Genomic DNA, 57,671 nt, shown 5'->3' with positions numbered 1-57,671 from the left:
TAGAAATTAACAAAAAGAAGATTACTGATTATTCGCACCACGAACTAGCAACTTCTTTAAGCTTGGTGCTAACTGAACGCTTACCCCAAAGTCAACTTACCGTTTTCGAATTAATCGCTTTAGGTCGCCAACCATATACGAATTGGATAGACAAATTATCATCCAAAGACCTTAAAAAAATTCTTTGGGCAATTGAACAAACAGCTATTGAACACTTAAAAGACAAACGTTTTTACGAATTAAGTGACGGACAGTTACAACGTGTTCTTATCGCACGTGCTTTAGCTCAAGATACAGCAATTATTATTTTAGATGAACCAACTGCTCATTTAGACATCCATCATACATTTAAAATCTTTTCATTATTAAAACAACTAGTTGAAAAAACAGGAAAAACCATTGTTATTTCTACTCACGAAGTAAATATTGCGATTCAATTAGCAGATGAATTTGTTTTGCTTTCGGAACAACAAATTTATAGCGGAACAGCTAAAGAACTAATTAATCAAAATGCTTTTGAACAATTATTCCCAAAAGAATTGATCAGTTTTAACAAAACATTAAAACAATTCATAATAAAGAAAAACTAAAATTGTTGTTTATTACCAATTATTATTTTTGAACACTAATCAAACCAAAAACCTTAATGAAAAAATTACTTTATATAGCAAGTGCTATCGTTTTTACAGCATGTGGAGCAAGTAAAGACACTTCAAGTACAGAGCATAAAGATGATGCTAACGTAGATTATGCTGCGAAATATGCAAAAACTATTACTGCTAAAGATTTAGGAAAACACTTATTTATATATGCTTCTGATGAATTTGAAGGACGTAATACTGGAGAGCCAGGGCAAAAAAAAGCAGTTAACTATTTAAGAGATTTTTATAAAAATGAAGGAATTGTATCTCCTTTAGGAAGCGATAACTATTTTCAAAAAGTTCCTTCTGCTTACTTAAGTAATAATCGTAGAGGAATGATTTTAAAAGATTCTGAAAACGTTGTTGCTTTCATTAAAGGAACAGAAAAACCAGAGGAAATTTTAGTGATTTCTGCACATTTAGATCACGAAGGTGTTAAAAACGGAAAAATATATAATGGTGCCGATGATGATGGTTCAGGTACTGTTGCCATTTTAGAAATTGCAGAAGCTTTTAAACAAGCTTATAACGAAGGTAAAAAGCCAAAGCGTTCTATTTTATTTTTACATGTTACAGGTGAAGAAAAAGGTTTATTAGGTTCTAAGTATTATACTGAAAATCCTATTTTCCCTTTAGCTAATACCGTTACTAATTTAAATATTGATATGATTGGTAGAGTTGATGATCGCCATAAAGGAAACCCTAATTATGTGTATTTAATTGGAGCTGATAAGTTAAGTACCGAGTTACATGACATTTCTGAAGCAATGAACAAGAAATACACAAACGTAGCTTTAGACTATAAATATAACGACGAAAAAGACCCGAATCGTTATTACTATCGTTCTGACCATTATAATTTTGCAAAAAATAACATTCCTGTTATTTTCTATTTTAACGGTACACACGATGATTACCACCAGCCAACAGATACACCTGAAAAAATTAACTACGAGATGTTAGAAAACAGAACTCGTTTAGTTTTTCATACGGCATGGGAACTTGCTAATCGCGAGAACCGTGTAACTGTTGATAAAGGAGAAACTACAAGGTAAAAAATATATTTTAGTATAAAAAAAACTCACCAACTTGGTGAGTTTTTTATTTTATATGAATTATTCAAAATTACAGAAAATCAACCATAAATATAAAAAAAGATAAAAAAACCTTCGGATAGTTCCTCTTATAAAAATTAAACACGAGTAGTTCTCTAATTTTTAATTTGACATTACTAACCATCCTTTTAACAGTTTAATTACATAAAAAATAATACCTTTATCTATAAAAACCAATTATAATATAAATGGAAAATTTAACGAATAAAAAAGCCATCATAACTGGAGGTAGTAGAGGTTTAGGAAAAGCCACCGCTATTGCTTTTGCTAAAAAAGGGATAAATGTTGCCATTACTGGTAGAAACGAGAAACAACTGCTTAGTACAGTTACCGAAATAAAAACATATGGTGTTGAGGCGACTTATGCTGTCTTTGATGTTAGCCATTACAACGAAGTTCAAAAAGGAATAAAAGAGATTATTGATACATTTGGCACTGTTGATATTTTAGTAAACAATGCGGGTATTGCTGCTTTTGGTTCGCTAAACGAAATGCCCGTTGAAAATTGGACACAAATTATACAAACCAATTTAATGGGAATGTATTATGTTACCAAAGAAGTTTTACCTTATTTAATTGAAAAAAACGAAGGTGATATTATTAATATTGCTTCAACCGCTGGACTTAATGGTAATGCAACAACCTCAGCATATTCGGCCTCTAAATTTGCAGTAATCGGAATGTCGGAATCATTAATGAAAGAAGTTCGTAAAAACAACATTAGAGTTTGTACGCTTACACCAAGTACTATTGCTTCAGATATGTCTTTAGAGTTAGGAATTACAGATGGGAATCCTGAAAAAGTATTACAACCCGATGACTTTGCTGAATTAATTGTAGCTGGTTTATCTTTACCTAGAAGAGCCATGCTTAAAGGAGCTTCTTTATGGTCAACCAATCCATAATCTACACAATGCGTTTCTCTTATAAAAAAGGAAACGCATTTTTTTAATTCAATCCGTTTTTTAGGTTGATAAAAATAACCTCATCAATTGCCTCTTCTAAAAAGGCGATTGCTTTTTTACTTCTTATTCCCGATTTACAATACACAACGAGAGGTTTATCAAAATTTAACTCTTTAAATCTATTTTGTAATTCTCCTAAAGGAATATGTTGTCCTTTAATATGATGTTGTTGACGCTCCCAATTTTCACGCACATCTAATAAATTATATTTCGGTAAATTCTTTTGAAGCTCATCAAAAGTAATTTCATTTTTTACTGATTTTATTCCGCAGAAAAAATCATAGTCTTTTTCTAATTCTGTAACCACTGTATCAGCTGATTTCTCAAATTTTAAAATCATTTGACGCATACTTAAAGTATCATACATCAATAATTTATTAGCTAAAACCTCCCCTATTTCGCAAATAATTTTAATCGTTTCATTTGCTTGTAAGCCACCAATAATTCCTGGTAAAACTCCCAAAACGCCAATTTCAGAACAATTTGGAGATTCATCTGGTTTTGGTGGTGTCGGATATAAACATCTGTAAGTTGCGCTACTTTTATAATTAAACACACTAACCTGACCTTCAAACTTAAAAATTGCGCCGTACACCAATGGCTTTTTGGTAATTACAGCGGCATCATTTGTTAAATATCGAGTTGAAAAATTATCACTCCCATCAACAATAACATCATATTTTTCAAACAATGAAATGGCATTTTCGTTTGTTAATTTTTCTTTATATACTTTAAAATTCACAAACGGATTTAACCTCGATAATCGCTTTGCTGCTGTTTCAGCTTTAGAAAAACCAATATCATCAATTGTATATAAAATTTGACGCTGTAAATTACTTTGATCTACCACATCGTCATCTATAATTCCGATGTTTCCAACACCTGCAGCTGTTAAATACTGTAATACAGGGCAACCCAATCCGCCAGCACCAATTACCAAAACTTTTGCTTGCTTTAATTTTAATTGACCTGCTTCTCCTATTTTATCTAAAATAAGATGACGATTATATTGTTTTTGTTCTTCGTTAGTTAAATTCATTATTTTTCTATTGACTCAAAATGTGCCCAATCTTTCCAAACGACTTCTAAACCTTTGTCTTTTAACATTTTTACCACTTGTTCTGTACTTCGTTCATCAGAAATTTCAAATTGCTCCAACGATTGTGGTTCTACCGTATAGCCTCCCGGATTCGTTTTAGATTCTGCACTAATTGATGTAGCTCCTAAATTAACAATATTATTCCTGAAAATTTCACTTTCTCTGGTAGACATCGACAACTCTACATCTTCATCAAACAAACGAAAAGCACAAATTAATTGTACTAAATCGGCATCAGTCATTTCTACCTTTGGTTCTAATCCGCCAGAATGTGGTCGTAACCTCGGAAACGAAATAGAATACTTTGTTTTCCAATATGTTTTTTGTAAATATTTTAAATGCAAGGCTGTAAAAAAACTATCGGCACGCCAATCTTCTAATCCGAATAAAGCACCTAAACCTATTTTATGAATCCCTGCTTTCCCTAATCTATCTGGCGTATCTAAACGGTAATCAAAATTAGATTTTTTTCCCTTCGGATGATGTTTCTTATACTCATCTCTATGATACGTTTCTTGATAAACTAATACAGCGTACAATCCTGCTTCAATTAAAGATTCATATTCATCCTGATCTAAAGGTTGCACTTCAATCGTAATATTTGAAAATTGCGAACGTATTAATTCGATTGCATTTTTAATATAATTAACGCCAACCGTTTTATTTGCTTCACCAGTAACCAACAAAATATGATCGTATCCTTTTTCTTTTAAAAAAGCTACTTCTTTTAAAATTTCAGCGTCGGTTAACGTTCGTCTAGGTATTTTATTAGTCATACTAAAACCACAGTATGTACAAATATTTTGGCATTCGTTACTCAAATACATTGGCGCATACATTTGTATTGTGTTACCAAATCGTTTTTTAGTAAGTAAGCTACTTTTTTGTGCCATTTGCTCGATATACGGGCGTGCAGCAGGAGATATCAATGCTTTAAAATCTTCTAAATCAATTTTTTCTTTCGATAAAGCACGCATTACCTCATCAGTAGTTTTATTAAAAATACTTTTTAAGGTATCATCCCAACTATAAGTATCAAAAAGTTCTTTAAAATTACTCATTTTTTAATTTAAAAACGATGTTAACGGGCTACTTGCTTCTGCTTCTTGTCTTATCGGTGCTAGTTTTGCTTCATACGCCATTCTACCAGCTTCTACCGCCATTTTAAACGCTCTTGCCATTGCTACTGGCTTTTGAGATACTGCAATAGCAGTATTTACCAACACAGCATCGGCTCCTAACTCCATTGCATAAGCTGCATGAGAAGGAGCGCCAATACCAGCATCAACAATTACAGGAACATTAGACTGCTCGATAATTATTTCTAAAAAATCTTGTGTTTTCAATCCTTTATTACTTCCTATTGGTGCGCCCAATGGCATTACACATTGCGTTCCTACCTCTTCTAATCGCTTACATAAAACAGGGTCGGCATGAATATAAGGCATTACTACAAATCCTAATTTCACCAATTCTTCCGCTGCTTTTAAAGTTTCAATAGGATCGGGCAATAAATACCTAGGATCAGGATGAATTTCTAATTTTACCCAATTAGTTTCTAAAGCCTCTCTTGACAATTTGGCTGCAAACACAGCTTCTTTTGCTGTTCTAACTCCCGATGTATTTGGTAATAAATTAATTCTTGAATGATTTAAATGTGTTAAAATATCATCATTTTCATCTTTAACATCTACTCTTTTTAAAGCAACGGTTATTAATTCACTTTCTGAGGCTAGCAGTGCTTCTTTCATTAAAACAGAAGAACTAAATTTTCCTGTTCCAGTGAATAAACGTGATGTAAATTCTTTATCTGCTATTTTTAATATATTATTCATGTTATTTCTTGTTAGGTTGATCGTAGTCGATTTTTTTTTTAATAATTTATGAAACTAAAAAACCGCTCGACTGCTCTCGAGGAGACATACAAACATTACTTGTCATCCATTTTGTATACTTGTTCTTGCATACTTGGTGCATTTAAAATTTTATGAAAAACAGGAATACTTGTAAAATCATTGGTTATTGCTCCCGATGCCGCAACACCATAAACACCTGAATGCACAATACCTGCAACATCATCTAAAGTAATACCTCCAATAGCTATTATTGGTGTTTCAGTTTGTAACTCTTTAACAATCTGCTGATATCCTTCAACTCCTAAAACTGGACTTAAATTCTTTTTAGTTTCAGTAAATTGAAAAGGGCCTAAACCAATATAATCTACTTTCTTTTCTAGTAATTTTTTACAATCTTCTAAAGTATTTGCGGTTCCACCAACGGAATAAAATTTACCTAAATAAGCACGTACTTTTAACGGACAAGCATCACTTTTCCCTAAATGAACGCCGTCTGCATTTACCTCTTTAGCTACTTTATAGTAATCGTTTATAATTAAACGGGTTTGAAAGTGCCCTGTTATTTCTCTTGCTTTTTTTGCCGTTTCTAAAATCGTTTTAGGATCAAAACCTTTTAATCGTAATTGTACCCATTCGGCTCCAGATGCACAAGCTTTTTGAATATTGTCTAAATGTTCTTGTGCTGTTTTACCTTGTGTTATATAATGTAATTTACTTATCATTTTATTTATAATTATGGGTTCCTAAAAGTGATTCGTTTGAATTTAAAAATTGTTCGGTATACCTTTTTGTGTTTTTACAAGCATCTTCTAAAGAAAATTCTAATGCTAAATTAGCTGCCAATGTTGATGATAAAACACAACCACTTCCGTGTTTTTCGAAAACAGTATTAGCAATAGGTGGAATATTTAGTTTTACGATTTTACTATAATACACTTCGTCCCATCCTTTTTTATCTTTTCTGTGCCCGCCTTTTAAATAGGTATTTGTTTTTTCGGATATAAAATCAATTGTTTCTTCGATATTTTTATTCGGAAAAAGTGCTTTTATTTCTTCGTAATTGGGTGTTACAAAATCACAATTACCTAACACTTGTTCGAATGTTTTTAAATTTTGATTTGTATGAAATTCAAATCCTGCACTTGCTTTTAAAATTGGATCTACTACAATTTGTATTGTTGGATTTAATTTTCTCAACGTTTGAATTATAGCTAACAAAACATTCCAAGATTCAATAATTCCTATTTTTACTACTGAGATAGGAAAACGTTCAAACAATGTTTCAATTTGTGCTATAATTATTTGCTCATCTATCCAAACACAATCTTTAAAATCAACATCATTTTGAACAGTAACAGCAGTACAAACTGATAATCCATACAAACCGTGCGCTTCAAATGTTTTAATATCTGAAGTGATGCCTGCTCCGCTTGACGGATCTAAACCTGCAATGGTTAGTATGTAATTTTTAGTATTCAAATTATTTTTATTTAGTTCTCGACTGCGCTTAAACTGATAATTACATTTTAATTTTCTGAATAACTTAGTTTTAGAAACATATTCTCGATACATTTTTATTCCGTTATCACTTCATAAAAACACTCGAACTGACAGCTAGAATTTTCTTTTAATCAAACTAAGGAATCAAACTTATCTTTTATCTTTTTATAACTTTCTACTGGATTTTCTGTATTCCAAACACCTCCTAATACTCCAATTCCTTCAAAACCTAATTCGAGTGTTTTAGCTATTGTTTCGGTGTTAATTCCACCCATACCTACAATCGGTTTATCAATGTGATTTACATCAAAACCTCTTCCTTCATATCCTTCTTTTGAAATAGATGAAAAAACTGGACTTAATAAATGATAATCAAATTCGATATCGCAAACTTCAATATCTTTAGGTTCATGAAAAGAACTACTCATTGTTTTTCCTAACATATTTAATCCTATAAAATATCGACTTCCGTTTTCTAAAGCATCTCGTCTTTTTTGTTCTTGAAAATGGATTCCTTTTAAATTGAATTCATTTGTTAATTCATGAAAATAATGAACAACTATTTTATTGTGATATTTCTCTGATATTTGATTTAAATAAGATACATGTTCTTCTAAATCTTTAAAAGGTTTTCTTAAATGATAGTATTCTAAACCTGCTTCAAATAATTGGTGTAGAATTATAATTTCGTTTTCTACATCTTTTTCTGGGGCAATAAGTACAATCATATTAGTTTTATTTTAGTAGCTACTAATTTTATACAAAAATAATCTAATTTATTATTGAAATCGTAGAATCCTTGATCGTTTCATACTCTTAAATTACGGCTGTTTTTTGGGTTAGGGATTGCAGTGGCATCCTTTTGCTGTCTGTTCGAGTGAATTTATGTAGTAAAACGAAATAAATTTATATCGAGAACAAGCAAAAGATATAACGGAAAGCCCGCCTACGCCTTTTTTTCAAGGCGTAGGAACCTCCAAATTATTTTATAAATACACCTCTGAGCCTTTCTCTTTAAATTCTTTCGATTTTTCGTCCATTCCTTTCTGAATTACCTCATTATCAATAATTTCGTTTTCAGCGGCAAAATCACGTACTTCTTGCGAAATTTTCATAGAACAAAATTTTGGACCACACATAGAACAAAAATGTGCAATTTTAGCACCGGCAGCTGGCAACGTTTCATCATGATATTCACGAGCACGTTCTGGATCTAATCCTAAATTAAATTGATCTTCCCATCGGAACTCAAAACGAGCCATACTTAATGCGTTATCTCTGTGCTGAGAACCAGGATGTCCTTTTGCTAAATCGGCAGCATGAGCGGCTAACTTGTAAGTAATTACTCCCACTCGTACATCTTCTTTATTTGGTAATCCTAAATGCTCTTTTGGCGTTACATAACATAACATCGCACATCCGTACCAACCAATCATGGCAGCTCCAATACCCGAAGTAATGTGATCGTAACCTGGAGCAATATCCGTTGTTAAAGGTCCTAATGTATAAAAAGGAGCTTCATCACAAACTTCAATTTGCTTCTCCATATTTTCTTTAATCATGTGCATTGGTACATGCCCTGGCCCTTCAATAAAACACTGTACTTCGTGCTTACGTGCTATTTGTGTTAATTCTCCTAAGGTTTCTAACTCAGCAAATTGTGCTTCATCATTAGCATCGGCTACAGAACCTGGACGTAAGCCATCACCTAATGAAAAGGCAACATCGTACTGTTTTAATATTTCGCAAATGTCTTCGAAATGTGTGTATAAGAAACTTTCTTTATGATGTGCTAAACACCATTTTGCCATGATAGAACCTCCACGAGATACAATTCCTGTAACACGTTTTGCTGTCATTGGTACGTAACGTAACAAAACTCCTGCATGAATAGTAAAGTAATCTACTCCTTGCTCGGCTTGTTCTATTAACGTGTCACGAAAAATTTCCCATGTTAAATCTTCAGCAACACCGTTTACTTTTTCTAATGCTTGATAAATTGGCACTGTACCTACTGGTACTGGTGAGTTACGAATAATCCATTCGCGGGTTTCATGAATATTTTCTCCTGTAGATAAATCCATAATATTATCTGCTCCCCAACGGCAAGCCCATACAGCTTTTTCTACTTCTTCTTCAATTGATGATGTTACGGCAGAGTTACCAATATTTGCATTTATTTTCACCAAGAAATTTCTTCCTAAAATCATAGGTTCAGCTTCTGGGTGATTTATGTTTGATGGTATGATTGCTCGACCTCTAGCTACTTCTGATCGCACAAATTCTGGAGTAATTTTAGCTGGAATATTAGCTCCAAAATGTTCTCCTTTATGTTGTTTTCTTATTTCGGTCATTTCATCTATTCGCTGATTTTCACGAATAGCAATATATTCCATTTCTGGTGTAATGATTCCTTTTTTAGCGTAGTGTAATTGTGTTACGTTTTGTCCTTTTTTAGCTCTTAAAGGATTTTTTAATAACTTAAAACGCATATGATCTAAACTAGTATCGTTTAAGCGTTCGTTACAGTATTCCGAAGAAAACTTAGTCAACTGCTCAACATCACCACGGTCTTTAATCCAAGATTCACGAATTCTTTCAATTCCACTGTGTACGTCAATTTCTTTAGTAGGATCGGTATAAGGTCCTGAAGTATCATAAACTGTTACAGGTTCGTTTGGCGTTTTCTTTTTTGTCATAGAATCAACCGTATCACTTAACGAAATTTCACGCATTGCTACTTTAATTTGCGGGTGGATTTTTCCGTTTACATAAATTTTCTTAGAATTCGGAAATGGTTTTCTTGTAATTCCGTTTTGCTTTGGTGCTGTGTCTTTGTTCTTCATTTGATAAAGTAGTTTGCTTTTAAAATAAAAATCATCCTCCTTGAGTAGATCTTATAATTAAAATATCATCATTATTTTGAAGTAACTTTAAAGACCAATCTGTTCTTTTTATCACAGTACTATTTATAGCAATAGCAATTCCATTTGTTTGAATTTTTAAATATTCAACAAACTCTTGTAATGTTTGGTTTTCTAAAACTTGATGGTCTTTTTGGTTTACTTTTATAGTAATCATATTTATATAATATTACTGTAAACCGAATGGTAGTAACTCGATATAATTTTATCGAAGATAACTTTTCCCTACGCTGGTATTAACCAAATCAGGTTCTAAGGATTTTTCTCAAACTAATTTAATAGCTACTCCTAAAGTTTACGAGACAAATGTATTCTTATTTTTTAAAAAACAGCTATTTTGTAATAAAAAAAAAGCATCCAAATATATATTTGGATGCTTTTACCTATTTATAATAGTCTATTACTTATAATGCTTGAATAGTTTTAGCAACTTCTTCTAAGACTTTAAAAGCTGTTTCCGCCATTTTATTTCCTTTTAAATCTAACAATGGATTTACTTCTACAAATTCAACACAAGCTACTTTTTTACTAGCTAGTAAACCGTTTATAATTTTAACAATTTCTTTATCGTCAAAACCTTTAGGAACTGGTGTTCCTGTACCGTAAGAAATCATATCACAATCCATCGCATCAACGTCAAAAGACACATAAATGATGTCACAATCAGATAACTTTTCTAAAGCTTCGTTTACACAAACTTCTAATCCGCGATAGCGAACTTCGGCAACCATATAGTTTTTAATACCATATTTTTCCATTTGCTTTTCTTCTGGTTCCTCAGTATCTCTAACTCCGAAAAAGACAATATCTTCTGGTAAAGCTTTTTGCCCTGGCATCCCGATGTTTTTCATTCGATCCCATATTTCAGTAGTATCTCTATCTACATCGTTTATCTGACAATCTAAATTGTCGTCTGAAATAACGGCTCCTAATGGCATTCCGTGAATGTTTCCAGAAGGAGATGTATACGGCGTGTGTAAATCTCCATGCGCATCAATCCAAACTACTCCAACTCTTTTATTTGGATTCGCTGCCTTAACTCCACTTATTGTTCCTAAAGCTGAAGAATGATCTCCAGAAAGAACTATTGGAAATTTACCTTCTTGTAAATTTACTTTTACGTGGTTACTTAATCTTTTACATTGATTAAAAACACTGTTTATTTGCTTACCAAACGAATTGTTTTTTTTGTTGTAAACCGATTCATTTTCTGTAATTACATCTTCATAATCAAAACGATTAAAAAAATCGTTGTTTTGATTAATAGCGGCAATTTCAATAGCATCCACTCCCATATCTGACCCGCGTGTTCCTGCTCCAATATCAGACCTGTTTTTGATAATTTTAATTTCTTTCATCATCAATTATATTTAATAAAAAAATGCCATTTAAATTTAAATGGCATTTTTAAGTTATTTTATCTTTTACTAATTTCTACAAAATTTCTAAGGTTTTCTCCTGTATAAATTTGACGTGGACGACCGATTGGTTCTTTACCCACACGCATTTCTTTCCATTGAGCAATCCAACCTGGTAAACGACCTAATGCAAACATTACGGTAAACATTTCTACAGGAATACCCATAGCACGATAAATAATTCCTGAATAAAAATCTACATTCGGATATAATTTACGTTTTACAAAATATTCATCATTTAAAGCTTCTTGCTCTAATCCTTTTGCAATTTCTAAGATAGGGTCATTAACACCTAAATTAGCCAAAACCTCATCAGCAGCTACTTTAATTATTTTTGCTCGTGGATCGAAATTTTTATAAACACGGTGTCCGAAGCCCATTAAACGAAAAGGATCGTTTTTATCTTTCGCTTTAGCCATGTATTTTTTAGTATCTCCACCATCTTCTTTAATCGCTTCTAACATTTCTAATACTGCTTGGTTTGCTCCACCATGCATTGGTCCCCAAAGTGCAGAAATTCCTGCAGAAAGTGAGGCAAATAATCCTGCGTGAGAAGAACCTACTATTCTTACAGTAGATGTAGAACAGTTTTGCTCGTGATCTGCATGTAAAATCAATAATTTATTTAAAGCGTTTACAACAACATCATTCTTTATATAATCTTTATTTGGCTGCTTAAACATCATTTTATAGGTGTTCTCTACATACCCTAAATTACAATCACCATAATCTAAAGGAAGCCCTTGTTTTTTACGCATTGTCCATGCTACTAATACAGGAAATTTTCCTAGTATTTTAACAATAGCATTGTACATTTCTTCTTCTGAATCTACATTTACTGAAGAAGGGTTAAACGCTGTTAAAGCTGATGTTAATGAAGAAATTACTCCCATTGGGTGAGCAGACTTAGGAAATGCATCTACTATTTTTCTTATATCTTCATCTACTATCGATTGCTCACAAATATCTTTTTTAAACTTATCTAATTGATCTGTAGTTGGTAACTCACCAAAAATTAATAAATATGCTACTTCAATAAAATCTGCTTTTTCTGCTAATTCTTCTATTGAATATCCTCTATATCTTAAAATTCCTTCTTCTCCATTTAAAAATGTAATAGCACTTTGACAAGACCCAGTATTTTTATATCCTGGATCGATAGTTATAACACCATCAGAAACACCTCTTAATGTTTTAATATCAATTGCAGTTTCATTTTCTGTTCCTTTAATTAACGGGAACTCATACGTCTTTTCACCAATTTGTAGTTTTGCTATATCTGCCATTTTTATCTCTTGAATTTTATGATTGAAGTGAATTGCGAAGATACCATTTTTTGTAGTATTTTAAAAATAGGTTTTGATAGATTTTTAATATCTGAAAATAGATATATTTTATTGTTAATTACATAAAAAACACCTCCAAAAACGTCTATTTGTGTGGTTTTTGTAGTTTATATTTTGATTATCGATAATTAATAATAACTCACTCTACGTTAAGCGAAACTTGTTTAAAACCATTGCTATAAAATATTATTTATAATAACGATGTGATTCTGAAGTGAATTCAGAATGACGCACTACTAAGTTAGGCTATAATTCAAACTAAAAACCTATCTATAGATACCTCTCCATACTTTTTAGTATTTTCTTCTTATGCATTAATCACTGTTATTGTTAGCTGTAAAATAATTGATTTTTGATTTCTATAAAAGCAAAAACCTTGCCATCTAGGCAAGGTTTTTATATTGATTAAAATCGTAAATTTTAAATTACTTTATTTTGAAAGCTTTTTCTTGCGGATAATAAGCAACATCATCCAATTCTTCTTCAATACGTAAAAGCTGATTGTATTTTGCCATACGATCAGAACGAGAAGCCGATCCAGTTTTTATTTGTCCACAGTTTAAAGCTACTGCTAAATCGGCAATAGTATTGTCTTCTGTTTCACCAGATCTGTGACTCATAACTGAAGTATAACCTGCGTTATGCGCCATATTAACTGCAGCAATAGTTTCCGTTAACGTCCCTATTTGGTTTACTTTAATTAAAATTGAATTTGCAATTCCGTTTTCAATTCCTCTAGATAAACGCTCTACGTTGGTTACAAATAAATCGTCTCCAACTAACTGCACTTTATCACCGCAAATTTCAGTTAAATATTTCCATCCTTCCCAGTCATTTTCATCCATTCCATCTTCAATAGAAATAATAGGGTATTTTTCTGCCAATTCTGCTAAATAATCAGCTTGTTCTTTACTAGAACGCACTTTTCCTTTTGCACCTTCAAACTTTGTATAATCATATTTTCCATCAACAAAAAATTCGGCAGCAGCACAATCTAAAGCGATCATTACTTCTTCTCCAAATTTATATCCAGCATTTTTAGTTGCCAATGCAATTGTTTCAATAGCATCTTCAGTACCATCTAAAGTTGGTGCAAAACCTCCTTCATCTCCTACAGCTGTTGATAAATTACGATCGTGTAAAACCTTTTTTAAATTATGAAATATTTCAGAACCAACTTGCATTGCTTCTGTAAAGTTTTTTGCTTTTACTGGCATTACCATAAATTCTTGAAATGCAATTGGTGCATCAGAATGTGAACCTCCGTTAATGATATTCATCATCGGTACTGGTAAGGTATTTGCTGATACTCCGCCAACATATCTATATAAAGGTAAACCTAACTCATTTGCTGCTGCTTTTGCTGTAGCTAAAGAAACTCCTAAAATAGCATTTGCGCCTAATACCGATTTATTAGCTGTACCGTCTAAATCAATCATAATTTGATCAATCATATTTTGTTCAAAAACAGAAACGCCTAATAATTCTTGCGCAATTAAAGTATTTACATTTTTAACCGCATTTAATACGCCTTTACCCATATAATCTTTTCCGCCGTCACGTAACTCAACAGCTTCATGTTCTCCAGTAGAAGCTCCTGAAGGAACTGCTGCTCTTCCCATAACTCCGTTTTCTGTAGTTACATCTACTTCTACAGTTGGATTACCTCTTGAATCAAAAATTTGACGTGCGTGAATGTTGATTATAATACTCATAGTTGTTTATTTTTAATATAGAATCCCGTGAATTTAAACTCACGGGAATACTAATTTATATAGTTGCTAATTTACTAATTGTCGTTGATTTAGTAATGTTTATCAATAATTAATTACGAAAACGATTACGCTTTAACTCTTGCTTTTTTGATGTTTTCTATAAACTCATCAAATAGATATTCTGCATCGTGCGGTCCAGGACTTGCTTCTGGATGATACTGAACAGAAAATACATTTTTAGATTTCATTCTAATACCTGCTACTGTATGATCGTTTAAGTGAACGTGTGAAATTTCAACATCTGCATGCGCTTCAGTTTCTTCACGATTAATAGCAAACCCATGATTCTGAGACGTAATTTCCCCTTTTCCTGTAATTAAATTCTTAACAGGATGGTTGATTCCTCTATGACCATTGTGCATTTTATACGTAGAAATTCCGTTTGCCAATGCAATAACTTGGTGTCCTAAACAGATACCAAATAATGGTAAATTTCTTTTAATGATTTCTTTTGCGGTATTTTGAGCGTCAACTAAAGGTTCTGGATCACCAGGGCCATTTGATATAAAATAACCATCAGGATTAAAATCACTCATTTGCTCGAAAGTAGCATTGTAAGGATATACCTTTATGTAGGCTCCTCTTTTTACTAAGTTTCTTAAAATATTCTTTTTAATACCGATATCTAAGGCAGATACTTTAATTGCCGCATTTTCATCTCCTATAAAATAAGGTTCTTTAGTTGATACTTTAGATGCTAGTTCTAGGCCTTCCATATTTGGAGTCGCTGCTAGTTCTTTTTTAAGAGCATCAATATTATCAACTTCAGTAGAAATAATAGCATTCATTGCTCCGTTATCTCTAATATAAGCAACTAATGCACGCGTATCAACATCAGAAATTGCTACTAAATTATGTTTTTTGAACCAGTCGAATAAATTTCCGTCAGAATCTGCACGAGAGTGTGTAAAACTAAAATTACGACAAATTAATCCTGATATTTTAATGCCTTCAGACTCTACTTCCTCTTTATTTACTCCATAATTACCAATATGCGCGTTGGTAGTTACCATTAATTGTCCGAAATAAGAAGGATCAGTAAATACTTCTTGATAACCAGTCATACCGGTATTAAAACAAATTTCTCCTGTTGAAGTTCCTTCTATTCCAATAGACTTACCGTAGAAAATGGTTCCGTCTGCTAAAAGAACTAATGCTTTTTTACGTTGTTGATATTTCATTTAGTGTGTGTTGTGTAGTTTGTTTGCAAAAATATATAAAAAAAGGGATAAACATTAAATGTTTATCCCTTTGATATAAAATATAAAAATTTTCATTTTTATTCTTCTTCTTGTGAAGTTTGAGTCTCAACTGCTGCATCAGTAGTTTTAGCTCCACCACGACGGCTACGACGAGTGTTTTTCTTAGCTTTATTTCCTTTCGGGTTGTATAATTCGTTGTAATCAACTAATTCTACCATTGCCATAGGAGCATTATCTCCCTGACGGTTTCCTAACTTGATAATACGAACATAACCTCCTGGTCTATCAGCTATTTTCACAGAAATTTCCTTAAATAATTCCGTTACTGCATCTTTACTACGTAAATAGCTAAATACTGTACGGCGATTATGAGTAGTATCTGTTTTAGACTTCGTAATTATAGGCTCGATAAACGTACGAAAAGCTTTCGCTTTAGCAACTGTAGTGTTTATACGTTTGTGTTCAATTAAAGAACAACCCATATTTGCTAACATCGCCTTTCTATGCGCTGTTTGTCTTCCTAAATGATTAAATTTCTTTCCGTGTCTCATGACATTTGGTTTTGGCTTTCATCTTGCTACAACCCATTCTGGGGAGCAAAATATGAAAGGTTAATCTCTATCTAATTTGTATTTGCTTAAGTCCATTCCAAAATTAAGGCTCTTATTTGCCACTAACTCATCTAATTCAGTTAATGATTTTTTACCGAAATTTCTAAATTTCATTAAATCGCTTTTGTTGAATGATACTAAATCTCCTAAAGTATCAACTTCTGCAGCTTTTAAACAGTTTAAAGCACGAACTGATAAATCCATATCAACTAATTTCGTCTTTAATAACTGACGCATATGTAATGATTCCTCATCGTATGTTTCAGTTTGAGCTATTTCATCTGCCTCTAAAGTGATACGCTCATCAGAGAATAACATAAAGTGGTGGATTAAAATTTTAGCTGCTTCTGTTAAGGCATCCTTAGGGTTGATAGAACCGTCAGTATCGATATCGAAAACTAACTTTTCGTAATCTGTCTTTTGCTCTACACGAAAATTTTCAACAGCATACTTTACATTCTTTATAGGAGTGTAAATAGAATCTGTAAAAATTGTTCCTAAAGGTGCACCTGCTCTTTTATTTTCTTCTGCTGGTACGAAACCTCTACCTTTTTCGATAGTAATTTCAGCATTAAAACTTACAGATTTATCTAAGTTACATAATACTAAATCTGGATTTAATACTTGAAAACCTGAGGTAAATTTCTGTAAATCTCCTGCAGTCAATTGTTCTTGACCTGATACTGATATAGATACTGTTTCTCTATCAGTCTCTTCAATTTGTTTCTTAAAACGAACTTGTTTTAAGTTTAAGATGATTTCTGTTACATCTTCTACAACTCCTTGAATTGTTGAGAACTCATGATCTACACCGTCAACACGTAATGATGTAATTGCAAACCCTTCTAATGAAGATAATAATACTCTTCTTAAAGCGTTTCCTACTGTTAATCCAAAACCTGGTTCAAGAGGTCTGAACTCAAATCTACCTGTAAAATCAGTAGATTCAATCATTATTACTTTATCAGGCTTCTGAAAATTTAAAATTGCCATTGTATCTTCTTTTTAATTGTTATTTAGTTGCGCGGTTTATTAGTTCGAAGATGTACATACAAACCCTTTGGCTAAATACCAATATGAATAATTTATTATTTAGAATATAATTCTACGATTAACTGTTCCTTAATATTTTCAGGAATTTGTAATCTCTCTGGTGCTTTAATAAAAGTTCCAGATTTTAAATCAGAGTTCCAGCTTAACCATTCGTAAACGTTACTGTTTGATGCTAAAGCATCTTCAATAGCGATTAATGATTTAGATTTTTCTCTTACTGCAACAACATCACCAGCTTGCACACTGTAAGAAGGAATATTTACTATTTCTCCGTTTACAGTAATGTGACGGTGAGATACTAATTGACGTGCTCCACTACGAGAGTTTGCAACACCTAATCTGTATACTACGTTGTCTAAACGAGATTCACATAATTGTAATAAAACCTCACCAGTAACACCTCCAGCAGCTTGAGCGCTTTTGAATAAGTTACGGAATTGACGCTCTAAAATACCATACATGTATTTCGCTTTTTGCTTCTCCATTAACTGAGTTGCATATTCAGATTTTTTACCTCTTCTTCTTGCATTTCCATGCTGTCCTGGAGGGTAATTTCTTTTTTCGAAGTTTTTATCATCTCCGAAAATTGCCTCGCCAAACTTACGAGCAATTTTAGTTTTTGGTCCTGTATATCTTGCCATTTCTTATTGTTTTAGCAGGGGTTATGAATTAAGGCTTACTCCTTCGATAACCTAATTCCTACTTTAGTTAAAATATTTTTTTTTCGCGCACAAAAGTACACAAAATAAAAATATAAGTTGAAAATTAATTCAACTTATACTCTTCTTCTTTTAGGTGGACGACATCCATTATGAGGAATAGGTGTAACATCAATGATTTCAGTTACTTCAATTCCAGCATTGTGGATAGATCTGATTGCAGATTCTCTACCGTTACCAGGTCCTTTAACATACACTTTTACTTTACGTAAACCTGCTTCTTTTGCTACGTTAGCACAATCTTCTGCGGCTAATTGAGCTGCATACGGAGTGTTCTTTTTAGAACCTCTGAAACCCATTTTACCTGCAGATGACCAAGAAATAACGTCACCTTTTTTGTTTGTTAAAGAAATAATAATGTTGTTGAATGATGCAGTAACGTGAGCTTCACCTACTGATTCTATTACAACTTTACGTTTTTTTGTTATTTTAGACTTTGCCATGATTATTATAGTTTTAGTAATTTAGTTTTCTAACCTTATAGTTTTACAACTACTATTAGATCTTTATTACTTATCTAACTTATTTTTTCTTGTTAGCTACAGTTTTTCTCTTACCTTTTCTAGTACGAGAGTTATTCTTAGTTCTTTGACCTCTTAAAGGTAAACCTAATCTGTGACGAATACCTCTTTGACATCCGATGTCCATTAAACGTTTGATGCTTAATTGAACTTCTGAACGTAATTCACCTTCAATAGTAAATGTTCCTGCTTGCTCACGAATCGCTGCAATTTGATCATCAGTCCAATCTTGAACTTTGATACTCTCGTCTACTTTTGCAGTTGCTAAAATTTCTTTAGATCTGCTGTTCCCTATACCAAAGATGTAAGTTAAAGCGATAACACCTCTTTTATTCTTTGGAATATCAATACCTGCTATTCTTGCCATTACCCTTGTCTTTGTTTAAATCTAGGATTCTTTTTGTTAATTACATATAATCTGCCCTTTCTACGTACAATCTTGCACTCGGCGCTTCTTTTCTTTAATGATGCTCTTACTTTCATCAGTGTGTGTTTTTAGTATCTGTAAGTAATTCTTGCCTTTGATAAATCATATGGACTCATTTCTAACTTTACCTTATCTCCTGGTAATAATTTGATATAATGCATACGCATTTTACCTGAAATGTGTGCCGTAACAACATGGCCGTTCTCTAATTCTACACGAAACATTGCATTAGATAATGCTTCTGTAATTGTTCCGTCTTGTTGAATTGCTGATTGCTTAGCCATATTATTTTAATGATTTTCTGTTACTGTTACCTGTTTTCATTAAACCATCGTAACGACTGTTTAATAAATACGAGTTAATTTGCTGAATAGTATCTATTGCTACTCCTACCATAATGATTAAAGAGGTACCTCCAAAAAACATTGCCCAGTTTTGAGTAACTCCAAACTTTACAATTATTGCAGGTAAAATAGATAAAGCTGCTAAAAATAAAGATCCTGGAAAAGTTATCTTAGATAACACAGCGTCTAAATAATTTGCAGTCTCTTCTCCTGGTTTATATCCTGGAACGAAACCATTGCTTCTCTTTAAGTCTTCAGCCATTTTATTTGTTGGGATAGTAATCGCCGTATAAAAATAACTAAAGATAATAATTAAGATAGCAAATATAACGTTATACCATAACCCGAAATTATCAGTTAAGCTATTTAATGCTGGAAATTTTTGACCTAAAGCTACTGGTAAAAACATAATAGCTTGTGCAAAAATAATTGGCATTACTCCAGATGCATTCAATTTTAAAGGAATGTACTGGCGAGCTCCATCAACATCTTTAATATCAGTAACTGCTGTACGACGTGCATACTGTACTGCTACTTTACGTACTGCTGTAACTAATAATACGGTTAACAAAATTACTACAAACCAAACTATTAATTCGATTAAAATCATCATAACACCTCCTGCTCCTGCTGAATTCTTAGAAACAATTTCTTGAATAAAAGCAGCGGGGAAGTTAGCGATAATACCTACAGTAATTAATAATGAAATTCCATTACCAACTCCTTTGTCTGTAATACGCTCTCCTAACCACATTGCAAAAATTGTTCCTGCAGTTAAAAGGATTATTGATGACACCCAAAATGTTGCTCCTGTTACTAAAAATGCTTCAGGTCCTAATCCCATTTGGTTTTGAATAATTCCAATATAGGTTGGTGCTTGAAACAAAGTAATAGCAATTGTAAGCCATCTTGTTATTTGCGTAATTTTCTTACGTCCACTTTCTCCATCTTTTTGTAATTTTTGTAAATATGGTACCGCAATACCCATTAACTGAACTACAATAGATGCAGAAATATAAGGCATTATACCTAGTGCCATTACTGACGCTCTAGCAAATGCTCCTCCTGTAAATGCGTTTAATAAACCTAAAAGTCCACTAGAAGTACTGTCTTGTAAAGCTGATAACTGAGTTGGGTCAATTCCAGGTAATGGAACTGCCGCCATAAAACGGTATACAGCAATTAAACCTAAAGTTAAAAGTAATTTCTCCTTTAACTCTTCTATCTTCCAAATGTCTTTTAATGTATTTATAAAATTCATCATTTACAATTCTTATAATGTAACTACTTCACCACCGGCAGCTTCAATAGCCGCTTTTGCTGTTGCAGTAAATTTATGTACAGTTATGTTTAATTTAGCTTTTAACTCACCACCACCTAGTATTTTTACTAAATCGTTTTTACGAGCTAAACGGTTTTCTACTAAAACCTCTAAAGTAACTGTATCTGTAATTTTTCCGTTTTCTACTAATCCTTGTAACTTATCTAAATTAACACCAACATACTCTTTACGATTAATGTTTGTGAAACCAAATTTAGGTACGCGTCTTTGAAGTGGCATTTGTCCTCCTTCAAATCCTATTTTACGAGAATAACCAGAACGAGACTTCTGACCATTATGACCTCTTGTAGAGGTACCTCCGTGTCCAGAACCTTCTCCACGAGCGATTCTTTTACCGCTCTTTGTCGATCCTACTGCAGGTTTTAAGTTGTGTAAACTCATCTTATATTGTCTTATTTAATTTCCTCTACAGAAACTAAGTGTGAAACTGTTTTTACCATACCTAAAATAGATGCTGTTGCATTGTGTTCTACAGTATGATTCATTTTACGTAAACCTAACGCCTTTAAGGTTAATTTTTGACTTTTAAGGCGACCAATTTTACTTCTTACTTGTGTAACTTTAATTTTACTCATCGTCTTAAATTTTAACCGTTAAAAACTTTCTCTAAAGAAATACCTCTTTGCTTAGCAATAGTTGCAGCATTACGTAATTGTAATAAAGCATCAAAAGTTGCTTTTACAACATTGTGAGGGTTTGATGATCCTTGAGACTTTGATAATACGTCTTTAACACCAACTGATTCCAATACTGAACGTACTGCACCACCGGCGATAACTCCCGTACCATGTGAGGCTGGCTTGATAAATACTTTCGCACCACCAAATTTACCTTTTTGTTCGTGAGGTAAAGTTCCATCTAAAAGAGGAATTCTTACTAAACTCTTCTTAGCGTCTTCTATTGCCTTAGCAATTGCAGAAGCAACATCTTTAGATTTTCCTAATCCATGACCTACAACTCCGTTACCATCTCCAACTATTACAATTGCAGAGAAACCAAATGCTCTACCACCTTTAGTTACTTTGGTAACACGCTGTACACCTACTAATTTATCTACAAGCTCTAATCCGCTTGGTTTTACTCTTTCTACGTTTTTATATCCTAACATAATATAATTTCTTAAAATTTTAAACCAGCTTCTCTAGCAGCTTCTGCTAATACTTTAATTCTACCGTGGTATAAAAACCCATTTCTATCGAAAGAAATAGTTTCAACACCTTTACCAGCAGCTTTTTCAGCAATTGCTTTACCTACTGCAGTAGCAGCTTCTGTTTTAGAACCAGATGTAATTTCTTTATCTCTTGATGATGCAGATGCTAATGTTACACCAGCAACGTCATCAATTAATTGAGCATAGATTTCTTTGTTACTTCTAAAAACTGATAACCTAGGTTTAGCAGCTGTTCCTGTAACGATTTTTCTAATTCTATACTTAATTCGTTGTCTTCTTTCAAGCTTTGATAATGCCATAATAATTTCTCTTATTTATTATGCAGATTTACCTGCTTTTCTTCTTAATACTTCTCCTACAAACTTAATTCCTTTTCCTTTATATGGCTCTGGAGCACGGAAAGAACGAATTTTAGCTGCAACTTGACCAACTAATTGCTTATCAAATGAAGATAATTTAATGATTGGATTTTTACCTTTTTCAGATATTGTTTCAACCTTAACTTCTTTTGCTAAATTTAAAACAATGTTATGAGAAAAACCTAAAGCTAAATCTAATTTTTGCCCTTGGTTAGATGCTCTATAACCTACACCTACTAATTCTAATTCCTTAGTATAACCATTAGAAACACCTTCAATCATGTTACTGATTAAAGCACGATATAAACCGTGTGCTGCTCTATGATCTTTACTATCTGATGTTCTTTCAACTGTTAAAACACCATCTTCAATTTTTGCAGTAATTTCAGATTTTAACTCTTGAGTTAATTCTCCTAATTTACCTTTTACTGTAACCACATTTCCGTCTACTTTAACTTCAACACCTTGTGGTAATGCGATTGGATTTTTTCCTATTCTACTCATCGTACAAAGTGATTAATAAACGTAACATAATACTTCACCACCAACGTTTTCTTGTTTAGCTTTTTTGTTTGTCATTACACCTCTAGATGTAGAAACAATAGCAATACCTAAACCGTTTAATACTCTTGGCATCTCTTTCGAGCCAACGTATTTACGTAAACCTGGTGTTGAAATTCTTTGAATTTTTCTGATTACTGATTCTTTCGTATCACGATCATATTTTAAAGCTATCTTGATTGTTCCCTGAACTTTATCGTCATTGAACTGGTAGCTTAAAACATAACCTTGATCGAACAAAATTTTCGTCATTTCCTTCTTCAATTTTGAAGCAGGAATCTCGACTACTCGGTGATTTGCTGCGATAGCATTTCTAACTCGAGTAAGAAAATCCGCGATTGGATCTGTATACATAATTAATTAAATTTCGGTTTTGGTATTCAATAAACGCTATTTACAGTATGAAAATCAGCAATTATTAAACCTGAAACCAGTTAATATTCATTTTTTGTTTTCTAGATAAATCTCATAAGCATTATACTTTTTAGTAGTATTTACTTACAAGGCATAATTTACCCTATAAAAACAGAATGCAAATATACATAAATTTATTAGAAATCCATCATTTTGAAGTCTTATCATTTTGAGTCTTAATTTATTGACTAATTGTCATAAAAAAACTAAAAATCATTCTTATTTTCTGTTTTATTTTTTCGTAGACTAATTCGATTTTTCCTCTTTTCATTGATAGTCCTGATTTTTCCCAAACCATATAATGAAATTGATCCATAATACTTATACTCTGTTTCCCATGTGAGTCTCTAAAAGTATCCAAATCAACAATAAATACTTTGTTCGCTAATTGTTGAAACTCATTTTTAATGGATAAAATTTTTGGCCTATTCGATCCTAATTCAAAATAAAAAGGCATCGTAAAAATCATTGTAAAGTCCTTTTTACTCTCTTTAAGAAACAGTGCAATGGTTCTTGCTAAAGCTACTCCTGCTTTTTCTCTGTCTTTAGCATATGATAATCCAAAAATAAAAACATACTCTCTATCTAAAGTAAAGTAGTTTAAATATTTATTTGTGTCATGTAAATCTGTTTTTATCTTTCTACATTTAGCATCAACAATAATAGCATCATTATCAATAATCAAAAAATCTGCATTCTTTTCATATTTAATAAAAGGTTCAATACTATTAATACCCGCACCACCTAATCCTACAAAACATCTTTTTTTACTTAAATTTTTCATATCAATTTTATTAAGTTTTTTAATATTTTAATTGTAACGGGCAAGTTCATCAAGTCTTTTTTATTCTTTACTCGATAATCTCCTTGTAGTTTTACTAAACTCATTATACGCCCTAAATGACCAATCTCTTTTACATTTATTTTTTGATCACTTGCTTTATCTAATATCTTTTTAACAAAAAAGTCTCGTTTTAATTTACGGTTGTCTTCTTCATTATCAGAAAGACAAAAAGTTAATGTGTCTTGATGAATTTTAATGAATAAATTTAAATTTTGATTGTCAAACGTAGTTTTTGAACAAGCATAACTAAACATGAAGTATCCGCCTTTTGTTATTCGAACGTATGCTGTTTTTCCTAGAAGTTCTTTTTCTAAATCTTTATAAAAAAAAAACCAACAATCTGAACACCAATTTTGCAAAGGTGTTAGATTGTAGTTTGTATTATTACTTGTTTTTAAAGAATTTAAATTTCTTTGCAGATAATTATTTGCCATAAATTATTTTTTTTCAAAAATAAAATAGGACTCAGTCAAACAATGTCACTGAAAAAAGAATTAAAATAATTCTCTCCAAAATTTGCCCGCATTAATAATTTCAGAACAGTACACTGCTCTAGTTTTAATAAAATAAGAAGGGTGATACGGATAAATAACTAGTTTTTCTTTAGAAATAGGATAGTAATGTGTGTTATTAGTGTTTTCATCAACAATTTTTCTTTCCTTTAAATCCCAACCTATTTCTTTCAATTTTTCATAATCAAAAAACTTTAATGTACCACCGAAAATTATAATATTAGGATTGTACACTGCTATTTGTTTTAACAAGAGAGCTTCATTTTCTTGATATGCTTGTTTGATTTCTGAATCTTTTGACTCTCCTTCGCCACCAGTCTTTTTTATATTAATATATGCTATCTCTTCACCTACTCCATAAACTTCAAGTTTTTCTGCTACAGGTAAATTGTCATAATCCATTTCTGATAATAGTCCATATGAAATATAAAACATACGTCTAAACAATTCATATGATACTGTATTCTCTTTAGTTCCTATCTTTTTTTCGATATCTTCTATTGACAAATAGCTTTGATAAGTCCATCCTATATCTGAAGAATTTGGTTCTTTCAAAACCCATAAAATACGGGTATGAGCTTTTGCATATTTATCAGTATTAATAATACCGTCAACTATAGAATTACTGTCTTTTTCTATAATATCTTTCTTAATTTCTTCTTGAATTTTTGTGTAATCTTTTATCATAATTTGTTATTTATTAAAGGTAAGTTTTTAATTATATTTCTCACTCATTTCATTAATTATACCTCTCAACTTATCTATAAGCTCAGGTGGTTTATGTATTGTGATACGATCACCATAAGATAATAGCTTATAAACTAATTCATCTCCTAGTTTAACATATATAGAAAACTGAACTTCATCAGCTGTTTTATTTTCAATTATCTGTGAATAATGTAATGGTAAACTATTGAAATATTTAGCTTGAATTGTAGTTGTTGTGAATATGACTTTGTGTGGATTTAAATGTGCATCTAATGAAACACCAAAATTGAATTTATACAATTCTTTTATGCTGATAAAAGAAGAATACTCAAAATAAGTATCAGTTACCGACAATAAAGAAATTCTATCTAAGGCGTAAGTCCTTAATTTATTCTGTTCATTTAAAGCAAGTAAATACCACCTACTATTAATTTCTTTTAATCCATAAGGAGATACATTTCTCTCATTTTTTGTTTCTTCCCAATATTTTTCATAAATAAAAACGATTTTTTTTCGGTTTTTGATCGCAAATATTATTCCCTTAAAGTATTCAGTTCCTTTTTTAAATTTCTCTTCTAAAAACAAATAATTTTTGTATTCTTCTTGGGTTTTATATAATTCAATTAAATCATAGGTTTCTAGCATCTCACTAAAATTACTAAACTCATCAGAGTAAATAAAATAACCTTTCTCTTTTCGTGAATAACAGATATCAATATTAAAAATTAAACGTATTTCTTTAAGATCTCTTTGCAAAGTTCTCTTTGAAAATCCCAAATGAAAAGAATCTTGTTGAAAATGATATGAATCATTCTTCAAATATTCAAACAAAACATTATATGAAGGATAGTCTCCTTTTTTAACACGTTTAATTATCCTTAAAAATCTACTTATATATTCTTTTTTAGCCATTGTATCTATAATCTATTCCAAAAATAATAACTAAAACGACAATTTACGTCGTTTATAAAAAATATCACAAAAAAAAGGTGTACAATTTTAATTGTACACCTTTTAATTTTATATAAAAACTTACTGTTACCAGCTCGCTTTTTTAACACCTGGAATTAATCCTTGGTTAGCCATTTCACGAAAAGTAACACGTGAAACTCCGAACTGACGCATATATCCTTTAGGACGTCCCGTTAACTTACAACGGTTATGCATTCTTACCGGAGAAGCATTTTTTGGTAACTTCTGTAATGCTTCATAATCTCCAGCTTCTTTTAAAGCTTTTCTTTTTTCAGCATATTTAGCAACCGTTTTAGCTCTTTTGCGCTCACGCGCTTTCATTGATTCTTTAGCCATGTCTCTTAGTTCTTTTTAAATGGTAAACCTAATTCTCCTAATAATGATTTAGCTTCTTTATCAGTGTTTGCAGATGTTACAAAAGTAATATCCATACCACTAATCTTTTTTACTTGATCAATATTAATTTCAGGGTAAATGATTTGTTCAGTAATTCCTAAATTGTAATTACCTCTACCATCAAAACCATTCGCTTTGATTCCGTTAAAATCTCTTACACGTGGTAAAGAAGCGGTAACCAATCTATCTAAAAATTCGTACATTTTAACTCCTCTTAACGTAACTTTTGCACCAATTGGCATACCCTTACGTAATTTAAAGTTTGCAACATCTTTCTTAGATATCGTTGAAACTGCTTTTTGACCTGTAATTGTAGTTAACTCGTCAATAGCGTATTCAATTAATTTCTTATCTGCTATAGCTGCACCAACACCTTTACTTACAACAATCTTTTGTAATTTAGGTACTTGCATTACATTACTATAACCGAATTCTTCAGTAAGAGCACTTATAACTCTGCTCTTGTACTCTTCTTTTAATCTTGGTACGTAACTCATTGTTATATTGCTTTATCTGATTTTTTTGAAAATCTAACTTTCTTATCTCCTTCTACTTTATAACCAACTTTTACAGCTTCACCGTTTTCGATTAACGCTAAGTTTGATATATGTAAAGAAGCTTCTTTTTTTACAATTCCTCCTTGAGGACTAGCAGCACTTGGCTTAGTGTGTTTAGACACCATATTAACACCTTCTACTAACACCCTGTCCTTATCTCTAAGGATTTGTAAAACTTTCCCTTCCGATCCTTTGTGATCTCCTGCTAATACTCTAACAGTATCTCCTGATTTAATTTTGAACTTCTTCATCTTAATGTCGATTTAAAGCACTTCAGGTGCTAATGATACTATCTTCATAAATTGCTTATCACGTAATTCACGGGCAACAGGACCAAATACACGAGTTCCTCTCATTTCCTCTGTAGGATTTAAAAGTACACAAGCATTATCATCAAATCTGATGTATGATCCGTCTTTACGTCTAATTTCCTTTTTAGTACGAACAACAACTGCGCGAGATACTTGACCTTTTTTAACACTTCCGTTTGGAGATGTAGACTTTACAGTTACTACAATTTTATCTCCAACGCTAGCGTAACGCTTTCTTGTTCCTCCTAAAACTCTTATCACTAAAACTTCTTTTGCTCCAGTGTTATCTGCGACTCTTAATCTTGATTCTGTCTGTAACATATTATTTAGCTCTTTCTAAGATTTCTACTAATCTCCAACGTTTAGATTTACTCATAGGACGTGTTTCCATTATCCTAACTGTATCTCCTTCGTTGCAGTCGTTATTCTCGTCATGTGCAACGTACTTTTTCGTCTTTAATACGAATTTACCATACATTGGGTGCTTGGTTCTTTTTACCTCATTAACAACAATAGATTTCTCCATTTTGCTACTAGATACTACACCTATTCTCTCTTTTCTAAGATTTCTTTTTTCCATCTTTAAAACTGACTAGAATTATTGTAATTCTCTTTTAGTTAACTCTGTAGCAATTCTTGCTACAGTTTTTCTTAAGCTTTTAATCTGCATTGGGTTTTCCAATGGAGTTATGGCGTGAGCCATCTTAAGATCCGTATAATTTTTCTTTAACGTCACTAACCTTCCTTGTAAGTCGGTAGTGGTTAATTCTTTAATTTCTGATTGTTTCATTGTATATAGAATTAAGCGTTAAAATCAAAATCTCTTGCAATAACAAACTTCGTTTTCACTGGAAGTTTCTGTGCAGCTAAACGTAAAGCTTCTTTTGCCACATCCATTGGTACTCCACCAATTTCAAACAAAATTCTACCTGGTTTAATAACTGACACAAAATGGTCAGGAGCACCTTTACCTTTACCCATACGTACTTCTAATGGCTTCTTAGTAATAGGCTTGTCTGGAAATATCTTAATCCAAAGCTGTCCTTCTCTCTTCATGTGACGAGTTGCCGCAATACGAGCTGCCTCTATTTGGCGAGAGGTAAGTAAATTCTGATCTAATGATTTGATACCAAACATTCCGTTAGAAAGTTGAGCACCTCTACCAGAGTTACCTTTCATATTTCCTTTCGCCTTCTGTACCTTACGGTATTTTACTCTTTTTGGCTGTAACATTTTTAATTTCTAATTTTAAAAATTATTTTCTTCTGCGAGGTTGTTGACGTTTGTTTCCACCACCTTTATTAGCACCACCTTTTTGTTTAGATAATCCTACTAATGGAGATAATTCACGTTTTCCATAAACCTCACCTTTCATGATCCATACCTTAATACCTAATCTTCCGTATTGTGTATGTGCCTCAACAAGTGCGTAATCAATGTCTGCTCTAAAAGTAGAAAGAGGAATTCTTCCTTCTTTATAATGCTCAGAACGTGCCATTTCTGCTCCATTTAAACGACCAGAAATTTGGACTTTAATCCCTTCTGAATTCATTCTCATTGCTGCAGTAATAGCCATTTTAGTAGCACGCTTGTAAGAAATTCTATTTTCAATTTGACGAGCAATACTAGCTGCTACTAATTTAGCATCTAATTCTGGACGCTTAATTTCAAAAATGTTAATTTGAACTTCTTTTCCTGTAATTTTCTTAAGCTCTTCTTTTAACTTGTCTACCTCTTGACCTCCTTTACCAATAATGATACCTGGACGTGCAGTAGTGATAGTAACGGTTACAAGTTTAAGCGTACGCTCAATAATTACTCTTGATACACTTGCTTTAAATAATCTAGCATTAATATACTTTCTTATTTTGTCATCTTCAGCTAATTTATCTCCGTAGTCATTTCCACCATACCAGTTAGATTCCCATCCTCTGATAATTCCTAAACGATTTCCTATTGGATTTGTTTTTTGTCCCATTTCTACTTTGATTAATTACTTTTATTTTTAGCTCCTAACTCTAAAGTAACGTGATTAGAACGCTTACGAATTCTATGTGCACGCCCCTGTGGAGCTGGTCTTAATCTTTTTAACATACCTGCGCTATCTACAAAAATAGACTTAACGAATAATCCAGCATCTTCGATACTTGCATCTTCATTCTTAGCTTGCCAGTTTGCTATTGCAGACATTAACAATTTCTCTAAGTTTCTTGATGCTTCTTTTGAACTAAACTTTAAGATTTGTAAAGCCTTTTCAACCTCTACTCCTCTTACTAAATCTGCTACCAAACGCATTTTTCTTGGTGATGTAGGACAATTAGTTATTTTAGCGAAAGCTTTAGACTTTCTTGCTTCTTTTAACTGTGTTGCCATGTTATGTTTACGACTTCCCATAATTTCCTACTATTTTTTACCTTTATTTTTTGCACCAGCGTGCCCTCTAAAAGAACGTGTTGGTGAAAATTCGCCTAATTTATGACCTACCATGTTTTCAGTAACGTAAACTGGTACAAACTGACGTCCGTTATGAACAGCAATTGTTTGCCCAACGAAATCTGGAGTAATCATACTTGCTCTTGACCAAGTTTTGATAACTGATTTGCTCTCAGTTTCAACGTTAGTTAACACTTTTTTCTCTAACTTATAGTGAACGAAAGGTCCTTTTTTTAATGATCTTGCCATGGTTTATTTCTTTCTACGTTCTATAATATACTTATTACTAGCTTTAGTTTTAGATCTAGTCTTAAACCCTTTAGCCGGAATACCGTTTCTTGATCTTGGATGCCCTCCTGAAGAACGTCCTTCACCACCACCCATTGGGTGATCAACTGGATTCATACGTACAGCGTTAACTCTTGGTCTTCTACCTAACCATCTAGATCTACCAGCTTTACCAGAAACTAGTAATTGGTGATCTGAATTAGATACAACCCCGATTGTTGCCATACAAGTTAACAAGATTAATCTTGTTTCACCTGAAGGTAACTTAACTGTTGCATACTTACCATCTCTTGCCATTAATTGAGCAAATGAACCTGCAGAACGAGCCATAACAGCTCCTTGACCTGGGTGTAACTCAATACATGAAATTGTAGTACCTAAAGGAATTTCGCTTAAATATAAAGCATTCCCCACTTCTGGAGCTAATCCTTTACCTGAAACGATTACTTGACCTACTTTTAAACCGTTTTGTGCAATTACATAACGCTTTTCACCATCAGCATAACTAAGTAAAGCAATAAATGCAGTACGATTTGGATCGTACTCTATAGTTTTTACTGTTGCAGGGATACCTTGTTTATTTCTTTTGAAATCAATAATACGGTATTTTTGTTTATGACCACCACCAATGTTACGTGTTGTCATTCTACCCTGGTTGTTTCGACCTCCAGATCGTTTTTTCGGAGCAAGTAAACTTTTCTCCGGCTTATCAGTTGTTATGGTGTCGAACCCATTTACAACTCTAAAACGCTGACCTGGTGTTATTGGTTTTAATTTTCTAACTGACATTTTGTCTTTTCTTAAAGATTGTTATAAAAATCAATAGTCTCTCCTTCAGCTAACTGAACGATTGCCTTTTTGTATCCACTAGTTATCCCTGTTACTAAACCTTTTTTAGTGTGCTTAGTATTTCTTTGAAGAGGATAGTTCATGGTTTTAACAGACTTAATTGTTACACCATAAGTAGCTTCTACAGCTCCTCTGATTTCTAATTTATTAGCCTTACTATTCACAACAAATGCATAACGATTAAATACCTCGCTATCTTTTGTTGCTTTTTCCGTAATAATAGGTTTAATTAAAATACTCATATCTTTCCCTATTTACTTAAGTTAATTTGAATTCCTTCTAAAGAGCTTTCAGAAATAACTACTTTATTAGCGTTTAAAACACTGTAAGTATTAACTCCTGTAGCATTTACTACTTTAGATCCTTTTATGTTACGAGATGATAAGTAAACATTGTTACTTTCGTCTCCTAATACGAATAAAGATTTTTTAGTATCTAACTCTAAAGCTTTTAAAACATTGATAAATTCTTTAGTTTTTGGAGTTTCAAAATTGAAATCTTCAACAATTACTAAATTACTATCTTTTGCTTGAATACTTAAAGCAGACTTACGCGCTAAACGCTTTAAGTTTTTATTTAACTTAAAAGAATAACTTCTTGGTCTTGGTCCAAACATACGTCCACCACCTCTGAAAACTCCAGATTTGATTGAACCCGCACGTGCTGTACCTGTTCCTTTTTGCTTCTTAATCTTTCTTGTACTACCAGCGATTTCAGCTCTTTCTTTAGACTTGTGAGTTCCTTGTCTTTGATTCGCCAAGTACTGCTTTACATCTAAATAAATTGCGTGATCGTTTGGTTCAATACCAAATACCTCGTTAGAAAGTTCAACTTTTCTACCGGTATCTTTTCCTGTAATATCTAAAACTGCTACTTTCATTATTTTTCGATAGTTACAAAAGTATTCTTGTGACCAGGAATTGCTCCTTTTACTACGATAAGATTCTTATCAGCAACCACTTTTAATACTTTTAAATTTTGAACTTTTACTTTGTCTCCACCCATACGACCTGCCATTCGCATTCCTTTGAATACTCTTGCAGGATATGATGCAGCACCAATCGAACCAGGAGCTCTTAAACGGTTATGTTGACCGTGCGTTGCTTGACCAACACCGGCAAATCCATGACGCTTAACAACACCTTGAAAACCTTTACCTTTAGAAACCCCAGAAACATCTACGAATTCTCCTTCAGTAAAGTGCTCAACAGTAATTGAATCACCTAATTTATACTCTCCGTCAAACCCTTGAAATTCAATGACTTTTTTCTTAGCAGATGTACCAGCTTTTTTAAAGTGTCCATCTAAAGCTTTATTAGAGCTTTTTGCTTTTTTGTCATCGAAACCAAGTTGTAACGCACTATAGCCGTCTACCTCTTCGGTTCTGACTTGGGTAACCACGCATGGCCCTGCTTCGATTACAGTACAAGGAATATTCTTCCCGTTCTCATCGAATAAGCTGGTCATACCTACTTTTCTACCTATTAACCCAGACATACTTGTTAATTTTAAGACGATAGATTTTATTTATCCAGCGCGTCTATTAATAATAATTATTTTGAAACAAATGTTTCAGTTTTTTCCTTTAAATTTCACACAAAAAAAAGAGCGAAAAACATCTTCACCCTGAATTTGTTTTTACCATTTTTCCTTCGCGAAACCCTCAGGACATGTTAAATACTGAATAAATCAGCATTTTTACACCGCAGAACGTTAATTCCGGTGCGCAAAAGTATAAAAAACTTTCGGTTTAAAAAAATTAAACCGAAAGTTAGTTATTTACTTATACTTTAATCTCAACTTCAACTCCACTTGGTAACTCAAGTTTCATTAAAGCATCAATAGTTTTCGAAGAAGAACTATAAATGTCTAATAATCTTTTGTAAGCAGATAATTGAAATTGTTCTCTAGATTTTTTGTTTACGTGTGGTGAACGTAATACTGTAAAAATCTTTTTATTTGTTGGTAAAGGAATAGGACCGTTAACTACAGCTCCTGTTGACTTTACTGTCTTTACGATTTTTTCAGCAGACTTATCTACTAAGTTATAATCGTAAGATTTTAATTTAATTCTAATTTTTTGGCTCATCTTAATATCTTATTAACCTTTAGATTTTGCTATTACATCTTCAGAAACATTTGATGGAGTTTCTGCGTAGTGAGAAAATTCCATAGTAGAAGTAGCTCTACCAGAAGACATTGTTCTTAAAGCTGTTACATATCCGAACATTTCAGATAATGGAACTAATGCTTTTACAACTTTAGATCCAGCACGATCACTCATGTCGTTAACCTGACCTCTTCTTCTGTTTAAATCTCCTACGATATCTCCCATGTTTTCTTCAGGAGTTAACACTTCAACTTTCATTAATGGCTCCATAATTCTGGCTTTAGCAGCTTTTGCAGCAGCTTTATAACCCATTTTTGCAGCTAACTCAAAAGATAATGCATCAGAATCCACAGGGTGGAAAGATCCATCTCTTAAAGTTACTTTCATTGAATCCATTTCGTATCCAGCTAAAGGACCGTTCTTCATAGCTTCTTTGAATCCTTTCTCTACAGAAGGAACAAATTCTTTAGGAACGTTACCACCTTTAATTACAGACTCAAATACTAAACCTTGAACACCTTCTTCAGCAGGCTCCATAGTAAATGCTATATCAGCAAATTTACCACGTCCACCAGATTGCTTTTTGAAAACTTCTCTATGTTCAGCTGCTGCTGTAATTGCTTCTTTATATTCTACCTGAGGCTGACCTTCGTTAACTTCTACCTTGAATTCACGTTTTAAACGATCAACAATAATATCTAAGTGTAACTCACCCATTCCAGAAATAATAGTCTGTCCTGAAGCTTCATCTGTTCTTACAGTAAATGTAGGATCTTCTTCTGCTAATTTTGCTAAAGACATACCTAATTTATCAACATCTGCTTTAGTTTTAGGCTCAACCGCGATACCAATTACTGGATCTGGGAAGTCCATAGATTCTAAAACAATAGGATGCTTTTCATCAGATAAAGTATCTCCTGTTTTAATAGATTTAAAACCTACTGCTGCACCGATATCTCCTGCCTCAATGAAAGGGATAGCGTTTTGCTTGTTAGCATGCATTTGATAGATACGAGAGATACGTTCTTTTTTACCTGAACGGTTGTTTAGAACATACGACCCTGCATCTAATCTACCTGAATAAGATCTAAAAAATGCTAAACGACCTACGAAAGGATCAGTAGCAATTTTAAATGCTAAAGCAGCGAAAGGCTCCTTTACATCTGGCTTACGAGAAATCTCTTCACCATTATCTGGGTTAGTACCAACGATTGCTTCCTTATCTAAAGGAGAAGGTAAATAACGACAAACAGCATCTAATAAGAACTGTACACCTTTATTTTTAAACGCTGATCCACAAATCATAGGAATGATAGACATATCCATAACTGCAGCACGAAGCGCAGCATGCACTTCTTCTTCAGTAATAGAGTCTTCATCTTCCATGAATTTCTCTAAAAGATTCTCATCATAAGCAGCAACTTCTTCAATAAGTTTACCTCTTAATTCAGCAGCTTCTTCTTTTAATTCTTCTGGTATATCTACGATATCGAAAGTAGCCCCTTGTGTAGCATCATGCCATACTATAGCACGGTTCTTCACTAAATCTACAATACCTTTAAACTCATCTTCATCACCAATGTTCATAACAATTGGCACTGCGTTTGACTTTAACATATCCTTAACCTGCTGACATACTGCCATAAAGTTAGATCCTTGACGGTCCATTTTATTAACGAAACCGATACGTGGTACTTTATAGTTATCAGCAAGTCTCCAGTTAGTTTCAGATTGAGGCTCAACACCATCAACTGCACTAAATAAGAAAACTAATCCATCAAGTACTCTTAACGAACGGTTTACTTCTACTGTAAAATCAACGTGACCTGGAGTATCAATAATATTAAAGTGATATCCTTTTGTTTCATCTGTAGACTCACCATTGTTTAATGGGAATTTCCACTCACAAGTAGTAGCAGCAGAAGTAATTGTAATACCTCTTTCTTGCTCTTGCTCCATCCAGTCCATAGTTGCGGCACCATCATGCACCTCACCTATTTTATGACTAACACCTGTATAATACAATACACGTTCTGTCGTAGTGGTTTTACCTGCATCAATATGCGCAGCAATACCAATATTTCTAGTAAATTTTAAATCTCTAGCCATTTCTTAGAATCTAAAGTGTGAGAATGCTTTGTTAGCTTCAGCCATCTTATGAGTGTCTGTACGCTTTTTAACAGCAGCTCCTTCTTCTTTAGCCGCAGCTAAGATTTCAGCAGCTAAACGCTGTGCCATTGTTTTCTCATTACGCTTACGCGTATAAGTAATCATCCATTTAATTGCCATAGACACTTTACGGTCTGGGCGAATTTGCATTGGAATTTGGAATGTTGCTCCACCTACACGACGAGAACGAACTTCTACGTGTGGCATTACATTTGACAAACCATCTTTCCAAACCTCTAAGGCTGTTTTTTCCTCGTCAGTCTTCTTTTCGTTTACGATATCCATTGCATCGTAAAATACTTTAAAAGCTACAGATTTTTTACCGTCCCACATTAAGTTATTCACAAAACGTGTTACTAATTGGTCATTAAACCTTGGATCTGGTAAAAGAACTCTTTTTTTCGCTTTTCTTTTTCTCATGTCTTTACATTAAAAAAGTTAATTGATTGTTTTTACTTCTTTGGGCGTTTTGCACCGTACTTAGACCTACGTTGGGTTCTACCCTCAACTCCTGCAGTATCTAATGCACCACGTACTACGTGATACTTAACTCCTGGCAAATCTTTTACCCTTCCACCTCTAACTAATACTATCGAGTGCTCTTGCAAGTTGTGCCCTTCTCCTGGAATATACGCGTTAATTTCGTTACCATTTGTTAATCTTACCCTTGCAACCTTTCTCATCGCTGAGTTAGGTTTCTTAGGTGTAGTGGTATACACACGCGTACAAACTCCACGTCTCTGAGGACAAGCTTGTAATGCAGCCGATTTACTCTTCTTAGTTATTTTGGTTCTTCCTTTACGAACTAATTGTTGAATAGTTGGCATACTATTATTACTTGTTTTTAATTTGTACTAACATTACTCTTTTAAAAAGAGTGTGCAAATGTACAATTAATTTCTAATTATTCAAATACCAGTAAGTTATTTTTATTTTTAAACAGAACAACCTATCTATTATAGAGTAATTTTTCAAGAACCTAATTCACTACAAACCTCCCAAGAATACATTACAGAAATTAAATTAACCATTTATTATATGTTAAAAAAATGAATAAAATTTAATAATTTAATAAATAATACAAGAATTTGTTGTTTTTTTAAGATTTATTTAAGAGTTTTGACCAAACTAATTCAAATAATTACAAAATGAAAACAAAGTTTAATGGAGTTTTAACACTCTTCTTAGCGCTACTGGTTCAAATAACGTTTGCGCAGGAAAAAACAATCTCAGGTATTATTTCTGACGAGTCAGGACCACTACCAGGAGCAATGGTATTAAAAAAAGGCACAAATGTAAGTGCGGAAACTAATTTTGATGGGAAATACGCTATTAAAGCTAAAAATGGAGATGTCTTGATTTTTAGTTTTGTAGGCATGAAAACTACCACAAAAACAGTTAACACGTCAAATTCTATTAACATCTTCATGACAAGCGACAACGTTTTAAATGAAATCATTGTCTCTGGTGTTGCAGGTGGAACCTCTAGGAAAAAACTTTCTGTATCTGTTGCTAAAGTTAGTGCTAATAGACTAGAAGATGCACCTGTAAGCTCTGCAGCTAGTGCTTTACAAGGTAAAGTTGCCGGTGTTTCCGTTACAAACTTAGGGCAACCTGGTCAAGGTGCTAACATCATATTAAGAGGCGCTAAAAATCTATATGGCTCTCAAGAACCACTATACATAGTTGATGGAGCTTTTGTTGAAGGAGGACTTTCAGATATGAACGTTGACGATATTGCTTCTTTTGAAATTGTAAAAGGTGCATCTGCGTCTGCCCTATATGGCTCTAGAGCTGGTAACGGAGTTATTGTTATTTCTACTAAAAGAGGTAAAGTTGGTAAGACTGAAGTTACAATTAGATCCTCTATTGGCTTTCAAGAATTAGGCAACAAAATGGATTTAAATAAATCTCATGCATACACCTTAGCTTCAGATTGGGAATCTGCCAAAGGAATATACACAAAATACGATGGCGTTACATATCCTGCAAACTACAATGGTATTAGAAGTTCAGCTGTTATTGGAGGTAGATCTCTAGATACTGATCAATACGCTGACAACCCTTACGGTAAATATTCTGATTTTCAAGACGATTTTTTCAGAAAAGGCTTTAACAGAACATTATACACCTCTGTTTCTAGCGGTTCAGAAAAAGCTAGACTACTATTTTCATATGAAAACAGCAATGTAGAAGGTATATTGGTTGAAACAAAAGGATACGACAGGAATAGCTTTAGATTTAATGGTGATTTTGAAATCAATGACTGGCTAAGTTTCAACACTAGCAACAACCTCATATCTACTGTCGATAACACCCCTCCAAATGACGACGACCTTTATAGATCTGCAATTAGATTAAACCCTGATGTTTATGTATTTGAACAAAACCCTGATGGTCAACCTTATTACTACTTTCCTGATCAATGGCAATCTGAATTAACAAACCCTTTATACGATCTTTACAGCACAGAAAGAACTAGAAGAACTAGAAAATTTACTGGTAGTTATAAATTGAACATCAAATTAAATGATTATTTAGATTTAGATGGTGAATATGCTTTTGAAAATATTGACAGTAAATTAAGTCGACTTAACCCATATACTTCATTCACAAAAACAGCTGACCCTGTTGGGTTTGGGTACTCAAAAGGAGGTTTATATGAATCATTCTCTAATCGCTTAACTCAAAAAGCACAGCTTACCCTTAATTTCAAGAAGAGCTGGAATGACCTTAATCTAAAAAGTAAAATCAGCTACTTAATAGAAGATGGTAAATATGAATTTTTTGAAGCCAATGGAATTGATTTTTTATACCCTGGTATACCTTCTCTTGACAATTTCGACCCTTCTAATGTTTCTTCTGGGTCTGATAAGACTGATGAAAGAGCAAAAAACTTTTTTGCTATTGTAGGTCTTGATTATAAAGATAGATACATTTTTGATGCTATGTATAGACGAGATGGTTCTTCTTTATTTGGTGAAAATAATCAATGGGCTAGTTATTATAGAGTTTCGGGTGCATATCGTATAACCAAAGATATTGACATTCCAGGAGTCCAAGAATTAAAAGTACACTCTGCTTACGGAACTTCAGGACAAAGACCTGGATTTAATTGGCAATATGAACAAGTTGGAATTAGCGATGGTATTCTATCAACAGACAGAACCAAGGGTAATCCCAATTTAAAACCATCAAAAACTACAGAATTAGAAATAGGTTTAAACGCTAGTTTTTTAGATAGATTTAATCTTGAAGCTGTATACTCAAAATCAAAAACAGAAGATCAATTTATGTTAGTTGATTTATTTTCACCTGCAAATGCTGGTTTCAATCAACAATGGCAAAATGTAGGTACAGTAGATTTTAATACAATTGAAGCTACCTTAAATGCTAACGTAATAAAAACAGACGATTTGTCATGGGATGTTGGCGTAAACTTTTCTATGTCTAATAATCAAATAACCGCATTAAACGTCTCTCAACAAAAAGTTGGTCCAAATGATTTATTTTTAATAAAAGAAGGTGAAGAATTTGGCTCTATGTATGGTAGAAAATTTGTTACTACATTAGATCAAATGGCTCAACAACTCCCTACAGGTAATTCAATCACAGATTACTCTGTTAATTCAGATGGCATAGTTGTCTTAAAATCTTCTATTGGTACAACTACTGAAGCTGCAACTGCATTAGTTGACGCTAACGGAACAGCTGTTAGTGAAAAAATAGGGAACCAAAATGCAGATTTTAATTTAGGTTTAAATTCTAGTTTAAAATATAAAGGTTTCAAATTCTACATGCTTTGGGACTGGAAAAAGGGTGGTGACGTATACAACCGTAATAATCAATGGATTACTATTGACGGAAGAAGTGCTATGGTTGACCAAGCTGGCAAAAATGCTGCTAACAAGAAAACAATTCCATATTATGAAAGTCTGTATGACACAAATAATAGTAATGCCTTCTGGGTAGAAGACGGTAGTTATGTAAAATTACGAGAAGCTTCTATAGCGTACTCATTTGATGAATCACAACTTAACAAGATTGCTAAAGGATTTTTTAAATCGTTAAAATTAACTTTATCAGGTCAAAACTTATTGACTTTTACAGATTACAAAGGGTGGGATCCAGAAGTAAGCACTTTTAGTACTGATACTCAACAATACTTTTCTGTAGATTACGGAGTGTATCCTGTATCAAGATCTTATTCACTTGCAGTTCAATTAAAATTTTAAATATAATGAAAAATATAAAACACATAGTTTCTATTGTTGCCATATTCCTTTTTATAGGATGCGAGAATTTTGAAACTGATTTAGAAGTACAAAATTCTGAGAACCCTGACACAGCAACTTTAACGACTGATGTATCAGCTCTTGAAGCTTTATCAACCACTGTTATTTTTAATTGGTGGAATGCTAATCATCAATATTCAAATTTAGGTATTGCTTTAACTACAATGTCAGATGCAGCAACTTGCTCTTGGGGTAATGCAGGAATGAGAGATTTATCTAGCCAACCTAGAGTAGCTTACAACAATCAAGCTAGTTATGGTAACGCAGGTTTTAATGAAACTTTTTTTAATGCAATCTATTCTATTCTTAACGATTCAAATACATTAATACAAGCTGTAAACAATGGAACGGCTTTTGAAGACCCTAAGAGAATTGAAGCAATTGGTCGTTTTGGTCAAGCTCTTTCTGTTGGTTATGCAGCTTTAGTATACGACCAGGCTTGGTTATCAGATGAAAACGGTGCTTTAAACAACGGAAAACCGGTGGATTATAAAGACGCTATGGTTTTCGCTTTAGAAAAACTAGATTTAGCTATCTCAATAGCTGAAGCAAATAATTTCGACTTAGCAGCAAACACAATACCTGGACACACATATAATAGTGTAGATTTAGCTTCTTTTATGAACTCTATGGGAGCTAGAATGTTAACAATGAATGCTCGTAATACTACAGAGAGAGATGCAATAAACTGGACTAAAGTATTAGGTTACGCAAATAAAGGGATTTCTAGAGATTTTGAAGTGACGACAAATGCTGATACTATTTGGGATGATTACAAATGGGTTTTATGTCAATTTGGTTGGGCAAGAACAGATATGTATGCAATAAACTTAATGGATCCAAACACACCAAGTGTATGGCCAGCAGGAACAGTAACCATAGCTGAATCAACTAGTGCAGACGCTAGGCTCTTAAGTGATTATGAATATCTAACTAGTCAAGATTTTAACCCTGCAAGAGGTGATTATCATTATAGCTCATACAGATACAAAAGATATGACTTCTTTTTAGCTACTGAAGCAGAAAGCATGCCTGACTATACTGTATCTGAAAATGATATGTACAAAGCAGAAGCGATGTTAAGAACTAGCGATTTAACTGGGGCTGCTACTGTATTAAACATGGGCACAAGAAAGATTCGTGGTAATTTACCAGATGTTTCTTCAACTGATGCAATTGCAATTGCAAATGCTATACATTATGAAAGAATTATTGAGTTTCCTTTAACTGGTATGGCTTTACCTTTTTTTGAAATGAGAAAAGAAGGACTACTTCAAAAAGGCACTTTTTTACATTACCCTGTACCTGGAAAATCTTTAAACGCTGTTCCTTTACCAGTTTACACTTTTGGTGGAACTACAGGAACACCTGATATAGATTACTCAAACGGTGGTTGGGAAATATAACTAAACTATTAACAAAAATAAAGCTTAAGGAATTAGAACTCCTTGAGCTTTATTTGCTTTTTAAAAAGTAACTAAAAAACATTTACACATTCTTTTTTGTTAAAAAATTGTTTAATTGGGATAAAATTAAGACTTTAGCAGCTAATTAATTCAAATAATTATACAATGAAGACAAAGTTTAATGGGATTTTAACGCTGTTACTAGCGTTGGTTGTGCAAATATCCTTTGCACAAGACAAAACAATTTCAGGTACCGTTTCTGACGAATCAGGTCCTTTACCTGGGGTTACGGTAATGAAAAAAGGTACTACTCAAGGTGGTGAAACAAATTTTGATGGAAAATATACTATTAAAGCTAAAATTGGAGATGTTTTAGTATTTAGTTTTGTAGGTATGAAGATGTCAGAAAAAACTGTTGGAACATCTAACATGATTAATGTAATCATGGCTACAGACAATCAGCTTGAGGAAATTATAGTTTTAGGTTATACATCTAAATCTAAAAATGAATTAACTGGTAACGCTGTAACAATAAAAGCAGATCAAATTGAAAACGTACCTGTTTTATCAATTGACCAAGCTTTACAGGGAAAAGTTGCTGGATTACAAATATCTAGTACTTCTGGTACTCCAGGTGCTGTTCAAGACATTAGAATTCGTGGTGCTGGTTCATTAAGTGCTAGTAATTCTCCTTTATACGTTATTGACGGTGTACCTATGATATCTGGAGATTTTTCAGGATCAACTTCTAATAGTTCTTTAAGTGCTTTAGTTTCTGTAAACAGTAAAGATGTTGCTAGTATGACAGTATTAAAAGATGCTTCTGCTACAGCTGCATACGGTGCTAGAGGATCTAATGGTGTAATTTTAATTACAACAAAGAAAGGTAAAACAGGTAAAGCAAAATTTAGCTTTACAAGTTCTTTTGGTTATCAAAATGAAGCTAAAAACGATAGACGTGCTTTAACTGGTGCTGAAAGAGAAGAGTTATTGGTTGAATCTATATACCGTACATATGCTACCGTTGTTGGTTTAGCAGATATAGATGACGCAAGAGCTTTTACTTATGCTAATAACGTCGCAGGTGTTGCTGATTGGGACAAAAAAGAATATAATTGGGGTGGATTAGTTGAAAATAAAGACGCCATGATTAAAAATTATAACTTATCTGTTTCTGGTGGTTCAGAAAACACAAATTACTATGTGTCTTTAGGATATAACCAAACAGAAATGATTGTTATAGGTGATCCTTTTAAAAGAATTACTGGATCTTTAAACTTAAACACCAAATTAAGAGATAATTTAAAGTTAAGTCAATCAATTAACGTATCTAACTCTAAACAAAGACCAATATCAGAAGGGGGTTCTACATTTTCTAACCCTTATTTAACAAGATATTACATGAACCCTTTTTTCAGCCCTTATAATGCTGATGGGACCTATAATCTAGATATACCATTACACAATACTTTATATGGAAATTCGGTTGATGATGTATCTACTAAACTTACTCGATTTGGGAGTAATACTAAAATCGATTATGAATTTATAGAAAACTTAACTTTCTCTACTACAATTGGTTTAGATTTTGTTTTATCTGAATTCAAAGATTACAAAAACAGATATAACGGTGATGGTAGAGACGTAAACGGATACTCTCAATCTTCTGACACCAAGAACTTTAACTATGTTGTTCAGAATTCATTAAACTATAAGTTTAATGTAAATGATCATAATTTTGATGTTACAGCGCTGTTTGAATATCAAAAGAATCAAAGTAATTACTTATACGCATATGGTGAAAATTTTCCAACTGATGGTTTAACAAACATTGCTAGTGCAGGTGCAAATTATGAAGCTAGTTCATCTTTTACTGATTGGATTAACGTATCTTATTTAGGTATGTTGAATTATAATTATGACCAGAAATATATTTTAGACGCTACTTTTAGAAGAGAAGGTTCTTCAAGGTTTGGTTCTGGAAATAGATTTGGTAATTTTGGATCAGTTGGTGTTGCTTGGAATATTCATAAAGAAGATTTCTTATCAGATACTCAATTTAATTCTCTTAGATTAAGAGGTTCTTGGGGTATAACAGGTAACTCAGGAATAGCAACAAATTCATACCAAGCATTATTATCTTTTGATGCTGATTATGCAGGTAATGGAGCTTCTTATGCAAGTCAATTAGGTAATCCTTTATTAGCTTGGGAAAAAGGTACAACATATGATGTAGGACTAGATTTCGGACTGTATAACAACAGGTTAAGAGGTAACGTATCTTACTATAATAGAAAAACTTACGATTTATTACAAAGCGTTCCTTTATCAGCTACAACAGCCTTTTCAGGGCAAACTGCAAATATAGGAGAAGCTTTAAACACAGGTATTGAAGCAGAAATTAGCTATGATATAATAAATAATGATAATTTATTATGGTCTGTATCTGCAAACTATGGTACCGTTAAAAATGAAGTTACTAAACTTGCTAAAAATTCAATAGGTGAAGACATTAATCCTTTAGAAGGTAGCACGTATAAAGCAACTATAGTTGGTCAACCTATTTCTGGTTGGAACATGCGTACTTGGGCTGGAGTTGATCCTGCAACAGGTTCTCCTACATGGTATGTAGATGGTGTTAGTGGTGCTGTAACTTCTGATTACAATTCTGCTGCCAGAGTATACCAAGGAGCAAGTGCGTTACCTACTTATAACGGAGGTGTTTCTACTCATTTAAAATATAAAAGCTTTTTCTTAGATGCTTCTTTATATTTTACAGGAGGTCATAAAGTATATGAACAATATGCACAGCATTACTTTAGAACAAATAGTTTTACTTTAGCTAGTTATAATGGTACTTCTGAATTATTAGACAGATGGCAAAAACCTGGAGATATCACAAATGTTCCAAAACTTGCCTATGGCGGTTCTGATAATTTTCACTCAACAAGCTCAAGACACTTATATGACGGAGATTATCTTCGTTTAAGAGATGTTACTATTGGATTTGAATTTCCTGAAAGTGTTCTAAAAAACACTCCTATTGAATCTGTTACCCTTACAGCAAAAGCAACAAACTTATACACATGGGTAAAAGATAGTGGATTAAAATTAGATCCAGAAGTTCAAGCATCAGGTTACTCTTCACTAGTTACACCTCCTGTCAAATCAGTAGTATTTGGTATTAACATTAATTTTTAACAAAAAATGAAAAAAATAATTTATTTTATTGCTACAATAGTACTACTAGGTGGTATGGTAGCATGTAATGACAAGGATTTAGATCCTACATTAGCTCAAGACAAGGATTTAGAATCGAATGTTAATACTTATGAAGATCTCTTAGGTATTATAAATGGAGCGTACAATCGTATTTCTGGTCAAACATATTACGGTAGAGACTACATTATTATTAATGAAGTTAGAAGTGATAATGTTTATTCAAATGCAAATTCAAATAGATTTGTAAAAGAAGGTCAAATGGATTTGTTACCTACAGAATCTGGAAGTCAATGGACACAGATATATAGAGTTATTGGTTTAGCTAATATTGTTATTAATCAATCTGGAATTCAAGGAGATGCCACTAAAATTAATCACCTAAAGGGTCAAGCATATGCAATGCGTGCGTTAGCTCATTTCGATTTAGTTAAATTATATGGTCAACAACATGTAAGTGGAGGTGATAGTACTTTAGGAGTACCATATATGACTACTTTTAGAGATCCATCTAACTACTTTCCTAGTAGAAATACTGTTACTGAAGTAAAAAACTTAGCTATTGATGATTTAAATACAGCGCTTACTTTAATGAGTGCTTCTTTAAACGATGTATCTAAGCAAACATTAACTACTAATGCTGTTAATGCAATAAAAGCTAAAATAGCTTTATATTTTGGAGATTTACCTACAGCAAGAGATGCTGCTTTATTAGTAATTAATTCTGGTGATTTTTCAATTGTTGACGAAAACGACTTAGCTAGTACTTTTAGTACAGATTCAGCACCTAATTCTGTATTCGAGGTTGCTGCAAATGCTACTGATAATATTGGTATTAATGGTTTAGCTAATATATACAGAGGAACTAGTTATGGAGATATTGTTGGTCTACAAGATTTAGTAGATATATATGATGCTGGTGATGTTAGAGGAGGAGCATCTTTTATTTCAACAGCTGGAGGAGAAATAAGAAACATAGGAAAATACCCTACTATGAATACTTTTGATGATAATATTTCTGTCATTAGATACGAAGAGGTTGTTTTAATATATGCTGAAGCTATTATGGTTGAAAATCCTACTCTTGCTTTAACTCACTTAAATAGTATTCCTTCAAAAAGAGGAGCTACAACATATGCAGCTGTTACTTTGGATAATATCCTATTAGAAAGAAGAAAAGAATTTGCTTTCGAAGGTATGCGTTTTCATGATTTAGCTAGAACAGGAAAAGATATCCCTTTAGTTGATGCGATTAATCAAACTCATGGAGGAGTAACCTATGGAGCTTATAATTTTGCTTACCCTATTCCTGATTTAGAGACTGGTGTAAACTCTAATGTTGTACAAAATTTTGGTTTTTAATTAAAAAAATTGTATAACATAAATTATTAAAACCACCTCTAACGAGGTGGTTTTTTTATACCATAAATTCTAGTACATTTGCAGCATGGAAGAAAACACGACTATTTTTGGTATTAGAGCAATTATTGAAGCTATTGAAAGTAATGCATCAATTAACAAAGTATATTTACAAAAAGGACTTAGAGGTGAGTTGTTTTTTGAATTAGATAAATTATTAAGAAAAAACAAAGTATCAACTAGTGTAGTTCCTACTGAAAAACTTGATAGATTATCAAAACACAGTAATCACCAAGGAGCAGTAGCAAAAATTTCTCCGGTAGATTTTCATGATTTAGAAACATTGATTGAAACGACTATAGCCTCTGATAAAATGCCTTTATTTTTATTATTAGATCAAGTATCTGATGTACGAAATTTTGGTGCCATTATTAGAACTGCTGAATGTACGGGTGTAAACGGAATTATCATTCAAAAAAGTGGTAGTGCTCCAGTAAATGCTGAAACGATAAAGACATCAGCTGGTGCAGCTTTTAAAATTCCTATTTGTAAAGTAGATCATATTAAAGATGCCATGTTTCAATTACAAGCTGCCGATATAAAAATGGTAGCTGCTACCGAAAAAACAGAAGATGCTGTTTTTGATGTTGATTTTAATCAACCAATGGCAATTGTAATGGGTTCTGAGCACAAAGGTGTAAGTACTTCTGTTTTAAAAATGGTAGATTATAAAGCCAAATTACCTTTACTTGGTGAAATTGAATCTTTAAATGTTTCTGTTGCCTGTGGAGTATTTTTGTATGAAACACTAAGACAAAGACAATAATATAATTTTTAAAAATCCTGCTTTTTGCAGGATTTTTTATTCCTCTTCTTTATAAAAATAGGTGTAACTGATTTCTGGTAAATCTTTCTCTTCGTTTATTACTGGCGGAATGTAATTTCCGTTTTCATCAAACATATCATCAAATTCAGTTTTAGAAAACTCATGTTTTTCTTTTACAATACCTCTTTTTCTGTAAACTATTGCTAAAACAAATCCGGCTATTAATCCAGATAAATGCCCCTCCCAAGACATTCCTTCTTTAATTGGTAATACATACCAAATCATGCTTCCATATAGAAAAATAGTTATTAGTGAAACTGCTACTAATCGATAATGTATTTTGATAATACCACTAAAAAAAATAAAACTAAAAAGCAGGTAAACAATTCCACTAGCTCCAATATGATAGGATTTACTGGCAATAATCCATGTTAAAAAACCTGTAAACAATCCTCCAAATAATAAAACTCTTACTGCAACCTTATTATAAAAATAAAAAAGACATGATGAGAGCACAAACAAAGGAACCGAATTATTAAAAAGGTGATACGTATCACCATGAATGAAAGGAGCCATTAAAACACCTTTTAAACCACCTAAATTTCTGGGTGATACTCCGTATTTATTAAAATTGAATCCGAAGGTAATTTCTATCCAATAAGTAAACCAAATCAAGAAAACGAAAAGGAACGGCATACTAAAAATACGGTTCGAAAATTTTAATTGAGTAGTTGTTTTCATCATCATTAAAATAACAAAAATAAATCCAAACAACAATTTCGGAAGATCTGTCATAAATCTTTTATATTTTTACCGTATGAATGAACCTTTGGCAGAAAGAATACGTCCACAAAATTTATCAGACTATATAAGTCAACAACACTTGGTGGGCGAAAACGGAATTTTAACCAATCATATTAAACAAGGCATTATTCCTTCTTTAATTCTTTGGGGGCCTCCTGGAATCGGTAAAACAACATTAGCAAATATTATAGCCAATGAATCTGACCGTCCTTTTTATACGTTAAGTGCCATAAGTTCGGGTGTAAAAGATGTGCGAGAAGTTATTGAAAAAGCAAAAAAAAGCGGCGGTTTGTTTACGCAAAAAAATCCAATTTTATTTATTGATGAAATCCATCGTTTTAGTAAATCCCAACAAGATTCATTACTCGCTGCTGTAGAAAAAGGCTGGGTTACCTTAGTAGGAGCAACTACCGAAAATCCAAGTTTTGAGGTGATTCCTGCCCTACTCTCACGTTGCCAAGTCTATATTTTAAATTCATTCGACAAGGATGACTTAATTGCGTTATTGCATCGAGCAATAGAAAAAGATGAATTTATTTCACAAAAAAAAATACACTTAAAAGAAACTGAAGCTTTATTACAAGTCTCTGGTGGTGATGCTCGTAAATTATTAAACGTTTTTGAATTATTAGTTGCCGCAGACAATGAAATAGAGATAACTAATGAGCTTGTTTTATCTAAAATTCAAAAAAACACCGTTCGTTATGATAAAACAGGTGAACAACATTATGATATTGTATCTGCTTTTATAAAATCAATAAGAGGTAGCGACCCAAATGGTGCTGTATATTGGTTGGCTAGAATGATTGAAGGTGGTGAGGATGTTAAGTTTATAGCAAGGAGAATGCTTATCGCGGCATCTGAAGATATAGGAAATGCAAATCCTACCGCTTTTATTATGGCTAATAATACATTTCAGGCAGTATCTGTAATTGGGTATCCAGAATCTAGAATTATCTTAAGTCAGTGTGCTGTATATTTAGCTAATTCAGCAAAAAGCAATGCCTCATATATAGCTATTGGCGAAGCTCAAAACTTAGTTAAAACAACAGGTGACTTATCAATTCCGTTGCATTTAAGAAATGCACCAACCAAATTAATGAAAGATTTGGATTATGGTAAAGATTATCAATATTCACATAATTATGCCGGTAACTTTGTAGATCAAGAGTTTTTACCTGACGAAATTAAAAACACAAAATTATACGAACCAGGTAATAATCCTCGTGAAAATCAATTCAGAGAATTATTAAAAAAACGTTGGAAGGATAAATATAACTATTAAAAAAAGCGAGCTATCCAGCTCGCTTTTTTAATTCATTTAATATCATATTAAAATTTTATTTGATATTTTTTAATGACTTGTACGTTCTCTTTATAATATTCAGCAATCCAAATTGCATTATTTTTATAAAGGATTCCGTTTTTATTTTTGATAACAAAAACATCTTTTATATTCGTTTTCAATAATTGAAAAACAACTTCGGGTTTCGTATTTACTAATTGATATCCGTTAGCAGTTGATTGCGCATATAAATTTGCTATTTCAACCTCTTTATTTGTGTTTACAGAAACAGGTTTATTAACAACTATTTTGGGTAAAGCAACTACCGCTGGTATATTTTCATTAACAACCTCAATTTTTTCTTTTTTAAGAGGTGTGTATTTATAATTTAAACTTTTAATAGTTTTAAATGCATTACGAATCGATTCTTGGTAGGCTCTTTTGTATTCTTTTTGCTTACTTTTTCCTACTACAGAGGTAAAGACAACATTATTAAAACAATCTCGTAATTCTACAAATGTTTTCGTTGAAAACATACCAGATGCTTCTTTTATGACCCCTCTTAACGCCAAACATCTGTCTTTAGCTAAATCATTCGGTAATTTTTCATCTTCCAAAATAGCTGTAAAACCATATTTATTAAATAAAAACTTAGTTAATGAACTTGTTTGATATTTATCATTCTTATTTAAAAAATCAAATTTATTGGGTACAATTACGTATTTGTAATTATTCACTTTTTTTTGCGCAAAAATTGATGTCGTTAACATCAGTAAAATCAAAAATATTTTCTTCATTATAATTCTTAATTAATTTAAACTTAAAATAATAGTATAAGTATCAGCAATATCGGTTATTTTTAATAAACTATAAATCGTATTATACATATTTTTTTAATGCTAGTAATGATTCAACACTTAAAATGCCTTGTTTAGTATTTGTGTCGTTCGTAAAATGAATAGCTAACATCCCAATTTTTAATGCACCCATAACATCAGCTTCATAACTATCTCCTATCATTAAAGAATTTTTTGGAGTTGTTTTTGCCTTCATTAAAGCAAACTCGAAAACTTTAGGGTTTGGTTTTTTTACGCCCACACTTTCCGACGTAATTACTTCTTTAAAGTATTTAGCTATTCCTGATTTTTGCATCTTCAAAATTTGAACTTCTTCAAAACCATTTGTAATTATATGCAATTCATATTTTTGTTTTAAATATTCTAAAACCTCAATAGCACCTTCAAATAAATGATTGTGATTAGGTAAATACTTTATGTAATCTTCAGAAATTGTATTGATTAAAGTATCAGAAATTGTATAATTTACAGCGTTAAAAGCATCCTGTAATCTACTGTATCTTAATACCGATTTTGTAACTTTATCTTCTCTATACAATCGCCAATATTCAAGGTTTATAGGCATATACACTTCTAAAAATTCCACTATTTCTAATTGAATCTCTTGTTCTTTAAAAATTTGTTGGAAAGTTAGTTTTGAATTTTTATCAAAATCCCAAAGTGTATGATCTAAATCAAAAAAAATGTGTTCTATATTCATATAAAAATATAATGCTTACTAAATTTAATTAATGTCTAACTATTTTCAACATCGAGCTATATACTCGTTTCCATCCGCGCCATCTTTGATAATTACTTAAACTTTCATTATGAAAAACAGTGATAAAAACACCGTTAACAGCTTTAACCTCATTCTTTAAATCTCTAATTTTACCTAACGATTGTTTTGGTGTTAGTTTCATATAATCGTTTAAAGTGGTGTCAATTAAAGCAAAAGGAAATATTTTTAAGGGTGTTTGAATTTCAAATTCTAAATCATAAAAATAAAACGGCGTACAAGTGCTTGCTCTAAAGCCGGTATGACTTGCATACCCCATCGAGTAATCTTCTTCTATTTCTAAATCGATTAAATTCTGATATGTTTTTGGTAGTGATAATCGTAAATAATGCTGACGAGAACGTTTAATCGGCATATTAATGATATTTTCTAATCGTTCTTTCTCTTTTTTTAACAATAAATTATTTTCTCTTGTATAATACGATGGATGCAAGCCTACTCGTGCATAATCAACCATGTCTTTTATTAGCAACTTAAATTTTCCTTTTGAGGCTGATACGTTTGTATCAAAAGTGGTATAATCTCCTATTAAAAAGAAAAAAATAGTTCTAACTTCATATATCTTTTTTAATTCTACAATCGATTTAAAAGTATTAAACGGATCTCGCTTTATATTGAATAAAACTGCAAATCGATCCCAAATTGTAATTATTTTAAATTGTGATCCATCTTTTAAAAACCCGCCCATTGTTCGTACAAAACTCTTGTATTTGTAGGCAAAAGCATTGTCTACATCAATTGTAGAAATGTATTTATATTTTCTTGTAGCGTGTTCATAGTCTGGGAACTTAATTTTTAATATTTCTAAAAATTTATAGGCCCAAATGTCAATAATAGGTTTTTCTAAAAAACCAGATTTAAAAGCGATACTTTCCGTTGCCATAAAACGAGTATGTACATCTTTTACATGTGGTAAATATTCTTCATACCTAGAAATTAGATAAAAACTTGCAGCAAAAATATCGAACGGAATTTCTGATTGCTCATCTGTTGAAAAAAAGCAAGGAAGGTTATCCCATTTTTTTACATTTATTTCGAAATTTTTAATTCCTTGTTGAAATAACAATTCGTTACTTTTTACAAAAAATTCTTTTCCTAAAGCTACATTCGTATACGAAAATTTAGGCCCATTATAGGCTACAAACTCTTCTACTTTACCTGTAAAATTAATCGGTATTTTTAAAACCCGTGTAAAAACATGTTTAAAAACATAACGAACACGAGGCGTAATTTTATGAGTATAAATAAGTATCATAGTCTATAATAAAAATTGTAGCAAAATATAAACGACTATAAAATCCCTTCATCTGCAAAGCTAAAATACGCTTTTTCGGTAATTATTAAATGGTCTAAGAGTTTTATATCTAAAGTAACACCGGCTTCTTTTATTTTATTAGTAAGTTCAATATCAGAGCTACTTGGTTTCATTTTTCCTGACGGATGATTATGTGACACAATCACACCAACTGCTGATAATTTTAATGCTTTTTGATACAATAATCGCACATCAACTAGTGTTGCCGTAAAACCTCCTTTACTTAATTGATGTTTTGCCAATACTTTATTTGAATTATTTAAATATAACACCCAAAATTCTTCATGCTCTAAATCGCCCAATAAAGGTTGTAATATGGTAACAGCATCTAGCGAGCTCTTTATTTTTGAGACAACCTCTCTTTCTTCAAACTGTCTTCTTTTTCCGAATTCTAAAGCTGTGATTATCGAAATCGCCTTTGCCTCTCCTATTCCTTTAAACATCATTAACTCTTCTATCGATAATTTCGCCAATGCATTTAAATCATTATTTACTGATTTTAATATTCTCTGAGAAAGGGCAACTGCACTCTCTTCTCTATTTCCAGATCCAATAAGAATGGCAACTAACTCAGCATCTGACAAAACTGATTTACCTTTCAACATCAGTTTTTCACGCGGCCTATCATCTAATGCCCAAGATTTAATTGATATTTTATTCATAGCCTCCTGTTTATTAATCAGATATAAATATAATTCATTTTTTGCACAACCCAAAGAAGCACAGTATCTTTGCATTCTATCCTTTTCAATTTTATATATGAAAATTATTATAGCCGGGGCTGGAGACGTAGGTTTTCATTTGGCTAAACTCCTTTCTTACGAATCACAAGATACTTATGTGATTGATTTTGATGGCGAAAAGCTAAACTATATCAATAATCATTTAGATGTTATAACCAAAAAAGGAGATGCTACCTCTATTAAATTATTAAAAGAAATTGGAATTGGTTCTGCCGATTTATTATTGGCCGTTACCGAAAGTCAAAATACCAATTTTACGATCTCTGTTATAGGGAAAGCTTTAGGCGTAAAAAAAACAATTGCTAGAATTAACAATCCTGAGTTTTTAAAAAATGATAGCATCAATTTTAAAGATTTCGGAGTAGATTTTATGATTTCTCCAGAAGCTTTGGCTGCTGAAGAAATAAAATTATTATTAAATCAATCTTCCTTTAACGATACCGTAGCTTTTGAAAATGGTGTATTTAACATCATGGGAACAACCCTTAGTTATAAATCTCCAATATTAGATTTAACAGTTAAAGAAGCAAAAGATAAATTTAGTTTAGTTGATTTTATTACCATCGCTATAAAGCGAGAAGGAACTGCGCAAACTATAATTCCTCGTGGAGATACCGTTTATAAAATGAACGATCAAGTTTATTTTTCTGTTCCAAGTTATAGCATCTCTAAGCTCTACCCTATTGTTGGTAAAGAGCAAATAAACATTAAAAATGTAATGATTCTTGGTGGTAGTAGTATAGGTAGAAAAACTGCTAGAAGCCTTTGTAAAGATAATTTTAAGGTAAAGTTAATTGAGCGTAAAAAAGAAAAAGCGTTAAACCTTGCTGAAGATTTAATGGATACATTAGTGATTCATGGTGATGGTAGAGATTTAGAACTTTTAGAAGAAGAAAATATTAGAGAGATGGATGCTTTTATTGCCGTAACTGGTGACTCTGAAACCAATATTATGTCTTGCTTAGTTGCTAAATCTAAAGGCGTTAAAAAAACGATCGCTTTGGTTGAAAATATGGATTACATCAATATTTCTCAAACAATAGGAATCAATACGCTTATTAATAAAAAATTAATTGCCGCTAGTAATATTTTTCGCCACATTCGTAAAGGAGAAATTTTAGCATTAGCCAACTTACATAATATTGATGCTGAAGTTTTTGAGTTTGAAGTACAAGAAAATGCTAAAGTAACTTTAAAACCTATTAAAGAGTTACGTTTTCCTAGAGAAGCTGTTTTTGGTGGAGTAATTAGAGATGGAAAACCACACATGTCTTTTGGTAGTTTTCAACTACAAAGTGGTGATAAAGCAATTGTTTTTTGTTTGCCAGAAGCAATATCAATTGTAGAAGATTTATTCAACTAATGGAAAACCTTAATCTAAAATTAATTTATCGATTTTTAGGAATAACAGCTATTCTTAATGGGTTGTTTATGTGGTTTTCGTTACCTTTTAGTTTTTATTATGATGAAATTTCTAAATGGGGAATCTTAAACGCTGGTATTATTACAATAGCGATTGGTTTAATTCTTTATTTTTTTAACAAACCTGACAATAAAAAAATTCAAAAAAAAGAAGGCTATCTTATTGTTACCTCCGGGTGGCTTATTTTATCAATTACAGGAATGCTTCCTTATCTTTTATCTGGCAGTATTCCTTCAATAACAAATGCCTTTTTTGAAACTATTTCTGGCTATTCAACAACCGGATCCTCTATCTTAACAGATATAGAATCTATGCCTAAAGGAATCCTCTTTTGGCGTAGTGCTACACATTGGATTGGTGGTATGGGAATTATTGTACTTACCATCGCAATACTACCTTTATTGGGTATTGGAGGCATGCAATTGTTTATGGCAGAAGCTCCTGGCCCATCAGCAGATAAATTACACCCACGTATTACTGATACCGCTAAACGATTGTGGCAAATCTATGTATTGCTTACCGTTGTTCAGTTTTTGCTTTTAAAAGTAGCAGGTATGAATTGGTTTGATGCCATTAATCATGCTATGGCAACTGTTAGTACCGGTGGTTTTTCAACAAAAAATGCAAGTGTTGCCCATTGGAACGGAACACCAATGATACAATACATTATTATATTTTTTATGTTTGTAGCAGGTACCAACTTTGTACTTACCTACTTTGCTTTAAAAGGAAAAGTTCGTAAAGTAATTCAGAGTGAAGAATTTAAATATTATTTCTTCGGTACAGTAATCATTGCTGCGATTATTGCAATAATGATCCTTTTTTATCAAGATCCAGCATTACAAACATCTATTCAACATCCAATGGTATGGGGAGCAACCGAAAGCGCTATAAGACACTCTTTGTTTTCTGTAATTTCAGTAGTTACAACAACCGGATTTGTAAGTGCTGATTTTACGATGTGGAGCTTTTTTGTAACAGCAATGTTTTTCTCATTATTTTTCTTAGGCGGTTCTGCAGGATCTACTTCTGGAGGTGTAAAAATTGTTCGACATATTGTAATGCTTAAAAGTAGTTTTTTAGAGTTTAAAAAATCACTACATCCTAATGCTATTGTACCTGTTCGTTACGATGGTAAAGCGGTAAAACAAAAAATTGTTTTTAACATACTCTCTTTCTTTGTTTTATACATGTTAATTTTTATTATAGGAACTGTAATACTAACTTTTTTCGGATTAGATTTATATTCTGCCTTAGGAGCCTGTGCTTCTTCTTTAGGAAATATTGGTCCAGCAATAGGAACAGTTAGTCCTGTAAGTAATTTTAATCATTTATCTATCGCAGCCAAATGGTTTTGCTCATTTTTAATGCTGATAGGAAGATTAGAGCTTTTTACTGTATTAATTTTATTTACTCCTTTTTTTTGGCGTAAAAATTAATGTTTTACAAAGAATAGCACCTTTATACCTTTTTTAACCTCTTTTATACTTTTAACTTATACGCTCAAGGTTTTTTTTTACAACCTCACATTATCTATTGTTAAATTTGGTTACTATAAACTAACTAAACTTTACTAAAGATGAAACTAAAAATCAAATTAACAGCATTACTTTTCATTTGTTTATTATCAATATCAAATATTTCTGCACAACAAGATGGCTTTATAGGAGAGATTAAAATGTTTGGTGGAACATTTGCACCAAGAGGCTGGGCTTTTTGCGATGGACAATTATTAGCTATTAGCTCTAATACAGCGTTATTTTCTATACTAGGCTGTCAGTATGGCGGGGACTGTAGAACGACTTTTGCTTTACCAGATTTTCGTGGTAGAGTTGCCATAAGTGCAGGGCATGGACCAGGTTTACAAAATTATCCTCAAGCATCAAAAGGTGGAGCAGAATTTAGAATGTTAACAGTTGCTCAAATGCCACAACATAATCATACTTTATCCCTATCTGGCTTAACGGGTGCAGTTAACATTCCTGTAAATACAGAAGTGGGTGATGAAGATGCATCAAATCCTGGCGTTGGAGTATTAGCTAATAATACTGGAGATCGTTTTGCTTCTGAAGCCACTCCAAATGCTAAGTATGGGGGGCAAACTATTCCTGTAACAGTTGGAGGAAATGGAACAGTTGGACTGAATGGTGGTAATCAAGCTTTTGATAACAGACAACCATTTACTACTGTTAGATACATTATATGTTTACAAGGTCAATTTCCCTCTAGAAGTTAAAATTAAAAACTTATTATCATTCACCTTTCAAATACGAAAGGTGAATTTTATTTATAAATCACTATCTTTATGCTAATTACAAAACAACAACTACAATTATGGAAAAAAAAATTACCTTAAATACCAAAATTTTTAGTTTTCTATTTATTTTTTTAGGAATTCTAAATACCATTAGTCAAAATGATAATGGTCAAATTGATGCCCCAGGTGACATTGCCTTTGTAGCCTATCACGATAATGACGACGGGTTTGCATTCCTTCTTTTAGATGACTGTCCTAATAATACTTCAATACGCTTTACAGACGATGAATGGAATGGAACCACTTTCGTTACTCCAACTGGTGAAGGAGAAGTTTTATGGACAAATAACACTGGTAATACAATTACAAAAGGAAATATTATAAATATTACAGATGCAGATGATAATAGCGGAGGAATAACAGCTAGCTCAGGAACAGCTTCTGAATCTGACCCTGGTTTTTCAACTGCAGTTATAGATGAACTTTTTGCCTTTACAGGAACCAGAGCCGCTCCAGGAACTTTTCTTGCTTTTATTGGTGACATAAACGATAATTCATTAGCCAACACAGGGCTAACAGATGGAGTTACTGCCAACATAATTACTGAAGAGGGATATTATAATGGCTCACCTATTTGTAATGGAAGCTTAACGGATTGTGCTGCTCTAATTAATACTTCATCTTCAAATTGGTCTTTTGGAGGATATTCTTTCCCTACAACTGTTCCTAGCTCATTCAGTGGCTCTACCTTTAACGGTGGTACACCAACTGTAAGTAGTGTTAGTTCTTCTACTGCAAACGGAACATATAAAGTAGGTGATGTTATCGCGATTATTGTTAATTTTAGCGAAAATGTTACAGTAACAGGAGCTCCACAAATTACTTTAGAGACTGGTGTTACAGACCGTACCATTAACTATACTTCTGGAAGTGGTACAGACGTATTAACATTTAATTATACAGTACAAGTTGGTGATATAAGTGCTGATTTAGACTATATATCTACTGGTGCTATATTATTAAACGGAGGAACAATTCAAAACGGTTCTGGTACTAATGCTGATATAACATTGGCTACACCTGGTGCTGCAAATTCTTTAGGGGCAAATAAAGCTATTGTTGTTGATGGTAAAGCACCAACAATAACTTCTGTATCTATTCCTAATACTTCTACTAAAGTTGGTGATGCAATTACAGTAACTATTACTGCTAGTGAAACTGGACTTTTATTAAATGCTGGATTTATTAACGGAGTAACTGTATCTGGCCTTACTGATAATGGAGGTGGTAATTATACCACTACTTATACAATAGTAGAAGGAAATACTGATAGAGCTGCTGGAGACGATATTCCAGTTAGCTTTACTTTAACAGACGCTGCTGGTAATAACTCTGATGCTTTCACTACAGCTATTAGTCAAAACGCAGATGCTATTGATGCGAATAGCCCAACAATAACTTCTGTATCTATTCCTAATACTTCTACTAAAGTTGGTGATGCAATTACAGTAACTATTACTGCTAGTGAAACTGGACTTTTATTAAATGCTGGATTTATTAACGGAGTAACTGTATCTGGCCTTACTGATAAT

The 57,671-nt window shown here is 32.5% G+C and carries 66 protein-coding genes and 1 riboswitch (1 of these 67 running past the window's edge); of the genes, 13 read left to right on the top strand and 53 right to left on the bottom strand.

Features of this window, described 5'->3' with window-relative positions:
- The 3 genes from N2251_RS02090 to N2251_RS02080 form a co-directional block, all read left to right on the top strand.
- Positions 1–590, top strand: partial view of an ABC transporter ATP-binding protein gene (locus N2251_RS02090; protein ID WP_260585044.1) — the 3' portion only. The gene continues 208 nt to the left of window position 1, outside the view; 590 of the gene's 798 nt are visible here — the last part of the coding sequence; its start codon lies beyond the left edge, outside the window; the stop codon is at positions 588–590.
- Positions 591–646: 56 nt separating this feature from the next.
- Complete coding sequence (locus N2251_RS02085; protein WP_260585043.1) at positions 647–1,696, top strand: M28 family metallopeptidase; 1,050 nt, start codon at positions 647–649, stop codon at positions 1,694–1,696.
- Positions 1,697–1,944: 248 nt separating this feature from the next.
- A complete protein-coding gene (locus N2251_RS02080; protein WP_260585042.1) occupies positions 1,945–2,661 on the top strand; it encodes a 3-ketoacyl-ACP reductase in 717 nt (238 codons plus the stop codon).
- 43 nt (positions 2,662–2,704) lie between these two features.
- On the opposite strand, the gene moeB is transcribed toward N2251_RS02080, so the two are convergent.
- The 48 genes from moeB to rpsL all read right to left on the bottom strand — a co-directional run bounded on the left by moeB (position 2,705) and on the right by rpsL (position 36,339).
- Entirely contained in the window at positions 2,705–3,760 is a 1,056-nt protein-coding gene (moeB, locus tag N2251_RS02075; RefSeq protein ID WP_260585041.1) for a HesA/MoeB/ThiF family protein, read from the bottom strand.
- A complete protein-coding gene (thiH, locus tag N2251_RS02070) occupies positions 3,760–4,881 on the bottom strand; it encodes a 2-iminoacetate synthase ThiH (RefSeq protein ID WP_260585040.1) in 1,122 nt (373 codons plus the stop codon). The genes moeB and thiH overlap by 1 nt, the downstream gene beginning before the upstream one ends.
- A 3-nt stretch (positions 4,882–4,884) precedes the next feature.
- Positions 4,885–5,655 (bottom strand): thiazole synthase, encoded by a 771-nt coding sequence (locus tag N2251_RS02065; protein WP_312025079.1) that lies wholly within the window; start codon positions 5,653–5,655, stop codon positions 4,885–4,887.
- Between the two features lie 95 nt (positions 5,656–5,750).
- On the bottom strand, positions 5,751–6,398 hold the full coding sequence (gene thiE / locus N2251_RS02060; RefSeq protein ID WP_260585039.1) for a thiamine phosphate synthase: 648 nt from the start codon (positions 6,396–6,398) through the stop codon (positions 5,751–5,753).
- Between the two features lies 1 nt (position 6,399).
- Positions 6,400–7,155 (bottom strand): hydroxymethylpyrimidine/phosphomethylpyrimidine kinase, encoded by a 756-nt coding sequence (locus N2251_RS02055; RefSeq protein ID WP_260585038.1) that lies wholly within the window; start codon positions 7,153–7,155, stop codon positions 6,400–6,402.
- A 152-nt stretch (positions 7,156–7,307) separates the two neighbouring features.
- Positions 7,308–7,904: a thiamine phosphate synthase gene (locus N2251_RS02050; RefSeq protein WP_260585037.1), complete on the bottom strand. Its 597-nt coding sequence runs from the start codon at positions 7,902–7,904 to the stop codon at positions 7,308–7,310.
- A 258-nt stretch (positions 7,905–8,162) separates the two neighbouring features.
- Positions 8,163–10,022 (bottom strand): phosphomethylpyrimidine synthase ThiC, encoded by a 1,860-nt coding sequence (thiC, locus tag N2251_RS02045; protein WP_260585036.1) that lies wholly within the window; start codon positions 10,020–10,022, stop codon positions 8,163–8,165.
- Between the two features lie 31 nt (positions 10,023–10,053).
- Positions 10,054–10,257, bottom strand: coding sequence for a sulfur carrier protein ThiS (gene thiS / locus N2251_RS02040; protein WP_260585035.1), 204 nt, complete (start codon positions 10,255–10,257; stop codon positions 10,054–10,056).
- A gap of 48 nt (positions 10,258–10,305) precedes the next feature.
- Positions 10,306–10,400, bottom strand: a riboswitch (TPP riboswitch).
- 104 nt (positions 10,401–10,504) lie between these two features.
- Positions 10,505–11,461, bottom strand: coding sequence for an arginase (locus N2251_RS02035; RefSeq protein WP_260585034.1), 957 nt, complete (start codon positions 11,459–11,461; stop codon positions 10,505–10,507).
- 56 nt (positions 11,462–11,517) lie between these two features.
- A complete protein-coding gene (locus N2251_RS02030; protein WP_260585033.1) occupies positions 11,518–12,804 on the bottom strand; it encodes a citrate synthase in 1,287 nt (428 codons plus the stop codon).
- A gap of 485 nt (positions 12,805–13,289) precedes the next feature.
- Positions 13,290–14,579 (bottom strand): phosphopyruvate hydratase, encoded by a 1,290-nt coding sequence (gene eno, locus N2251_RS02025; protein ID WP_260585032.1) that lies wholly within the window; start codon positions 14,577–14,579, stop codon positions 13,290–13,292.
- A 125-nt stretch (positions 14,580–14,704) separates the two neighbouring features.
- Positions 14,705–15,820, bottom strand: a complete 1,116-nt coding sequence (gene carA, locus N2251_RS02020; RefSeq protein WP_260585031.1) for a glutamine-hydrolyzing carbamoyl-phosphate synthase small subunit — start codon at positions 15,818–15,820, stop codon at positions 14,705–14,707.
- A 98-nt stretch (positions 15,821–15,918) separates the two neighbouring features.
- Entirely contained in the window at positions 15,919–16,392 is a 474-nt protein-coding gene (rplQ, locus tag N2251_RS02015) for a 50S ribosomal protein L17 (protein WP_218771174.1), read from the bottom strand.
- Positions 16,393–16,452: 60 nt separating this feature from the next.
- Complete coding sequence (locus N2251_RS02010) at positions 16,453–17,445, bottom strand: DNA-directed RNA polymerase subunit alpha (RefSeq protein ID WP_260585030.1); 993 nt, start codon at positions 17,443–17,445, stop codon at positions 16,453–16,455.
- Between the two features lie 95 nt (positions 17,446–17,540).
- Positions 17,541–18,146 (bottom strand): 30S ribosomal protein S4, encoded by a 606-nt coding sequence (gene rpsD, locus N2251_RS02005; RefSeq protein WP_260585029.1) that lies wholly within the window; start codon positions 18,144–18,146, stop codon positions 17,541–17,543.
- A 134-nt stretch (positions 18,147–18,280) separates the two neighbouring features.
- Positions 18,281–18,667: a 30S ribosomal protein S11 gene (gene rpsK / locus N2251_RS02000; protein WP_028887452.1), complete on the bottom strand. Its 387-nt coding sequence runs from the start codon at positions 18,665–18,667 to the stop codon at positions 18,281–18,283.
- A 79-nt stretch (positions 18,668–18,746) separates the two neighbouring features.
- On the bottom strand, positions 18,747–19,112 hold the full coding sequence (gene rpsM, locus N2251_RS01995; RefSeq protein WP_218771177.1) for a 30S ribosomal protein S13: 366 nt from the start codon (positions 19,110–19,112) through the stop codon (positions 18,747–18,749).
- The gene (ykgO, locus tag N2251_RS01990) at positions 19,112–19,228 is read right to left on the bottom strand and encodes a type B 50S ribosomal protein L36 (protein WP_073316873.1); all 117 of its coding nucleotides are present in this window, start codon (positions 19,226–19,228) and stop codon (positions 19,112–19,114) included. Before ykgO ends, rpsM begins: the two co-directional genes overlap by 1 nt.
- A gap of 12 nt (positions 19,229–19,240) precedes the next feature.
- Positions 19,241–19,456, bottom strand: coding sequence for a translation initiation factor IF-1 (infA, locus tag N2251_RS01985; RefSeq protein ID WP_104808455.1), 216 nt, complete (start codon positions 19,454–19,456; stop codon positions 19,241–19,243).
- Between the two features lies 1 nt (position 19,457).
- Positions 19,458–20,777: a preprotein translocase subunit SecY gene (secY, locus tag N2251_RS01980; RefSeq protein ID WP_260585095.1), complete on the bottom strand. Its 1,320-nt coding sequence runs from the start codon at positions 20,775–20,777 to the stop codon at positions 19,458–19,460.
- Positions 20,778–20,789: 12 nt separating this feature from the next.
- Complete coding sequence (gene rplO / locus N2251_RS01975; RefSeq protein WP_260585026.1) at positions 20,790–21,239, bottom strand: 50S ribosomal protein L15; 450 nt, start codon at positions 21,237–21,239, stop codon at positions 20,790–20,792.
- Between the two features lie 11 nt (positions 21,240–21,250).
- Positions 21,251–21,433: a 50S ribosomal protein L30 gene (rpmD, locus tag N2251_RS01970; RefSeq protein WP_260585025.1), complete on the bottom strand. Its 183-nt coding sequence runs from the start codon at positions 21,431–21,433 to the stop codon at positions 21,251–21,253.
- An 11-nt stretch (positions 21,434–21,444) separates the two neighbouring features.
- Positions 21,445–21,969: a 30S ribosomal protein S5 gene (gene rpsE / locus N2251_RS01965; RefSeq protein ID WP_101903633.1), complete on the bottom strand. Its 525-nt coding sequence runs from the start codon at positions 21,967–21,969 to the stop codon at positions 21,445–21,447.
- 8 nt (positions 21,970–21,977) lie between these two features.
- Positions 21,978–22,328, bottom strand: coding sequence for a 50S ribosomal protein L18 (rplR, locus tag N2251_RS01960; protein ID WP_260585021.1), 351 nt, complete (start codon positions 22,326–22,328; stop codon positions 21,978–21,980).
- A gap of 18 nt (positions 22,329–22,346) precedes the next feature.
- Positions 22,347–22,892 carry a 50S ribosomal protein L6 gene (gene rplF / locus N2251_RS01955; RefSeq protein ID WP_260585020.1) on the bottom strand — a complete coding sequence of 182 codons (546 nt, stop codon included), beginning with the start codon at positions 22,890–22,892 and terminating at the stop codon, positions 22,347–22,349.
- 12 nt (positions 22,893–22,904) lie between these two features.
- Positions 22,905–23,303 carry a 30S ribosomal protein S8 gene (gene rpsH / locus N2251_RS01950; RefSeq protein ID WP_260585019.1) on the bottom strand — a complete coding sequence of 133 codons (399 nt, stop codon included), beginning with the start codon at positions 23,301–23,303 and terminating at the stop codon, positions 22,905–22,907.
- A gap of 241 nt (positions 23,304–23,544) precedes the next feature.
- Complete coding sequence (locus tag N2251_RS01945) at positions 23,545–24,147, bottom strand: hypothetical protein (protein ID WP_260585017.1); 603 nt, start codon at positions 24,145–24,147, stop codon at positions 23,545–23,547.
- Positions 24,144–24,641, bottom strand: coding sequence for a hypothetical protein (locus tag N2251_RS01940; protein WP_260585015.1), 498 nt, complete (start codon positions 24,639–24,641; stop codon positions 24,144–24,146). The genes N2251_RS01945 and N2251_RS01940 overlap by 4 nt, the downstream gene beginning before the upstream one ends.
- 60 nt (positions 24,642–24,701) lie before the next feature.
- On the bottom strand, positions 24,702–25,406 hold the full coding sequence (locus N2251_RS01935; RefSeq protein ID WP_260585014.1) for a hypothetical protein: 705 nt from the start codon (positions 25,404–25,406) through the stop codon (positions 24,702–24,704).
- Positions 25,407–25,433: 27 nt separating this feature from the next.
- Positions 25,434–26,339 (bottom strand): helix-turn-helix transcriptional regulator, encoded by a 906-nt coding sequence (locus N2251_RS01930; protein ID WP_260585013.1) that lies wholly within the window; start codon positions 26,337–26,339, stop codon positions 25,434–25,436.
- 126 nt (positions 26,340–26,465) lie between these two features.
- On the bottom strand, positions 26,466–26,735 hold the full coding sequence (rpsN, locus tag N2251_RS01925) for a 30S ribosomal protein S14 (protein ID WP_028887463.1): 270 nt from the start codon (positions 26,733–26,735) through the stop codon (positions 26,466–26,468).
- A 5-nt stretch (positions 26,736–26,740) separates the two neighbouring features.
- Positions 26,741–27,292 (bottom strand): 50S ribosomal protein L5, encoded by a 552-nt coding sequence (gene rplE, locus N2251_RS01920; protein WP_260585011.1) that lies wholly within the window; start codon positions 27,290–27,292, stop codon positions 26,741–26,743.
- Between the two features lie 2 nt (positions 27,293–27,294).
- The gene (gene rplX, locus N2251_RS01915; RefSeq protein WP_260585010.1) at positions 27,295–27,603 is read right to left on the bottom strand and encodes a 50S ribosomal protein L24; all 309 of its coding nucleotides are present in this window, start codon (positions 27,601–27,603) and stop codon (positions 27,295–27,297) included.
- Between the two features lie 12 nt (positions 27,604–27,615).
- The gene (gene rplN / locus N2251_RS01910) at positions 27,616–27,984 is read right to left on the bottom strand and encodes a 50S ribosomal protein L14 (protein WP_218771186.1); all 369 of its coding nucleotides are present in this window, start codon (positions 27,982–27,984) and stop codon (positions 27,616–27,618) included.
- A gap of 1 nt (position 27,985) precedes the next feature.
- Complete coding sequence (rpsQ, locus tag N2251_RS01905; RefSeq protein ID WP_068703444.1) at positions 27,986–28,243, bottom strand: 30S ribosomal protein S17; 258 nt, start codon at positions 28,241–28,243, stop codon at positions 27,986–27,988.
- A gap of 18 nt (positions 28,244–28,261) precedes the next feature.
- On the bottom strand, positions 28,262–28,453 hold the full coding sequence (gene rpmC / locus N2251_RS01900) for a 50S ribosomal protein L29 (protein WP_028887468.1): 192 nt from the start codon (positions 28,451–28,453) through the stop codon (positions 28,262–28,264).
- Positions 28,454–28,464: 11 nt separating this feature from the next.
- Positions 28,465–28,896 carry a 50S ribosomal protein L16 gene (gene rplP, locus N2251_RS01895; RefSeq protein ID WP_218771188.1) on the bottom strand — a complete coding sequence of 144 codons (432 nt, stop codon included), beginning with the start codon at positions 28,894–28,896 and terminating at the stop codon, positions 28,465–28,467.
- A gap of 22 nt (positions 28,897–28,918) precedes the next feature.
- Positions 28,919–29,641 (bottom strand): 30S ribosomal protein S3, encoded by a 723-nt coding sequence (gene rpsC / locus N2251_RS01890; RefSeq protein WP_260585004.1) that lies wholly within the window; start codon positions 29,639–29,641, stop codon positions 28,919–28,921.
- A gap of 11 nt (positions 29,642–29,652) precedes the next feature.
- On the bottom strand, positions 29,653–30,057 hold the full coding sequence (gene rplV / locus N2251_RS01885) for a 50S ribosomal protein L22 (RefSeq protein ID WP_260585003.1): 405 nt from the start codon (positions 30,055–30,057) through the stop codon (positions 29,653–29,655).
- Positions 30,058–30,066: 9 nt separating this feature from the next.
- Positions 30,067–30,345 carry a 30S ribosomal protein S19 gene (gene rpsS / locus N2251_RS01880; protein WP_028887472.1) on the bottom strand — a complete coding sequence of 93 codons (279 nt, stop codon included), beginning with the start codon at positions 30,343–30,345 and terminating at the stop codon, positions 30,067–30,069.
- A 3-nt stretch (positions 30,346–30,348) separates the two neighbouring features.
- Complete coding sequence (rplB, locus tag N2251_RS01875; protein ID WP_260585001.1) at positions 30,349–31,173, bottom strand: 50S ribosomal protein L2; 825 nt, start codon at positions 31,171–31,173, stop codon at positions 30,349–30,351.
- 11 nt (positions 31,174–31,184) lie between these two features.
- Positions 31,185–31,475, bottom strand: a complete 291-nt coding sequence (rplW, locus tag N2251_RS01870) for a 50S ribosomal protein L23 (RefSeq protein WP_260584999.1) — start codon at positions 31,473–31,475, stop codon at positions 31,185–31,187.
- 8 nt (positions 31,476–31,483) lie between these two features.
- Positions 31,484–32,113: a 50S ribosomal protein L4 gene (gene rplD, locus N2251_RS01865; protein ID WP_260584998.1), complete on the bottom strand. Its 630-nt coding sequence runs from the start codon at positions 32,111–32,113 to the stop codon at positions 31,484–31,486.
- Positions 32,113–32,730, bottom strand: coding sequence for a 50S ribosomal protein L3 (gene rplC / locus N2251_RS01860; RefSeq protein ID WP_260584997.1), 618 nt, complete (start codon positions 32,728–32,730; stop codon positions 32,113–32,115). Before rplC ends, rplD begins: the two co-directional genes overlap by 1 nt.
- A gap of 286 nt (positions 32,731–33,016) precedes the next feature.
- Entirely contained in the window at positions 33,017–33,322 is a 306-nt protein-coding gene (gene rpsJ, locus N2251_RS01855) for a 30S ribosomal protein S10 (RefSeq protein WP_024740605.1), read from the bottom strand.
- 12 nt (positions 33,323–33,334) lie between these two features.
- Positions 33,335–35,452, bottom strand: coding sequence for an elongation factor G (gene fusA / locus N2251_RS01850; RefSeq protein ID WP_260584986.1), 2,118 nt, complete (start codon positions 35,450–35,452; stop codon positions 33,335–33,337).
- Between the two features lie 3 nt (positions 35,453–35,455).
- Complete coding sequence (gene rpsG, locus N2251_RS01845) at positions 35,456–35,932, bottom strand: 30S ribosomal protein S7 (RefSeq protein ID WP_260584985.1); 477 nt, start codon at positions 35,930–35,932, stop codon at positions 35,456–35,458.
- Between the two features lie 32 nt (positions 35,933–35,964).
- Positions 35,965–36,339, bottom strand: a complete 375-nt coding sequence (gene rpsL, locus N2251_RS01840; RefSeq protein WP_028887479.1) for a 30S ribosomal protein S12 — start codon at positions 36,337–36,339, stop codon at positions 35,965–35,967.
- A gap of 321 nt (positions 36,340–36,660) precedes the next feature.
- Here rpsL and N2251_RS01835 point away from each other — a divergent pair, with 321 nt between their 5' ends.
- From N2251_RS01835 to rlmB, 5 genes are all read left to right on the top strand, one after another.
- Entirely contained in the window at positions 36,661–39,747 is a 3,087-nt protein-coding gene (locus N2251_RS01835) for a SusC/RagA family TonB-linked outer membrane protein (RefSeq protein WP_260584980.1), read from the top strand.
- Positions 39,748–39,752: 5 nt separating this feature from the next.
- Entirely contained in the window at positions 39,753–41,213 is a 1,461-nt protein-coding gene (locus N2251_RS01830) for a RagB/SusD family nutrient uptake outer membrane protein (protein WP_260584979.1), read from the top strand.
- 165 nt (positions 41,214–41,378) lie between these two features.
- Positions 41,379–44,414 carry a SusC/RagA family TonB-linked outer membrane protein gene (locus N2251_RS01825; protein ID WP_260584978.1) on the top strand — a complete coding sequence of 1,012 codons (3,036 nt, stop codon included), beginning with the start codon at positions 41,379–41,381 and terminating at the stop codon, positions 44,412–44,414.
- 6 nt (positions 44,415–44,420) lie between these two features.
- Positions 44,421–45,794, top strand: coding sequence for a RagB/SusD family nutrient uptake outer membrane protein (locus N2251_RS01820; protein WP_260584977.1), 1,374 nt, complete (start codon positions 44,421–44,423; stop codon positions 45,792–45,794).
- 85 nt (positions 45,795–45,879) lie between these two features.
- The gene (rlmB, locus tag N2251_RS01815; RefSeq protein ID WP_260584976.1) at positions 45,880–46,617 is read left to right on the top strand and encodes a 23S rRNA (guanosine(2251)-2'-O)-methyltransferase RlmB; all 738 of its coding nucleotides are present in this window, start codon (positions 45,880–45,882) and stop codon (positions 46,615–46,617) included.
- A 36-nt stretch (positions 46,618–46,653) separates the two neighbouring features.
- Here the strand turns inward: rlmB and N2251_RS01810 are convergent, their stop codons facing one another.
- The gene (locus tag N2251_RS01810; protein WP_312025077.1) at positions 46,654–47,412 is read right to left on the bottom strand and encodes a rhomboid family intramembrane serine protease; all 759 of its coding nucleotides are present in this window, start codon (positions 47,410–47,412) and stop codon (positions 46,654–46,656) included.
- Positions 47,413–47,434: 22 nt separating this feature from the next.
- Between N2251_RS01810 and N2251_RS01805 the strand changes: the two genes are divergently transcribed.
- The gene (locus tag N2251_RS01805; RefSeq protein ID WP_260584975.1) at positions 47,435–48,706 is read left to right on the top strand and encodes a replication-associated recombination protein A; all 1,272 of its coding nucleotides are present in this window, start codon (positions 47,435–47,437) and stop codon (positions 48,704–48,706) included.
- A gap of 47 nt (positions 48,707–48,753) precedes the next feature.
- On the opposite strand, the gene N2251_RS01800 is transcribed toward N2251_RS01805, so the two are convergent.
- The 4 genes from N2251_RS01800 to radC form a co-directional block, all read right to left on the bottom strand.
- Positions 48,754–49,503, bottom strand: coding sequence for a hypothetical protein (locus tag N2251_RS01800; RefSeq protein ID WP_260584974.1), 750 nt, complete (start codon positions 49,501–49,503; stop codon positions 48,754–48,756).
- A gap of 82 nt (positions 49,504–49,585) precedes the next feature.
- Entirely contained in the window at positions 49,586–50,263 is a 678-nt protein-coding gene (locus N2251_RS01795) for a YjjG family noncanonical pyrimidine nucleotidase (protein ID WP_260584972.1), read from the bottom strand.
- A gap of 28 nt (positions 50,264–50,291) precedes the next feature.
- Entirely contained in the window at positions 50,292–51,596 is a 1,305-nt protein-coding gene (locus N2251_RS01790; protein WP_260584971.1) for a polysaccharide deacetylase family protein, read from the bottom strand.
- A 35-nt stretch (positions 51,597–51,631) separates the two neighbouring features.
- A complete protein-coding gene (radC, locus tag N2251_RS01785) occupies positions 51,632–52,318 on the bottom strand; it encodes a RadC family protein (RefSeq protein ID WP_260584970.1) in 687 nt (228 codons plus the stop codon).
- Positions 52,319–52,415: 97 nt separating this feature from the next.
- Between radC and trkA the strand changes: the two genes are divergently transcribed.
- The 4 genes from trkA to N2251_RS01765 form a co-directional block, all read left to right on the top strand.
- Entirely contained in the window at positions 52,416–53,762 is a 1,347-nt protein-coding gene (gene trkA, locus N2251_RS01780; RefSeq protein WP_260584969.1) for a Trk system potassium transporter TrkA, read from the top strand.
- Positions 53,762–55,261 carry a TrkH family potassium uptake protein gene (locus tag N2251_RS01775; RefSeq protein WP_260584968.1) on the top strand — a complete coding sequence of 500 codons (1,500 nt, stop codon included), beginning with the start codon at positions 53,762–53,764 and terminating at the stop codon, positions 55,259–55,261. The genes trkA and N2251_RS01775 overlap by 1 nt, the downstream gene beginning before the upstream one ends.
- Positions 55,262–55,401: 140 nt before the next feature.
- Entirely contained in the window at positions 55,402–56,058 is a 657-nt protein-coding gene (locus N2251_RS01770; protein ID WP_260584967.1) for a phage tail protein, read from the top strand.
- A gap of 98 nt (positions 56,059–56,156) precedes the next feature.
- Positions 56,157–57,671, top strand: a 1,515-nt coding sequence (locus N2251_RS01765) for a hypothetical protein (RefSeq protein WP_260584966.1), incomplete at its 3' end; no start/stop codon positions are given.

Origin of the sequence: Tenacibaculum haliotis, assembly GCF_025215075.1 — a bacterium.
Lineage (GTDB): Bacteria > Bacteroidota > Bacteroidia > Flavobacteriales > Flavobacteriaceae > Polaribacter > Polaribacter haliotis_B.
Note: the sequence above shows the minus strand (reverse complement) of the source record. Positions and strands in the feature narration are given on the sequence as shown.

Bases quoted from the DNA above. Each gene is read 5' to 3' on its own strand.
- N2251_RS01945 (WP_260585017.1), bottom strand. From the start codon at position 24,147: ATGAAAAATTTAAGTAAAAAAAGATGTTTTGTAGGATTAGGTGGTGCG.
- rlmB (WP_260584976.1), top strand. From the start codon at position 45,880: ATGGAAGAAAACACGACTATTTTTGGTATTAGAGCAATTATTGAAGCT.
- rplO (WP_260585026.1), bottom strand. From the start codon at position 21,239: ATGAGTTTACACAACTTAAAACCTGCAGTAGGATCGACAAAGAGCGGT.
- radC (WP_260584970.1), bottom strand. From the start codon at position 52,318: ATGAATAAAATATCAATTAAATCTTGGGCATTAGATGATAGGCCGCGT.
- N2251_RS01835 (WP_260584980.1), top strand. From the start codon at position 36,661: ATGAAAACAAAGTTTAATGGAGTTTTAACACTCTTCTTAGCGCTACTG.
- rplX (WP_260585010.1), bottom strand. From the start codon at position 27,603: ATGAAGAAGTTCAAAATTAAATCAGGAGATACTGTTAGAGTATTAGCA.
- N2251_RS01775 (WP_260584968.1), top strand. From the start codon at position 53,762: ATGGAAAACCTTAATCTAAAATTAATTTATCGATTTTTAGGAATAACA.
- rpsQ (WP_068703444.1), bottom strand. From the start codon at position 28,243: ATGGAAAAAAGAAATCTTAGAAAAGAGAGAATAGGTGTAGTATCTAGT.
- thiC (WP_260585036.1), bottom strand. From the start codon at position 10,022: ATGAAGAACAAAGACACAGCACCAAAGCAAAACGGAATTACAAGAAAA.
- infA (WP_104808455.1), bottom strand. From the start codon at position 19,456: ATGGCTAAGCAATCAGCAATTCAACAAGACGGAACAATTACAGAAGCA.
- N2251_RS01935 (WP_260585014.1), bottom strand. From the start codon at position 25,406: ATGATAAAAGATTACACAAAAATTCAAGAAGAAATTAAGAAAGATATT.
- N2251_RS01820 (WP_260584977.1), top strand. From the start codon at position 44,421: ATGAAAAAAATAATTTATTTTATTGCTACAATAGTACTACTAGGTGGT.
- rpsH (WP_260585019.1), bottom strand. From the start codon at position 23,303: ATGTATACAGATCCAATCGCGGATTTTCTTACTCGAGTTAGAAATGCT.
- rplF (WP_260585020.1), bottom strand. From the start codon at position 22,892: ATGAGTAGAATAGGAAAAAATCCAATCGCATTACCACAAGGTGTTGAA.
- rplB (WP_260585001.1), bottom strand. From the start codon at position 31,173: ATGTCAGTTAGAAAATTAAAACCAATAACACCAGGTCAGCGTTTTAGA.
- fusA (WP_260584986.1), bottom strand. From the start codon at position 35,452: ATGGCTAGAGATTTAAAATTTACTAGAAATATTGGTATTGCTGCGCAT.
- rpsS (WP_028887472.1), bottom strand. From the start codon at position 30,345: ATGGCAAGATCATTAAAAAAAGGACCTTTCGTTCACTATAAGTTAGAG.
- rplW (WP_260584999.1), bottom strand. From the start codon at position 31,475: ATGAGTATTTTAATTAAACCTATTATTACGGAAAAAGCAACAAAAGAT.
- rplP (WP_218771188.1), bottom strand. From the start codon at position 28,896: ATGTTACAGCCAAAAAGAGTAAAATACCGTAAGGTACAGAAGGCGAAA.
- rpsC (WP_260585004.1), bottom strand. From the start codon at position 29,641: ATGGGACAAAAAACAAATCCAATAGGAAATCGTTTAGGAATTATCAGA.
- thiH (WP_260585040.1), bottom strand. From the start codon at position 4,881: ATGAGTAATTTTAAAGAACTTTTTGATACTTATAGTTGGGATGATACC.
- rplN (WP_218771186.1), bottom strand. From the start codon at position 27,984: ATGTTACAGACAGAATCAAGATTAAGAGTCGCAGATAACACTGGAGCA.
- rpsD (WP_260585029.1), bottom strand. From the start codon at position 18,146: ATGGCAAGATATACAGGACCAAAAACTAAAATTGCTCGTAAGTTTGGC.
- N2251_RS01825 (WP_260584978.1), top strand. From the start codon at position 41,379: ATGAAGACAAAGTTTAATGGGATTTTAACGCTGTTACTAGCGTTGGTT.
- N2251_RS01800 (WP_260584974.1), bottom strand. From the start codon at position 49,503: ATGAAGAAAATATTTTTGATTTTACTGATGTTAACGACATCAATTTTT.
- thiS (WP_260585035.1), bottom strand. From the start codon at position 10,257: ATGATTACTATAAAAGTAAACCAAAAAGACCATCAAGTTTTAGAAAAC.
- N2251_RS01795 (WP_260584972.1), bottom strand. From the start codon at position 50,263: ATGAATATAGAACACATTTTTTTTGATTTAGATCATACACTTTGGGAT.
- ykgO (WP_073316873.1), bottom strand. From the start codon at position 19,228: ATGAAAGTAAGAGCATCATTAAAGAAAAGAAGCGCCGAGTGCAAGATT.
- rplQ (WP_218771174.1), bottom strand. From the start codon at position 16,392: ATGAGACACGGAAAGAAATTTAATCATTTAGGAAGACAAACAGCGCAT.
- moeB (WP_260585041.1), bottom strand. From the start codon at position 3,760: ATGAATTTAACTAACGAAGAACAAAAACAATATAATCGTCATCTTATT.
- N2251_RS01930 (WP_260585013.1), bottom strand. From the start codon at position 26,339: ATGGCTAAAAAAGAATATATAAGTAGATTTTTAAGGATAATTAAACGT.
- secY (WP_260585095.1), bottom strand. From the start codon at position 20,777: ATGAATTTTATAAATACATTAAAAGACATTTGGAAGATAGAAGAGTTA.
- N2251_RS01940 (WP_260585015.1), bottom strand. From the start codon at position 24,641: ATGGCAAATAATTATCTGCAAAGAAATTTAAATTCTTTAAAAACAAGT.
- N2251_RS01790 (WP_260584971.1), bottom strand. From the start codon at position 51,596: ATGATACTTATTTATACTCATAAAATTACGCCTCGTGTTCGTTATGTT.
- N2251_RS02050 (WP_260585037.1), bottom strand. From the start codon at position 7,904: ATGATTGTACTTATTGCCCCAGAAAAAGATGTAGAAAACGAAATTATA.
- rplR (WP_260585021.1), bottom strand. From the start codon at position 22,328: ATGGCATTATCAAAGCTTGAAAGAAGACAACGAATTAAGTATAGAATT.
- rpsG (WP_260584985.1), bottom strand. From the start codon at position 35,932: ATGAGAAAAAGAAAAGCGAAAAAAAGAGTTCTTTTACCAGATCCAAGG.
- N2251_RS02035 (WP_260585034.1), bottom strand. From the start codon at position 11,461: ATGATGAAAGAAATTAAAATTATCAAAAACAGGTCTGATATTGGAGCA.
- rplC (WP_260584997.1), bottom strand. From the start codon at position 32,730: ATGTCTGGGTTAATAGGTAGAAAAGTAGGTATGACCAGCTTATTCGAT.
- N2251_RS02030 (WP_260585033.1), bottom strand. From the start codon at position 12,804: ATGGCAGATATAGCAAAACTACAAATTGGTGAAAAGACGTATGAGTTC.
- rpsJ (WP_024740605.1), bottom strand. From the start codon at position 33,322: ATGAGCCAAAAAATTAGAATTAAATTAAAATCTTACGATTATAACTTA.
- N2251_RS01830 (WP_260584979.1), top strand. From the start codon at position 39,753: ATGAAAAATATAAAACACATAGTTTCTATTGTTGCCATATTCCTTTTT.
- rpmD (WP_260585025.1), bottom strand. From the start codon at position 21,433: ATGAGTAAAATTAAAGTTACACAAGTAAGAAGTAAAATTGGTCGCCTT.
- eno (WP_260585032.1), bottom strand. From the start codon at position 14,579: ATGAGTATTATAATCAACATTCACGCACGTCAAATTTTTGATTCAAGA.
- thiE (WP_260585039.1), bottom strand. From the start codon at position 6,398: ATGATAAGTAAATTACATTATATAACACAAGGTAAAACAGCACAAGAA.
- rplV (WP_260585003.1), bottom strand. From the start codon at position 30,057: ATGGGAAGTCGTAAACATAACATGGCAACACAGTTAAAAGAAGCAAGA.
- rpsN (WP_028887463.1), bottom strand. From the start codon at position 26,735: ATGGCTAAAGAATCAATGAAAGCGCGTGAGCGCAAAAGAGCTAAAACG.
- N2251_RS01770 (WP_260584967.1), top strand. From the start codon at position 55,402: ATGAAACTAAAAATCAAATTAACAGCATTACTTTTCATTTGTTTATTA.
- rplE (WP_260585011.1), bottom strand. From the start codon at position 27,292: ATGAGTTACGTACCAAGATTAAAAGAAGAGTACAAGAGCAGAGTTATA.
- N2251_RS02085 (WP_260585043.1), top strand. From the start codon at position 647: ATGAAAAAATTACTTTATATAGCAAGTGCTATCGTTTTTACAGCATGT.
- rplD (WP_260584998.1), bottom strand. From the start codon at position 32,113: ATGAAAGTAGCAGTTTTAGATATTACAGGAAAAGATACCGGTAGAAAA.
- N2251_RS02010 (WP_260585030.1), bottom strand. From the start codon at position 17,445: ATGGCAATTTTAAATTTTCAGAAGCCTGATAAAGTAATAATGATTGAA.
- rpsK (WP_028887452.1), bottom strand. From the start codon at position 18,667: ATGGCAAAGTCTAAAATAACAAAAAAACGTAAAGTTGTAATAGAATCA.
- trkA (WP_260584969.1), top strand. From the start codon at position 52,416: ATGAAAATTATTATAGCCGGGGCTGGAGACGTAGGTTTTCATTTGGCT.
- rpsL (WP_028887479.1), bottom strand. From the start codon at position 36,339: ATGCCAACTATTCAACAATTAGTTCGTAAAGGAAGAACCAAAATAACT.
- carA (WP_260585031.1), bottom strand. From the start codon at position 15,820: ATGAAATATCAACAACGTAAAAAAGCATTAGTTCTTTTAGCAGACGGA.
- N2251_RS01805 (WP_260584975.1), top strand. From the start codon at position 47,435: ATGAATGAACCTTTGGCAGAAAGAATACGTCCACAAAATTTATCAGAC.
- rpmC (WP_028887468.1), bottom strand. From the start codon at position 28,453: ATGAAACAATCAGAAATTAAAGAATTAACCACTACCGACTTACAAGGA.
- N2251_RS02080 (WP_260585042.1), top strand. From the start codon at position 1,945: ATGGAAAATTTAACGAATAAAAAAGCCATCATAACTGGAGGTAGTAGA.
- rpsM (WP_218771177.1), bottom strand. From the start codon at position 19,112: ATGGCAAGAATAGCAGGTATTGATATTCCAAAGAATAAAAGAGGTGTT.
- N2251_RS01810 (WP_312025077.1), bottom strand. From the start codon at position 47,412: ATGACAGATCTTCCGAAATTGTTGTTTGGATTTATTTTTGTTATTTTA.
- N2251_RS02065 (WP_312025079.1), bottom strand. From the start codon at position 5,655: ATGAATAATATATTAAAAATAGCAGATAAAGAATTTACATCACGTTTA.